The 57,671-nt window shown below is 39.6% G+C and carries 47 protein-coding genes (1 of these 47 cut by a window edge); 25 read left to right on the top strand and 22 right to left on the bottom strand.

What is annotated here, in order from left to right; translation table 11 throughout:
• The 8 genes from Q4534_RS19875 to Q4534_RS19910 form a co-directional block, all read left to right on the top strand.
• A protein-coding gene (locus Q4534_RS19875; RefSeq protein ID WP_303614901.1) for an aminotransferase class V-fold PLP-dependent enzyme crosses the window boundary here: on the top strand, positions 1-62 show its final stretch. It extends 1,171 nt beyond the left edge of the window; only the last 62 of its 1,233 coding nucleotides appear in the window; the start codon falls outside the window, past its left edge; it ends in the stop codon at positions 60-62.
• A gap of 381 nt (positions 63-443) precedes the next feature.
• On the top strand, positions 444-2,513 hold the full coding sequence (locus Q4534_RS19880) for a GAF domain-containing SpoIIE family protein phosphatase (RefSeq protein WP_303614902.1): 2,070 nt from the start codon (positions 444-446) through the stop codon (positions 2,511-2,513).
• Positions 2,514-2,544: 31 nt separating this feature from the next.
• Positions 2,545-2,889, top strand: coding sequence for an STAS domain-containing protein (locus tag Q4534_RS19885; protein ID WP_303614903.1), 345 nt, complete (start codon positions 2,545-2,547; stop codon positions 2,887-2,889).
• On the top strand, positions 2,879-3,295 hold the full coding sequence (locus tag Q4534_RS19890) for an ATP-binding protein (protein ID WP_303614904.1): 417 nt from the start codon (positions 2,879-2,881) through the stop codon (positions 3,293-3,295). Before Q4534_RS19885 ends, Q4534_RS19890 begins: the two co-directional genes overlap by 11 nt.
• Before the next feature lie 89 nt (positions 3,296-3,384).
• Positions 3,385-5,394 (top strand): peptidylprolyl isomerase, encoded by a 2,010-nt coding sequence (locus Q4534_RS19895; protein ID WP_303614905.1) that lies wholly within the window; start codon positions 3,385-3,387, stop codon positions 5,392-5,394.
• A complete protein-coding gene (locus Q4534_RS19900; RefSeq protein WP_368509165.1) occupies positions 5,357-6,253 on the top strand; it encodes a peptidyl-prolyl cis-trans isomerase in 897 nt (298 codons plus the stop codon). The genes Q4534_RS19895 and Q4534_RS19900 overlap by 38 nt, the downstream gene beginning before the upstream one ends.
• Positions 6,231-7,664: a peptidylprolyl isomerase gene (locus Q4534_RS19905; RefSeq protein WP_303614907.1), complete on the top strand. Its 1,434-nt coding sequence runs from the start codon at positions 6,231-6,233 to the stop codon at positions 7,662-7,664. The genes Q4534_RS19900 and Q4534_RS19905 overlap by 23 nt, the downstream gene beginning before the upstream one ends.
• 300 nt (positions 7,665-7,964) lie before the next feature.
• Complete coding sequence (locus Q4534_RS19910; protein ID WP_303614908.1) at positions 7,965-8,486, top strand: transposase; 522 nt, start codon at positions 7,965-7,967, stop codon at positions 8,484-8,486.
• A 413-nt stretch (positions 8,487-8,899) separates the two neighbouring features.
• Here Q4534_RS19910 and Q4534_RS19915 read toward each other — a convergent pair whose 3' ends face one another.
• From Q4534_RS19915 to Q4534_RS19945, 7 genes are all read right to left on the bottom strand, one after another.
• A complete protein-coding gene (locus tag Q4534_RS19915; protein WP_303614909.1) occupies positions 8,900-9,664 on the bottom strand; it encodes a hypothetical protein in 765 nt (254 codons plus the stop codon).
• Between the two features lie 166 nt (positions 9,665-9,830).
• Positions 9,831-12,707 (bottom strand): TonB-dependent receptor, encoded by a 2,877-nt coding sequence (locus Q4534_RS19920; protein ID WP_303614910.1) that lies wholly within the window; start codon positions 12,705-12,707, stop codon positions 9,831-9,833.
• 98 nt (positions 12,708-12,805) lie between these two features.
• On the bottom strand, positions 12,806-14,308 hold the full coding sequence (locus tag Q4534_RS19925; RefSeq protein WP_303614911.1) for a hypothetical protein: 1,503 nt from the start codon (positions 14,306-14,308) through the stop codon (positions 12,806-12,808).
• Positions 14,309-14,695: 387 nt separating this feature from the next.
• Positions 14,696-17,542: an excinuclease ABC subunit UvrA gene (uvrA, locus tag Q4534_RS19930; RefSeq protein ID WP_303614912.1), complete on the bottom strand. Its 2,847-nt coding sequence runs from the start codon at positions 17,540-17,542 to the stop codon at positions 14,696-14,698.
• Positions 17,543-17,796: 254 nt separating this feature from the next.
• The gene (locus Q4534_RS19935) at positions 17,797-19,464 is read right to left on the bottom strand and encodes a hypothetical protein (RefSeq protein WP_303614913.1); all 1,668 of its coding nucleotides are present in this window, start codon (positions 19,462-19,464) and stop codon (positions 17,797-17,799) included.
• Between the two features lie 60 nt (positions 19,465-19,524).
• Positions 19,525-20,466 (bottom strand): lytic transglycosylase domain-containing protein, encoded by a 942-nt coding sequence (locus Q4534_RS19940; protein ID WP_303614914.1) that lies wholly within the window; start codon positions 20,464-20,466, stop codon positions 19,525-19,527.
• Between the two features lie 4 nt (positions 20,467-20,470).
• Positions 20,471-21,187 carry a TIGR00730 family Rossman fold protein gene (locus Q4534_RS19945; protein ID WP_303614915.1) on the bottom strand — a complete coding sequence of 239 codons (717 nt, stop codon included), beginning with the start codon at positions 21,185-21,187 and terminating at the stop codon, positions 20,471-20,473.
• A gap of 177 nt (positions 21,188-21,364) precedes the next feature.
• Between Q4534_RS19945 and Q4534_RS19950 the strand changes: the two genes are divergently transcribed.
• From Q4534_RS19950 to Q4534_RS19970, 5 genes are all read left to right on the top strand, one after another.
• A complete protein-coding gene (locus Q4534_RS19950; RefSeq protein ID WP_303614916.1) occupies positions 21,365-22,726 on the top strand; it encodes a GntP family permease in 1,362 nt (453 codons plus the stop codon).
• Between the two features lie 16 nt (positions 22,727-22,742).
• Complete coding sequence (gene denD / locus Q4534_RS19955; RefSeq protein WP_303614917.1) at positions 22,743-23,708, top strand: D-erythronate dehydrogenase; 966 nt, start codon at positions 22,743-22,745, stop codon at positions 23,706-23,708.
• Between the two features lie 8 nt (positions 23,709-23,716).
• Positions 23,717-24,469 (top strand): SDR family oxidoreductase, encoded by a 753-nt coding sequence (locus Q4534_RS19960; protein ID WP_303614918.1) that lies wholly within the window; start codon positions 23,717-23,719, stop codon positions 24,467-24,469.
• Positions 24,470-24,836: 367 nt separating this feature from the next.
• Positions 24,837-25,832 carry an ion channel gene (locus Q4534_RS19965; RefSeq protein ID WP_303614919.1) on the top strand — a complete coding sequence of 332 codons (996 nt, stop codon included), beginning with the start codon at positions 24,837-24,839 and terminating at the stop codon, positions 25,830-25,832.
• A gap of 125 nt (positions 25,833-25,957) precedes the next feature.
• The gene (locus Q4534_RS19970; protein WP_303614920.1) at positions 25,958-26,953 is read left to right on the top strand and encodes a YhdH/YhfP family quinone oxidoreductase; all 996 of its coding nucleotides are present in this window, start codon (positions 25,958-25,960) and stop codon (positions 26,951-26,953) included.
• A gap of 87 nt (positions 26,954-27,040) precedes the next feature.
• Here Q4534_RS19970 and Q4534_RS19975 read toward each other — a convergent pair whose 3' ends face one another.
• From Q4534_RS19975 to Q4534_RS19985, 3 genes are read right to left on the bottom strand one after another with little or no spacing between them, the layout of a single operon-like run.
• The gene (locus Q4534_RS19975) at positions 27,041-27,937 is read right to left on the bottom strand and encodes a DUF6999 family protein (protein WP_303614921.1); all 897 of its coding nucleotides are present in this window, start codon (positions 27,935-27,937) and stop codon (positions 27,041-27,043) included.
• Between the two features lie 8 nt (positions 27,938-27,945).
• Positions 27,946-29,793, bottom strand: coding sequence for a 3-oxoacyl-[acyl-carrier-protein] synthase III C-terminal domain-containing protein (locus Q4534_RS19980; RefSeq protein WP_303614922.1), 1,848 nt, complete (start codon positions 29,791-29,793; stop codon positions 27,946-27,948).
• A 5-nt stretch (positions 29,794-29,798) separates the two neighbouring features.
• Complete coding sequence (locus tag Q4534_RS19985; RefSeq protein ID WP_303614923.1) at positions 29,799-30,518, bottom strand: sterol desaturase family protein; 720 nt, start codon at positions 30,516-30,518, stop codon at positions 29,799-29,801.
• A gap of 181 nt (positions 30,519-30,699) precedes the next feature.
• On the opposite strand from Q4534_RS19985, the gene Q4534_RS19990 reads away from it, so the two are divergent.
• From Q4534_RS19990 to Q4534_RS20000, 3 genes are read left to right on the top strand one after another with little or no spacing between them, the layout of a single operon-like run.
• A complete protein-coding gene (locus Q4534_RS19990; protein WP_303614924.1) occupies positions 30,700-31,446 on the top strand; it encodes a YHYH protein in 747 nt (248 codons plus the stop codon).
• 3 nt (positions 31,447-31,449) lie between these two features.
• A complete protein-coding gene (locus Q4534_RS19995; protein WP_303614925.1) occupies positions 31,450-32,085 on the top strand; it encodes a toxin-antitoxin system YwqK family antitoxin in 636 nt (211 codons plus the stop codon).
• A gap of 26 nt (positions 32,086-32,111) precedes the next feature.
• The gene (locus tag Q4534_RS20000) at positions 32,112-32,279 is read left to right on the top strand and encodes a hypothetical protein (RefSeq protein WP_303614926.1); all 168 of its coding nucleotides are present in this window, start codon (positions 32,112-32,114) and stop codon (positions 32,277-32,279) included.
• Between the two features lie 181 nt (positions 32,280-32,460).
• Here the strand turns inward: Q4534_RS20000 and Q4534_RS20005 are convergent, their stop codons facing one another.
• The 6 genes from Q4534_RS20005 to Q4534_RS20030 are packed head-to-tail and all read right to left on the bottom strand — an operon-like array spanning position 32,461 to position 39,275.
• Positions 32,461-33,072, bottom strand: a complete 612-nt coding sequence (locus Q4534_RS20005) for an HmuY family protein (RefSeq protein ID WP_303614927.1) — start codon at positions 33,070-33,072, stop codon at positions 32,461-32,463.
• Positions 33,073-33,092: 20 nt separating this feature from the next.
• Complete coding sequence (locus tag Q4534_RS20010) at positions 33,093-35,390, bottom strand: TonB-dependent siderophore receptor (RefSeq protein WP_303614928.1); 2,298 nt, start codon at positions 35,388-35,390, stop codon at positions 33,093-33,095.
• Between the two features lie 45 nt (positions 35,391-35,435).
• Positions 35,436-36,485 (bottom strand): hemin-degrading factor, encoded by a 1,050-nt coding sequence (locus Q4534_RS20015; protein ID WP_303614929.1) that lies wholly within the window; start codon positions 36,483-36,485, stop codon positions 35,436-35,438.
• A gap of 51 nt (positions 36,486-36,536) precedes the next feature.
• Positions 36,537-37,340 carry a heme ABC transporter ATP-binding protein gene (locus Q4534_RS20020; RefSeq protein WP_303614930.1) on the bottom strand — a complete coding sequence of 268 codons (804 nt, stop codon included), beginning with the start codon at positions 37,338-37,340 and terminating at the stop codon, positions 36,537-36,539.
• Between the two features lie 7 nt (positions 37,341-37,347).
• A complete protein-coding gene (locus tag Q4534_RS20025; RefSeq protein ID WP_303614931.1) occupies positions 37,348-38,403 on the bottom strand; it encodes an iron ABC transporter permease in 1,056 nt (351 codons plus the stop codon).
• Positions 38,400-39,275, bottom strand: coding sequence for a hemin ABC transporter substrate-binding protein (locus tag Q4534_RS20030; protein ID WP_303614932.1), 876 nt, complete (start codon positions 39,273-39,275; stop codon positions 38,400-38,402). The genes Q4534_RS20025 and Q4534_RS20030 overlap by 4 nt, the downstream gene beginning before the upstream one ends.
• Positions 39,276-39,719: 444 nt before the next feature.
• Between Q4534_RS20030 and Q4534_RS20035 the strand changes: the two genes are divergently transcribed.
• Complete coding sequence (locus Q4534_RS20035; RefSeq protein WP_303614933.1) at positions 39,720-41,726, top strand: VCBS repeat-containing protein; 2,007 nt, start codon at positions 39,720-39,722, stop codon at positions 41,724-41,726.
• Positions 41,727-41,955: 229 nt separating this feature from the next.
• On the opposite strand, the gene Q4534_RS20040 is transcribed toward Q4534_RS20035, so the two are convergent.
• Positions 41,956-43,593, bottom strand: coding sequence for an FAD-dependent oxidoreductase (locus Q4534_RS20040; RefSeq protein ID WP_303614934.1), 1,638 nt, complete (start codon positions 43,591-43,593; stop codon positions 41,956-41,958).
• 509 nt (positions 43,594-44,102) lie between these two features.
• Here Q4534_RS20040 and Q4534_RS20045 point away from each other — a divergent pair.
• From Q4534_RS20045 to Q4534_RS20060, 4 genes are all read left to right on the top strand, one after another.
• Positions 44,103-46,946, top strand: a complete 2,844-nt coding sequence (locus Q4534_RS20045; protein WP_303614935.1) for a hypothetical protein — start codon at positions 44,103-44,105, stop codon at positions 46,944-46,946.
• Between the two features lie 376 nt (positions 46,947-47,322).
• Complete coding sequence (locus Q4534_RS20050) at positions 47,323-47,910, top strand: hypothetical protein (RefSeq protein ID WP_303614936.1); 588 nt, start codon at positions 47,323-47,325, stop codon at positions 47,908-47,910.
• Positions 47,911-48,234: 324 nt separating this feature from the next.
• Positions 48,235-48,939, top strand: a complete 705-nt coding sequence (locus Q4534_RS20055; protein ID WP_303614937.1) for a LytTR family DNA-binding domain-containing protein — start codon at positions 48,235-48,237, stop codon at positions 48,937-48,939.
• Between the two features lie 94 nt (positions 48,940-49,033).
• The gene (locus Q4534_RS20060; RefSeq protein ID WP_303614938.1) at positions 49,034-49,891 is read left to right on the top strand and encodes a formate/nitrite transporter family protein; all 858 of its coding nucleotides are present in this window, start codon (positions 49,034-49,036) and stop codon (positions 49,889-49,891) included.
• Between the two features lie 117 nt (positions 49,892-50,008).
• On the opposite strand, the gene Q4534_RS20065 is transcribed toward Q4534_RS20060, so the two are convergent.
• The gene (locus tag Q4534_RS20065) at positions 50,009-50,923 is read right to left on the bottom strand and encodes an endonuclease/exonuclease/phosphatase family protein (protein WP_303614939.1); all 915 of its coding nucleotides are present in this window, start codon (positions 50,921-50,923) and stop codon (positions 50,009-50,011) included.
• A gap of 326 nt (positions 50,924-51,249) precedes the next feature.
• Between Q4534_RS20065 and Q4534_RS20070 the strand changes: the two genes are divergently transcribed.
• Genes Q4534_RS20070 through Q4534_RS20085 form a run of 4 tightly spaced genes read left to right on the top strand, consistent with a single transcriptional unit; the run spans position 51,250 to position 53,767 of the window.
• Positions 51,250-52,032 carry an ABC transporter permease gene (locus Q4534_RS20070; RefSeq protein WP_303614940.1) on the top strand — a complete coding sequence of 261 codons (783 nt, stop codon included), beginning with the start codon at positions 51,250-51,252 and terminating at the stop codon, positions 52,030-52,032.
• Entirely contained in the window at positions 52,033-52,785 is a 753-nt protein-coding gene (locus Q4534_RS20075) for an ABC transporter ATP-binding protein (protein WP_303614941.1), read from the top strand.
• A 4-nt stretch (positions 52,786-52,789) separates the two neighbouring features.
• The gene (locus Q4534_RS20080) at positions 52,790-53,275 is read left to right on the top strand and encodes an MlaD family protein (RefSeq protein WP_303614942.1); all 486 of its coding nucleotides are present in this window, start codon (positions 52,790-52,792) and stop codon (positions 53,273-53,275) included.
• A gap of 60 nt (positions 53,276-53,335) precedes the next feature.
• On the top strand, positions 53,336-53,767 hold the full coding sequence (locus Q4534_RS20085) for a hypothetical protein (RefSeq protein WP_303614943.1): 432 nt from the start codon (positions 53,336-53,338) through the stop codon (positions 53,765-53,767).
• Positions 53,768-53,773: 6 nt separating this feature from the next.
• Here Q4534_RS20085 and Q4534_RS20090 read toward each other — a convergent pair whose 3' ends face one another.
• From Q4534_RS20090 to Q4534_RS20105, 4 genes are all read right to left on the bottom strand, one after another.
• A complete protein-coding gene (locus Q4534_RS20090) occupies positions 53,774-54,574 on the bottom strand; it encodes a TlpA disulfide reductase family protein (protein WP_303614944.1) in 801 nt (266 codons plus the stop codon).
• Between the two features lie 132 nt (positions 54,575-54,706).
• Positions 54,707-55,429, bottom strand: coding sequence for an SUMF1/EgtB/PvdO family nonheme iron enzyme (locus Q4534_RS20095; protein WP_303614945.1), 723 nt, complete (start codon positions 55,427-55,429; stop codon positions 54,707-54,709).
• A 25-nt stretch (positions 55,430-55,454) separates the two neighbouring features.
• Entirely contained in the window at positions 55,455-56,021 is a 567-nt protein-coding gene (locus Q4534_RS20100; RefSeq protein WP_303614946.1) for a hypothetical protein, read from the bottom strand.
• 103 nt (positions 56,022-56,124) lie between these two features.
• Positions 56,125-56,808 carry a DNA alkylation repair protein gene (locus Q4534_RS20105; RefSeq protein ID WP_303614947.1) on the bottom strand — a complete coding sequence of 228 codons (684 nt, stop codon included), beginning with the start codon at positions 56,806-56,808 and terminating at the stop codon, positions 56,125-56,127.
• Positions 56,809-57,671: the final 863 nt, after the last annotated feature.

The following is a 57,671-nucleotide window of genomic DNA, read 5'->3' on the forward strand; positions in this document are numbered from 1 at the left end:
AAGGACAAGATAAAATTGTAGCCAAAAAGTTAAAAGATGCTTTAACCAAAAGAACTGCCTAATAAAAGCTATTTCTAGCAAGGCTATTTACAAGTACAGAATGGATCCGGCCGCATTAGTTATAGTGACTAATCGCGCCGGATTTATTCTTTCCGGGTAACCTTCTCCATGGTTAGGTTTTACCTTGGAAGACCTAGAGGTATTTTTGAAAAGATCTGAGAAAAATAGACTTTCTATTCATTGAAAATCAAGACCTAGAATAGCTTCCATTTAGACCTAATTACTAATTTAGTCAATTAATATCAAGCATAAAAAAAATTCAAAACTGAGCCTTTCTGCTTCTACTGAGTAAACCTCATCAAATAAAAAAGGTCAAACATTCATAGTTTTTTACTGTTGCCGATGGTTTCTGATATTCTATATTTATTATTGTAAGATTTTCTATGGTGAAGTTACCCCAAATACAAAGAGGAAAAATATACATCCTCCTGGCTGTCCTATCTTGGATGGGTTTGCTGCTGGTCAATTTGATCAGGGTATTTGGGGAAATCAACCAAATGGAAGGGGTCATTAGCAAGGAAATCACATGGGTCCTTGAAATTCTATTTTTTATATGGCTATACATCTATTTCAATGATTCAATTAAGAAAAATGAAAATCGAAATTTTATTGATTTTATTTGGAGGCCCGCATCCACAGGTTTAATAGCTACAGGTACGTCTTTTCTCATTATTTTCTTTTATTATCTCCTGGGGGATTCGAGACTGTCGAAAGATCTCCTTTTGATGAATTTCTTCTATCATGTGAATTTCGCCGTGGTTTCCATTTTTCTAATTTCCACAACCTTAAGTTGGAAGCACCTTATTCTCTATCAAAAAAGCAAGGCCATTGTGCAGCAATGGCAAGCTTATGAGGTGATTTTACTAATCAGTATGTTCTTTGTGCTGATCAGCCAGGCCAGTTTCAATTATGGTTTTATGTTTGGATTGATCTTTTTGATCATCTATGGCGCCATACTTTCCATCAATTTAAAGTGGATTCCATACTTGACCTTCAGGGAAAAATGGAAATCCATTCTATTTATGGTGATTATTATTGCCTGCACGGTATACCTTTTCTTCCGTTTGGTTTCCTACACTCAACAAAACATCCATTTTGTTAACCTTTCTGAAAACCTCTTTCTCCTGGGACTTTTTGTGTTCGTGCTATTGTATGCAGTATTTAGCTTATTGGTGACATTATTTAACCTACCAACATCTTCGGTATTTGAACAAAAACTTACTGAGGCGATAAGCTTCCAAAAGCTTAGCCAATCTATTAAGCCGGGAGAAAATGAAGAGCAGGTATTGGATATTTTGATGGACAGCTGCATGAGTGCAGCCTATGTAGATGCAGGTTGGCTGGAATTGCACCCTTCCGAGCCGGAAGAATCATCAAAAATTCAGTTACAAAAATTTATTAGCAATGGCGAAAGGCAGGAGGTGCTGGAATTGTTAAGAAAAGTAGAGCCATTCGCCTCTTATTTAACCAAACGATCTGGGATAAAAAAGGAATACCTTTATGGGCAAATACCGCATGAAACCTACAAATCGGTGTTGCTACTTTCTGTTTCGGTAAATAAAAAATCCCTTGGAGACATTTTCCTATTGAAGGAAGTCAAGGATGGCTTCAACAAAGAAATGATTAATATTATCACAACCTTTGTTGGCCAAACCTCCATATCCATAGAAAATCACCGATTGCTAAATGAAGCCATCAAAAATGAGCGATACCGAGAAGAACTGGAAATTGCTCAAAGGGTACAAAGAAGTCTACTCCCTTCGGAATTACATCACAATAATAGTTTTGAGATTGATGGTTTCTCTGCCGCTGCAGATGAGGTAGGAGGCGATTATTATGAGACCTTTCGCTTTGATAATGAAAACTTTGCATTAATCATTGGGGATGTTTCCGGAAAAGGAACTTCTGCGGCATTCAATATGTCACAAATGAAAGGAGTGTTTCACAGTTTGGTACAATTAAATCTCTCCCCAAAAATCTTTTTATCCAAAGCCAACAGTGCCCTAAGCCGTTGTTTGGAAAAAAACAACTTTATAACTACTACGTATTACACCATCAACACTTCAATGAAAGAAATTCATTTTGCGCGAGCAGGACATTGTCCTACCCTATTTTATTCGCAGGGAAAAGGTTGCTCTCGCTTTCTGAATATCAAAGGCATGGGGCTTGGAATAGTTAGAAATGAGGGATATGAAAATTACTTGGAAGAGGGCTATTTGAAGTACCAACCGGGAGATGTTATGGTAATGTATACCGATGGAATAGTGGAAGCCAAAAATCAGGAAAATCAAGAATTTGGTTACGATAAATTAAGGCTTTTACTGGATCAATATAAGGCCTTATCGGCAAGAGAGATAAAAAGTAAGATTGTAGATGAAGTTTATGATTTCGTTGGTAGAGAGACCCTGCCGGATGACGATTATTCCATTTTGGTCATCAAATTTAATGCATAAACTTATAATAGCTTAAAACGTATAATTGAATATGTTAACTATAAATAAGACGGCTGAAAAAAGCCATATAACAATTGCCCTGCAAGGAGAAGTGGATGCCAGCAATTCAGTAGAGCTGGATGAGGTGATACAGGAGGCTTTAGATGACAACATCAAGAATATATTGGTGGATGGCACTGATCTCCAATATATATCCTCTGCAGGTTTGGGCGTGTTCATGTCCTATTTGGAGGATTTTAATGAACACAACATCTTATTTATAATTTATGGTTTAAATGAGAAGGTCATGAACGTCTTTCATATCCTTGGTCTTGACCAATTGATTACGATAATAGACAGCCGGGAAGAAGCCGAAAAATTAGTCCATGAAGCATGAATTAAAGTTATATTGTGAAAAAAGTCGGCTGTCGGAATTAAGAACATTTATTACAGAAGTTCTCTCCACAACTAGCTTAAATGATATCAGCCAGAATCAATTGATATTGGCTGTGGAGGAAGTATGTGCCAATCTTATCATCCATTCTCATGATTGTAACCCAAATAGTTATATCTCACTCAAGGTTAGACTAAGCGATGACAATATCGTCTTTGAGATCAGGGACTCAGGAAAAGCTTTTGACTTAAAAAAATACAAGTCTCCGGAGGTCAATTCGGTAGTTAAAGAAAAACGAAAAGGAGGGCTGGGTTTACTGTTGGTAAGGAAAATAATGGATAAAATAGAATTTGAGACCAACCATTCTATCAATACCTGCCGCCTGATAAAAAAACTCAATTCCAAATAAATGTTAAATCCCTTCACTTATCCGGGGCAACAACCCAAATTGTGGGGTAAAATTTGTAACATTGCAGATTAAATTGTTCCAATTGTCCTATGAATTTGAAGCATATATATTTCCTTTTGGTAGGAATTTTATTTGCAAGTGCCTCTCCGGTTCCTGATCTAATCAAGGAAACAAATCTACCGTCGGACTATCTTTTAAAAATTAATGATGAGGCCTCTTATTCTGAAGAATTTTTATACGTACTAAATAAAAACCGACAACAAGAGGACAGGCCGATCAGCAAGGAGGATTTTGATCAAAATTTTGAACTGTTTGTTGATTACAAATTAAAAGTGAAACATGCCATGGATTTGGGCATGCACCAAACAGAAGCTTTTAAAGATGAATTCGCTGCTTTTAAGGAGGAGTTGAAAAAACCCTATCTTCTGGAAAATTCCCTGACTGAAGGTGAATTAAGGAAAGCCTACAGCAGAATGCAAGAAATTGTAAAGGCCAGTCATATACTTTTCAAGTTTCCTCAAAACGCATCTAAAGACGATTCTATAGCCGTCTATAAAATGGCAATGAAAGTTAAGGCCGAAGCGGAAGCAGGTGCTGATTTCCACCAACTGGCGGCAGCTTATTCTGAAGATCCTTCTGCGAGCAGTAATAAAGGAGACCTTGGATATTTTACTGCCTTGCAAATGGTCTTGCCCTTTGAAGAAGCAGCCTACAATTTAAACCCCGGAGAAATATCTGATCCTGTCATAACTGATTATGGTTATCATATTATCAAACTGGAAGACCGCAGACCCAACCCCGGACAACTCCATGTTTCACACCTTTTGATTCGTTCAGGAGAAAATAAAGAAGATCAGGAAGACCAAATTGCGCGAAATAAAATCAACCAAATACATCAATCCCTTCTTGCAGAGCCATCTATATGGCCCGAGTTAGTGAATACCTATTCTGAAGATGATGCCAGCAAAGCGAATAAAGGAATGATTCCATGGTTTGGAGTGGGTTCCTTAGTCCCTGAATTTGAACAGGCGGCCTTCTCATTAAAAAAGAAGGGTGATTTCTCAGCCCCTGTGAAGACAAATTATGGTTACCATATCATTCGTCTGGAAGGTTTCAAACCGGTACCGCCCTTTGAGGAGGTTCTTCCTAAAATCAAGTCTAGTATTCTGAGAGACAGCAGGTCAAAAATGATTCAAGAGCAAGTTTTGGCGATGCAAAAAGCTAAGTTTAAAGCAGTTGAAAATCGGCCACTAATCGCTAATCTTAAAGCTACCTTTACCAAATTAAAGGGAAGCCCTAATGCTGAACTTTATAAAGCCTTGGAGGCACTGAGCAAAACTAGTATACATCCAATTATTCAATCCGATTGGAAAGAGGCAACCTTGGGAGATTTTATCGAATTTATTAAAAATTCAGACCCAAAGGGGGGCAATTTTCTTAAGGCTAATTTTGATAAGGTTTATGCCGATTTTACTACCCACCTTTTCTCCAAATGGGAAGAAGAGTACATTTATGAAAACAACTTAGAATACCGGCAATTAGTCAATGAATACAAGCATGGCATGTTGTTATTTGAGTTGATGAACAATGAAGTTTGGCAAAAAGCTTTGGAAGACAGTGCGGGACAGATGGCCTATTTTGAAAATAACAGGGATCAATACCTTTGGAAAAAACGAGTAAAAGCACTAGTACTCCATTCAAAGAATGGACAGGATCTATCAGAAGTTGCCAATTGGCTAAAGGAAAAATCGCTTACAGAGGGCTTATCCAATGAACTAAACGTGAAATTCCTAGAAAAGAATCCATTGCTTTTTACTGTAAATCAAAAAATTTACGAAATAGATAAAAATGAATTGTTTACCGGGCTAGATTTAGAGCAAAGGTTTCATGAGCTGAAACGAAATAATGAAAGCATTCTACTCGTTTTAGGAGAAACCTTGCCTGCCAGGCAAAAGCAATTTGGAGAAACTCGAGGAAAGTTAATTCAGGATTACCAACAGTTTTTAGAAAAACAATTACTTACTGAACTTAAACAAAATTATAACATCCAGATCAATGAGGATGAGAAGGAAAAAATATATCGATCACTTGTTCAATAAATCATTGCTGGCCGCAAGCCTTATGCTTTTCATGTCTTCTTGTGATTTATTCAAGATGAAAAATGAGGAAGAAGACCCGGACAATATGATTGTGGCTACGGTAGGTAATGCAAATCTGTACCATTCAGATATTGACCATATTAGCAGAGAGATGTCTCCCGATCTAGATTCTGCGGAACTGGTCAACCGATACATTCAAAGCTGGGTAAAGAAGCAGTTGGTAATCAAAGAGGCGGGTCAAAACTTAACCATAAATGAGGCTGAGATAAACAGAAAACTGCTGGACTATAGGTATGCCCTAATCGCTTATGAGTATGAAAAAAACTACGTGGAAGAAGAATTGAATAAAGAGGTTACCCAAGCAGAAATAGAAGAGTATTACCAAAACAACAATAAAAACTTCGCTTTAAAGGAAATCATTGTCCGAACAAACTTTGTGAAGCTTGAAAAAGATTTGCCACAAAGACGACAGTTGGAGCGTTTGCTCAATAGTGATGAGGAAAGCAAAAAACAAGAACTTAAAGATTTTGCCATCCGGTATGCAAACAATTATTTTATGGAAGACTCCACTTGGATCAACTTTGACGATATAATTTTAAATACACCATTAACCAAAAATAACAATCATGTACAATTGATCAGAAATGAAAAATTGATCCATGTGGATGACGAAACTTATGCCTATTATTTTAAAATTTTGGAATACAGGTTACAAGACCAGGTCCCACCCTTGGAGTTTGTGAAGGATGAGATTTCCAAGATTATTGTTAATAAAAGGAGAGCAGAAATAGCCGAAAAATTAAAAAGAGATATTTACAACAATGCACTTAAAAACAATGAGTTTACCATATATGAATAAATGGACCAAAAACCTTAGCTTATTCTTACTGCTCAGTCTTTCCATGTTTCAGCTTGTATTGGCCCAAGACACAAGCGATGCGGCCGAAACGGATGAAAAAAAGCAGGAAAAAAAGCCTAGTGGACAAGTACTAGACAAAATTATCGCCAAAGTTGATAACTATATCATATTGGAGTCTGACCTGCAGAAGGCATATTTGGAGGCCTCTTCCCAAGCCCAACAGGGTTTTGAAGCGCCTACCAAATGTCAGGTGTTTGAATCCCTTCTAATCAATAAGATGATGATGGCGAAAGCAGAAATTGATTCGGTAATCGTCTCAGATGCCGAGGTCATTATTCAGACAGATCAGCGGTTCAATATGGTTCTCCAGCAGTTTGGAGGAGATGAAGAAATGTTGATTGAGAATTATGGTAAAACCGGAGACCAATTAAAAAGTGAAATCCAGGATGCTGTTAAAGAACAATTGGTCGTAGGAAAAATGCAGGGGGTAATCACTGAAGGCCTTCAGGTATCTCCCAACGATGTAAGAAAGTTTTACAATTCTATACCAAAAGACTCACTGCCATTTTTCTCTTCAGAAGTGGTCGTAGGGCAGATCGTAAAAAAACCGGAAGTTAGCCAAGTCGAAAAGGACAAAGTTTATAATAAATTGGCTGAGATAAAGGCGAAAATTTTAAGTGGAGAAGCTGATTTTGCTACCATGGCAAGACAATATTCTGAAGGTCCCTCCGGCCCACAGGGGGGTGACCTTGGATTTTTTAAGAGAGGTGAACTTGCTCCTCAGTATGAGGCTACAGCCTTTGAATTGAAGCAAGGAGAAATCTCTGATCCTGTTGAGACGGTTTTTGGTATCCATTTAATTCAACTACTTGAACGAAGAGGAAACACTTTCAATTCCCGACATATATTGATCAGGCCAACTCCTTCTGAAGAAGATCTTCTTAAAGCAGAACGAGAATTGGATAGCCTCAGGCAGGAGATTGTAGATGGGAATATTGAATTTGCGAAAGCGGCCAAAGAAAATTCAGACGATAGAGAAACTTCAGATGCAGGTGGTTTTTTTACTGACCCTGCTACAGGTTCCAACCGACTGACTTCTAGGACGCTTGAAGACCCTATCCTCTTTTTCACCTTAGACAGTATGGAAATAGGTGACATCACCCCCACAATCAGATTTGATGATGTGGATCAAAGAGGCCAATCGGAGCCCGGAGTAAGGATTTTGTATTACAAAAACCGTTACCCTGCCCACAGGGCCAATATTTCTGATGATTACGAAAAGCTAAAAGAAGCAGCAAGAAGGAAAAAAGAAGAAGAAATTCTTGCCAATTGGTTTGTTTTAGCCAAAGAAGAGGTCTTTATAGATATCGACCCAGCCTACGATAATTGTAATGTGTTGCAAGAAAAGTAAAAGTAAAAGCTCACTTGAAAATGCTTCCTAATAAACTTAGGAAGCATTTTTTTTGTACTTTTTATAAGTGTCGTCAGTGAGGACACTGACGACGGCTTCGTTCGCCCCCGTGCGTGTCTCCACTCACGGGTTATCATTATAATTAAAATCGCCATTGACCACACTGACGAATACTGGTTCTGGTTCTTTAGCCCTTTGACAATAGAAACGCTGATAAAAGCGAGCTCTTAACCTAAGAAATATCCCACATTGTTATTAATTTACAGTTGCACATTTTAATTTAGATGGAAACTAAGTGTCATGGAACTAGGTAGGATATATTTTTTCACAGTAACCATTCGTGATTGGATCCCTTTGCTCGCAGCAAAAAAACCCAAAGAAGTGATTCTATCTAGCTTAAAATACCTCAGCGAAAAAGGACTCATCAAGGTTTATGGTTTCATAATCATGCCCAACCACATATATTTTATTTGGGAGTTGATTGAAATGAATGGAAAGGAAATGCCTCATGCAAGTTTTTTAAAATTCACAAGCCATAGGTTTTTAAAAGACCTCAAGAAAGATAATCCTCAATTTTTATCAAGATTCGAAGTGGGGGATCAACATAGATCCCATAATTTCTGGCAAAGAGATTCTCTTCCAATTGAGATAATTAACCCATTAGTAGTTTTCCAAAAATTGGAATATATCCATCACAATCCATGCAAAGGAAAGTGGATGTTGGTCGATGACCCGGTTGATTACAGGTTTTCGTCTTATGAGTTTTATGAAAAAGGAATAGACAGGTATGGTTTTTTGATTCATATTGGAGAAAGGATCTAAGGACTATCACCTTTTGAAAAGGCGTATAGCAACGTTGGGGACCGCTGTGAACCACTCTTATTTATTAGTGGGGACACTGACGACGGCGAGAGGACACTGACGACGGCTTCTTTCGCCCCCGTGTGTATCTCCATTCCGGGATATCATCATGATAAAAATCGTCAGTAGGGATCCTGACGACCACCGATTCTTTTCGCCCCCGTGAATGTCCCCTCTCACGGGCTATACATCATAATAAGAATCGCCAATGAGGACTTGACAACGGCGGGTTCCGGTTCTTTCTTCGCCCCCGTGAGTGTCCCCACTCACGGGTTATCATTATAATTAAAATCGTCAGTGGGGACACTGACGACGGCGGGAGAACACTGACGACGGCGGGAAAGACAGACTATTTAAAAAGCCTACAGGAAATACTAGCGTAATGCGGACAATGACAAGCGTTGCTTTAGAAAATCTGAAAAACCTTCAATTCTTTCAGCCTTATACATTTTTAACGCTGAGACACTAAACTGGTAGGCAAGGAGTTCATTTCGGCCATTGTAATATTTAATCGCCTGATTAAAATATTGTAAACCAATAAGTTCTTGTATACCTACATTTCTATAAATATTAACAGGTTCTCCTTCTGATGAAATAACTTGAAAATTCGTTTGATTAAAACTACCTCTTTCTGATTTGAAAGATTCAAAATGATTTTTTTTAGATTCATTATCAATTATAAAACCATCAAGAGGGTCTGTTACTTCAAACAATACCACTTCGTCGCTTATCTCAACCTCTAGAAAAACATGATGAGTAGTCTCCACAATTTTAAAATCAAAACCGAAATAATCCAGTAATCCAGCAAGGATCAGCGAACCGCTCACACAATCAAATACGCCTGATTCAAATGTATCTTGAGTCATACTGTACAACTCATACCTTAAAAAAATAACCTGGTGAGAGCGGTAAAAGATATTCTTAAGCATCTTTTTACTCTTACCATATCTAGAAAAGTCCTCGTTCAATTGGTCATGTAACTTATTGAAAGCACTACTATGAGCACGCCAAGACAAAATCATGGTATTGTTATCCGAAGGATTATTTATTTCAGGTAAGGCCACAACCTTTCCCGTGGTTGCGGTAAGAAAAATGACAACCATTATTATGAAAAAGAATATCGGAAATGCCTTTTGCATAGACCTATGTTATGTAACAATTAACTAAAGTTAACAATTTCTTAACATAAAGACAAAAAAATATCCTCCCCGAAGGAAGGATACTCTCAATTAAAAGTTTAATCTGTTATCGCAGTACCAAAAAATAGGCTTTCTTGAACCTTTTCAGGCTGTTCATGGAAATGAATTAAAAGGCATATGAAAAGTTAACATTCACAAGCGTACCTGGGTTTAAGCTTGAGAAAATTTGATCTTCAGCGCCATAAGACCTAAATACTTCCTCTCTGGATTGGTTGAGCAAGTTTTGAACATTAATTCCGGCCTTCACTTTCTCACTTGCTCCAAAAGTTTTATTCAAGCTTAAATTAACGGCATGGAAAGGAACAGTATAGGTATCAGTCCTATTTCCAAATCCGATATAATTCAGTGTAGAACCTTGCACGTTATAAAATATGCCAGCTTCAATGCCTGAAACATAATTGTTATAGCTTAACCCTGTATTGATAATATAAGGAGCTTGACCGGACATATCTCTGGTATCATCAATGGTTTCTCCCTCTCTGGCGGTAAGTGCCCTGGATCTTAATTCTGCCTCTGACATTTTAATTCTAGATTCCGTAAGGGTACCATTAAAATTAAAGAAGAAAGTTTCTAATGAAGGGCTCAGAAAAGCCAATGACTTACGCAGCTCTAATTCAATACCGGCCACGGTTCCATTTCCAACATTTCTTGGTTGAAAGGCACCGGGGTCAGAAAGGAACTGAACCATCTCAATTGGTTTGTCAAAGGTCTTATAAAATGCACTTACAGAGAACATCTGACCACCTGAAAGGAATTGCTCCCATCTCAAATCAAAATTGTTTATCCTTGTGGCTTCTAGATTACCATCCCATAATACTTCAGTTCCTCCATCGGTTGTCTCTTGAAATAAGCCACCGATAAAAGTCCTTCCGGTGATTGGATCAAGAATTTCTGCAAAAGACATTTCCTTAAAAGAAGGCCTAGCAATGGTGCTTGAGTAAGAAAATCGAAGGTTCTGGTTTTTTTTTATGCTCCTGATCAAGTTAATGGTAGGGAAAAGATCAAGATCTCCCATCACCTTTTCGTTGTCATATACAATGGTTTGTGTCTGATTACTACCGGTATAATATTGGTCAAATTTCTCGGCTCTCAAGCCTACAATTGCCTTAAGATTCTCAAAAGGACTGAATTCACTATGGACATACAATCCAACATTGGTCAAGTTTGAATTATAGCTATTCGGATTGTTTGGGATAAATAAAGGGCTGTACCTGATTCCATTTCTATTGTCTTCGGAAAACAAATTACTTTCTATAAGTACCTGATTGGGATCTCCGGTAAAGGTAGAGTTACCCGTGGCAAACTGAAAGTCTTGAATTAGGAAATCCCTCTGCTTATAGGCATATGAGGATCCAAATCTTAATTTGGCAGACTCACCAAAGAGTACATGGTTTTTAGAAAGATCAAGCTTTCCAACTAGGTTTTGTTCATCCAATGACCTCCAAATTCTTTGGGGCAATCCAACCTCAGATGAAATGGTCTTGTTAGGTTCCCTGAACCTTAGTACCCTTACATCCGGATCCTCTATGGAAGATAAGGTTGGTGCAATTTTCCAATCCAATTCCCAGGCGCCATCTTTGCTGAAATGTACTCCACTAAGCATCAAATTGGTTAATGCCCTTTGGCTGTATTCGATATTGTATTGATCCGCCTCGAATTCCGCACCTAGATTGGTGTTTACAAAGTCAAAGTTACCCACCTTAGAAGATCCGTTTTGCAGGTGGATAAAGTTGAGTTTATATTTAGAATAATCGGTTTTATAGGCTACTCCAAATAAGCCTCCAAGCAATACATTGCTCTCGCCATAATTACCCACTGAGCTTTCCAAAGGCTCCAATTCAGTCTCATCTGACTCTCTTGGTTTGGCGTAAAGGTTAAATTCGGCACCTTTATAAAATTCAGAGGTGTTTTTATAAGTTATTGCAAAATTATAACCAAAGGTATTGTCTCCATGCTTGAATTGATCTCCAAGGGAGAATCCCAAAGAGTAATTCATAAGGTTTTGCTTTTTCGTTCCACCAAAAGTAGGATTGAAATCACTCAAAATACTTTGGTACAATTGACCTTGCTCACCGCTTGGGTAGCCTACTACATCTGCATATTGCGGTATTTCGGCAATTCCCTTGGTAGGAATATCCCTGAATCCATTGTCAAAACCTAAAAAATCAGTACTACTCCCTTCAGTGGTTAAAAAATCGGAATTAAAGTGCATGGAAGGATTATAACCACCGCTGATAGAAAGACGCATGGTTTTTTCTTCAGGGAAATCCTTGGTTTCTATGTCTACCACCCCTCCGGTAAAATCTGCCGATAGGTTACTAGTAAATGATTTCGAAACGATGATATTGTCAATGATATTGGTAGGAAAAATATCCATCTGTATGGTATTCCTATCCGGATCCAAGCCAGGAATATCCATTCCATTCAATACGGTTTTTGTATAGCGGTCTCCAAGTCCACGGATGTAAACATACTTTCCACCTTCTATGGAAACACCTGTTACCCGCTTGATGGCCGATGCTGCATCTCCATCTCCAATCTGTCGGAAGGCGGCAGCAGAAATACCATCCATTAATTGAGGAGCATTTCTTTTTACGGTCATGAGGGCTGCTTCAGTGGTTCTAATTGCCTCTGCCGTAATGGTAACTGTTTCAAGGTCAGAAGTGAATTCCGACATTTTGAGGTTATCGAGCAAGGTAACCTCACCCTTATTTACTTTGATTTCTTCCAATTGAAGGGTATTGAAAGATATAAAAGAGGCCTGAATTGAATAAACTCCTTCCGGAAGTTCAATTTCAAAATCCCCATCAAAGTCGGTCACAGCTCCTAACTGTGCACCAACAATAGATACTGCCACCCCAAATAAGGGCTCACCGGTTCCTTCATCATAGATAGTCCCACGAATTGTCCCATTTTGGGCGAATACATTGGAGGACAAAAGCAGAAAACCTATAAGGATCCAGCTATAGTTTAATTTTTTCATTTTTTGTTTTTTTTTAATAGTACAGCGATACGATCAAAAAGTTGGAAAGGGATACGAGATGTATCGTATCCCTTTCAAAAAATAGTGGTTGGTATTGATTATAGGTTATCTAAGTTTCCAGCTTCAGCAGACCAAGTCCAGTCACTGAATTCAGATTTATCAGCTCCTACAGTATTGGCTCCGGCAGTTACTGCTGTCGCATGCGCCGCAGTACCGTTTTTGAATACATCGGTAAGTGCTACACCATCTGCTAAAACCACTTCAAGATTTTCAAAGACAAGGATTCCATTATCAAAGTTTTCAAGAGATTTGTCTCCACTAATGGATAGGTCTCCTCTACCTTCTGTTTCGGCTGGGTCAGCAAAACCTTGGAAAAGGATATTTTTGAAAGTACCTCTAGCACCATCTCTGAAATCGCCAAGCTCGGCAACGTCATTTCCTACAATAATCCCGTTTTGAAGGGTATGACTATCATTGAAAGAACCTTCAGGTCCATCAATTTCTAGTGAATGGTCTGTAGAACTTCCATTAATTACAATGAAATTATCTAAGGTTCCTGACCATGCCATATCCGTATCTAAAGCATCATCACCAGCGTTCCAGATTATAGCATTTTTTACATCTACAGTTCCACCGAACCATTCGATTCCATCATCTTGGTTAGCGATAACTTCGATGTTCTCAATGATAGTTTCAGAACCAACTGATCCTAAAGTCAAACCATTGATTTCATTTCCTTCACCAATATTGGCTCCACCATGTCTAATGGATAGGAACTTAAGTTTTCCTGAATAATCTTCCGGATCATCTCCACCATGTAGTCCATTGGTATCGGAAGGTGGTATACCTTCTATTTGTACTTCTGAAACATCACCTGCAAAAGATCCAGGGGCTCTTCCTAGAACCAATAATCCTCCCCACAATCCATCAATATCAGGGTCAAGGTTAGGGCTTGCTATCATACCCGGTGTAATCTCATCGGCTATTGAGGTGAAAATAATAGGTTGATCAGCAGTACCTTCAGCTTCAATGGTAGCTCCTCTTGCGATAACCAAGGCAGTAGCATTAGCGCCTGATCCGGCTTCTCCTTTTACAATCACACCCGGTTGGATGGTTAATTCAGCACCTTCTGTAACTGTAATTCTACTTCCAAGCACATAAACTTTTCCTGTTTCCCACACTACATCAGTTGTAATGTTTTCATCAACTCTGATAACGGAAGCAATCTCACCTACAGAAACAACAAATGTAGACGTTTGTGTATCTCCATTACTATCTGTGGCAATAATCTCAAATACTATATTACTATCAGCATCTTCTTCGGTGGCTTCATACGTGAAATTATATGCTGCAGATACATCGCCACTATAATTTATCGTTTCTATTGTAGTTCCATCTTTTTTTACAACTAGAGTGGTTAATCCATCTGCTGCTGTAATATTTACAGAAACAGGATCAATACTTTCTTCAACTTCTACACTTGCGGTTGCTGGGACTCCTGAAATAACAACTTGGTTGTTTGGGTCGTCCTCCTCGTTACAGGCTGTTAAAACAGTAACAGCTAATGTAGCGATCGTCATCCAATTAAATAATTTCTTCATGGTTAGGTATTAGATTTTAATTCTGAATTAGATTCAGGCACAAAATTGAATCAAAAATCTACCACCGTATAAAAAAGTGAATTATGAAATTTTAAAATTAAATTCAGCGAATTAATCTTCTCTTAACATTGGGTACAAAAAACCCTCTAATTCATCCTAAACGGGTTAACAAGGCTTAATACTCAGTCATTTATAAATAATAAAAAATGTTGATTTTTGGCTAAACCTTCAGTATTCCCCTCAATTTCATCAACCAAACAGTACAATTATCGGCACCTTCATCTTAAAAATGTACAATCAACCAAGGTATTAAAAGTTTAGCCCTAACTAGCAAAAAGTGCTAGATAGGGCTAAAAAATAGAGACACGGTATCAGGTCTCCTTAGGGCTACAGAACTAGGTCTCTCTTATTCAATTCTTCTTTTAAAAACTTGGCGGTATGACTACTGGGATGGTTGGCCATTTTTTCGGGAGTTCCGCTAAAAAGGATTTCTCCACCTTTCTCTCCTCCCTCCGGGCCAAGGTCTATAATATGATCCACGACCTTAATCACATCCATATTGTGCTCAATAATAAGCACTGTATTTCCTTTGTCTACCAATTGTTGGAGCACTCCCAAAAGCAATCCGATGTCTTTGAAATGCAATCCCGTAGTGGGCTCATCCAAAATATAAAAGGTTTTTCCGGTATCTTTCTTGGAAAGCTCTGTGGCCAACTTCACACGTTGTGCTTCTCCTCCAGATAATGTGGTAGCATGTTGGCCTAAGGTTATATAATCCAAGCCTACATCATGCAAGGTTTGGATTTTTCTCAAGATCTTGGGGATGTGCTCAAAAAACTCCACGGCTTGTTCCACAGTCATGTCCAGCACATCAGCAATAGATTTGCCCTTGAACCTTACTTCCAAAGTCTCCCGGTTATAGCGTTTGCCTTTACAGGTTTCACAGGGAATATGGACATCCGGAAGAAAATCCATTTCAATCAGCTTCATTCCTCCACCTTCACAATCTTCGCAACGACCGCCCTTTACATTAAAAGAAAACCTTCCTGGCTTGTACCCCCTAATCTTAGATTCAGGCAAGTCTGTAAACAAGGCCCTGATGTCAGTAAATACCCCTGTATAAGTCGCCGGATTGGATCTTGGCGTCCTCCCAATAGGAGATTGATCCACTTCAATCACCTTATCCAAATGCTCCAAACCGGTTATCTCTTTATAAGGCAAAGGTTCCTTTTTGGAGTTGTAAAACTGCCTGTTAAGCAAAGGGTAGAGCGTCTCATGAATCAGAGAACTTTTGCCCGAGCCTGAAACTCCGGTAACACAAACCATGGTTCCAAGTGGTATTTCCAAGTTTACATTTTTCAGGTTATTCCCATTCGCCCCTTTCAATTTAAGTTTCTTTCCGGTACCTTTTCTCCTTTTTTCAGGAATAGGTATGCTTAACTCCCCATTAAGGTATTGGGCAGTGAGGCTATCCGAGACCAAAATTTCCTGTGGCGTTCCACTGGCAACAATTTGTCCACCATGACGACCTGCTCCCGGGCCAATGTCCAAAACATAATCTGCGTCCATCATCATGTCCCTATCATGTTCCACCACAATGACCGAGTTGCCAAGGTCTCTTAAATCTTTTAGGGCATGGGTTAATTTCACATTATCTCTCTGGTGCAAGCCTATGCTTGGCTCATCCAAAATATACAAAACCCCTACAAGCTGGGTCCCTATTTGTGTGGCCAGTCGAATCCTCTGGGCTTCCCCACCGGACAAGGTTCTCAAAGGTCGATTGAGTGAGAGGTAATTCAGGCCTATATCCAATAAGAACCCTATTCTTTTCCTGATTTCTTTCAGTACCTCAACACCAATAATTTTTTGGCGCTCCGTCATTCGCTCCTCAATATTCTCAAACCATTCTCCCAAAGTGGTTATATCCATGAGGGCTAGTTCTCCAATATGTTTTTCCGCAATTTTAAAATGAAGGGCCTCTTTCTTTAACCTGTAACCTTCACAGTCAGGACAGGTACGGGTGGTGGTGAAATCGGAAATCCATTTTTGAATTTTATCGGATCCTCCTTCCTTCTGCTTTTGAAGAAAATTTAAAATCCCTTCAAAGGTAGTGTTCCACTTCGTTCCGGGATATTTCACAGAATCAACTGCAACCTCCATTTTATCTCCATACAAAAGGGTTTGAATGACTTTTTCATCCAATTTTTCTATGGGAGTAGCCAAACTGCCTTTGTATCGCTTCAGTATGGCATCTATTTTCTTGAATATCCAAATGTCTCTATACTCACCCAAAGGTGCAATTCCTCCCCTACTGATGCTTAATGAAGGGTCAGGTATGACGCTTTGCTGGGTGATTTCTTCAATAACTCCCAAACCGTTACAGGTAGGGCAAGCTCCATAAGGGCTGTTGAAGGAAAAAGAATTGGGCGCCGGCTCATCATAACTTAAACCAGTATGGGGATCCATCAGGTACTTAGAAAAATGATGAATATTGCCCTCCTCATCAAGCAACATCATCACTCCTTTGCCATGTTGCAAGGCGGTTTTTAGGGATTGTGATATCCTGTATCGGTCACTTTCCTCTGCAAGCACCCTGTCTACCACAATTTCAATGTCATGAATCTTGTACCGATCTACTTGCATTTTAGGCGCAAGATCAACCATCTCACCGTCAATCCGCACTTTTGAATAACCCATTTTTCGGATTTGTTCAAACAATTCCCGGTAATGACCCTTCCTGCCCTTTACAACCGGTGCAAGAATGGAAAGCTTTTTATTCAAAAAGTTATTGAAGATTTGATCAATGATTTGATCTTCGGTTTGACGAACCATTTTTTCGCCGGAAAGGTAAGAATAGGCTTCCCCAGATCTGGCATACAAAAGCCGCATAAAATCATAAATCTCGGTTACCGTCCCAACCGTAGATCGTGGATTTTTTGAAGTCGTTTTTTGCTCGATGGATATCACCGGAGATAGTCCGTTGATTTTATCCACATCAGGCCTTTCCATACCGCCTAAAAAAGACCTGGCATAGGCAGAAAAGCTTTCCATATAACGCCTTTGACCTTCGGCGTATATGGTATCAAAAGCCAGTGAGCTTTTGCCACTACCACTTAAGCCTGTAATGACCACTAATTTATTTCTGGGTAAAGTAAGATCGAGGTTCTTGAGATTATGTTCTCTGGCCCCATATATTTCAATATGTTCTTGAGAAGGTTGATTTTCTACTGACATTGTATAGGTTTTCTCTTTAACTGGTTTAGCCTAAATTTAAGCAATAACTATTCTAATTGTTGCTAAATACAAATTTAGCCCGAGGCGATTTTCAATTGCCCCTCAACACTGCCACTCGTTTTCAAATGAGGCAGCACAATTTACAACCTTTTTAAGCCAACTCTTAATTTTAAACATGAATTAGGATCGGCAAAAAAGAGCATAACTAAGATAAACCTAAAATTAGGCAAATGGTTCATTTTTTTGAAAAGGAACTAATTGGCAGCCTTGTCTCTAAGCTCCTGTTCACTGTCACCTGTGATGGTAGATTTCAGCCCACTCAATATTAGGTTCCACCAATAATGAAAAATAAACTTGTGCTTTTCTCTACGAAAATAGACTTCTCCTTTTTGTAAGTCACCGGATTTTTGTGGATTATCGGTTCTGACCACAATTTTGTTGGCCAGAAAAGCCCCAATATCCCTAAAAATATTTCTATTCCGTTTATAATTTTTGTCCAAAATTTCTATTTCAAGATTGTGATATTTGGCAATAACATCCCCTGTCCCGTCAAATTCATCCGCCACAATATTAAAATATAAATTGTCTAACCTTCCCCCTTTTAGAGCCACCCTGGTGGCCGGCATTATCATGTTGTTTAGACTTGTCAGGTTCATTTCCCCAATATTCCCTTTGATAAAGAATTTCCCTTCTTCATTATTGATCAGGTAATCTGCCTGCATATCGATTTGCCCTTCCCCCATTAACCTACCCTTGGCTAAAATTTTTAAGGTGTCATTCTGAGCAAGCTTATCTTCAAAATTGGTAAATCCCAAAATCTCTCCATTGACTTGGTCAAAGAATATTTTTCCCGAAGAAGGTGCTTTTGTATCAGGTCTTTCCTGATACGTAATCTTCATGTTTTCAAAATTTATCTCTTTCAACCAAATACTTTTTGGCAATTCATGAATAATCTCATGAATCATTTTTGGCCTTTTGGAGGTGTCTTCAACCTTTCGTTTATCCCTAAAAACTTCTAGGTTTAAATGATCCAATTGCAGCTCATCGGCCACTATTACTCCTTGCCTAAAATAGGATTGAAAATCCATTCCCAAGATCTCCAACCTCGCATCATTAAATTCCATCCAATTGGTTTCTTTCACAAAGCGGTTGATATAAGAATACTTTCTAAGCTTGTTGTTAAAACCTATCTGTTCAATACTCAATTTTTGTTCGCTGGTATTAAAGGATAGTTCCTTGGCCTCTACCACATTGATATAATCATTGACATGCAACTGAACATCCTCAAGATACCCTTCAATATTGTCTACTGAAAATAAGGCTTGCTGACTCTCGAGATCCTGATCAGTGAGGCTAAAACCATCTGCAAAAATAAAAAGGTCATTGATCAACAATCGGGTGGAATCTGTTTTACTGTCTTTGTTTTGAAAGTAAGCTTGATTGACCCTAAAATGATTGAGGCTAATCTTCTTGTAATTCTCCCCTTGTTTACCCTTCCCCTGTTCCATTTTATCGGTAATTTCTTCCAAATCAGGCGTCAAGGTTTCCAAAATAACTTCCGCTATATAGGCTGAGTCCAGGTGAATGCTATTATAGAATAAAAAATCTACCCATTGAAAACCGGTGAGACTGGCCTCTTTGAAAGAAAGATTGAATTTTATTTTATTTTCCTCCTTTAATTTCTCTCCGGGATAAATATGGACCGAGTCCATTTTCAAATAGGTCCCTTGATAATTATAATCCAAGCTGATTTTACCAAAATTAACTTCATGTCCGGCAAAATCATTGGTGCGGACAATCATATTGCTTACAATTGTTTCCGCGTTTTTATTGAGGTAATTATTGACCAGTATAGGCAGTAAATAGAAAAAACCAAGCAAAACTAGCCCAATAGCAAAGGTAATAATGACAGGTTTTTTCATACAGTAGGTTTTTATTCCATTCAAGTTAAGAATAAAAACCAATTCCTTAAGAAAAGGTTTTTACATAGGTAATTTTATGACATATTTACTCCCTTTTCTTACGTTGAGTTTTGTATTGATCAACCAAGGGTTGTAGATTTTAACTTCCTTATAGTTGCTCTTGTGCTCAACAGCCCATGAAGCAAGGTTATCGATACTTTCGTTAACCTCTATTTCCCTCAAAGGTGGCAAGGAATACAGGTCTTCCTTTTGAAGTTCAAAACCATATTTGGCTTGATTTTCGAAGATTTCCTTCATGGCTAAAATTCTGAAAATATACCTGCTGGTTTCTTCATTCAGGTAAAGGTTATAATAATCAGGACTTAACTGTTGGTTTTTCCTACGCGCGATTCCTGCCATACCTAGATTATAGCTGGCCGCTACACTTGTCCAATTGCCGAACTTCCCATAGGCTGCTCTGATGTATTTACAAGCGGCAATGGTTGCCTTTTCGAAGTGGTACCTTTCATCTACATAGCGATTAACCTCCAAGCCGAAATCTCCTGCGGTTCCCCTCATAAACTGCCAAAATCCTTTAGCACCGGCAGGAGAAGTAACATTTAGCAGTCCGGACTCAATGATGGCCACATATTTAAAGTCGTCAGGAATCCCATTTTCCTCTAAAGTCTTTTCTATAAATGGAAAATATTTCCCTGATCGCTTTAGCATCAATAAGGCATTGGATTCCCAATAAGCATTGACATAAACTTCACGCTCAAACCTTTCAAAAACATCAGGTTGCTCAACAGGTACTTTCTCTCCGGCAAATTCCGGCTTTTCAGGAAGATCAAATATTTTCACCCGTGGCTTACTCCTCGCTTCTCCCGCGCGCAAAGTTGCAGCTTCCCCTTCAATTGCAGGCAATTGTGTTTTTTCCTCCTTGCTTTGGTATAACAAAAAACCAATAATCACAAATTGCAAAGCAACCAGGAAGTATAAATTGTAAATATGCTTCTTTTTCAATGGATTAATAATTTGGAGAAAGTAAGTACTTGTTATAAAATTCGTCAATTGCACTGACAGCTTCATCGGCAGTATCGACCAAGACAAAAAGGTCTAGGTCTTCCTTGCTAATGTTCTCAAAGGAATCAAGCATGGTGGTTTTTATCCACTCAATCAACCCTTCCCAATAAACTCTTCCTACCAACACTATAGGAAAACGACCTATTTTCTTGGTCTGAATAAGCGTCAGGGCTTCAAACAATTCATCCATAGTTCCAAAGCCACCGGGTAATACCACGAAGCCTTGGGAATATTTGGTAAACATTACCTTGCGAACAAAAAAGTAATCAAAAGTAATGAGCTTGTCCGGGTCTATATAAACGTTATTGAACTGCTCGAAAGGCAAAACTATGTTTAATCCTACAGACTTTCCATTTTCAGAATGCGCTCCTTTATTTCCTGCTTCCATAATTCCAGGCCCACCCCCGGTAATTACCCCATAGCCATGCCTGACAAGCTTGGCTGCAATGGCTTCTGCAGACTTATAATTTGGGTGGTCTGATTTTGTCCTTGCAGAACCAAAGATAGTAACACAAGGTCCTATCTTGGCTAGCTTTTCAAACCCCTCCACAAATTCACTGATGACTTTAAAAATTACCCAAGAATCTGCACTCTTTATCTCGGCCCAGTCTTTCTCCTTAAAAGCCCTTCTTATTTTATCCTCCTCTTTACCTTCTTCCATTCTTATCCGATCAAAAACTAAACATCTAAAATTAAAGCAATATTTTTTTTCTAATGTAAACCATCAGCATCGAGTAAACAAACGACTTTTATAAAAAATATGAAAATCTTTGTTGCAAAAACTCGAATTAAAAATGCCTAGGCATTAAAATCCAGAATATTTTGCCTTATTTAAAGTATGGAATCAATTTATAATGCTGAATATTGGCCATTTGCCATTCTATTGACAAGTATTGCTTTGGTAGTAGTATTGGTGTCTCGCTGGAGATTTCATCCTTTCGTCGCCCTAGTAGTGGCAGCAGTATATGTGGGCCTAGTGACGCCAAACCTTATGGAAAGTAAGGGAATTGTCGCTGCCCTGGATGAACCCATGATCGCCTTTGGTATAATGGCAGGAAAAATTGCTTGGGTTATTGCCTTGGCAGCCATCATAGGCACTGCCATGCTTGAAAGCGGGGCAGCAGAAAAAATAGTCACCCAACTGTTAAAAAAACTTGGGGAAAAACAAGCTGCATTGGCCTTGCTTATCGCCGCCTTTTTGCTTTCAATTCCAGTGTTCTTGGATACTGTTTTTTTCCTACTTATCCCCTTGGGCATTAGTCTGGCCCTTAAAACCGGCAAAAATTATATCCTGTATGTAATGGCCATCGGAGGAGGTGCTGCCATTACTCACAGCATTGTCCCTCCCACTCCCGGCCCTTTAATCATGGCCGAAAGTTTGGGAATACCCTTGGGGACGGTGATTCTCTCCGGAATTATTTTAGGAATCGCCCCAGCAATTCTGGTTATATTATTGGGCAAGAGGATCAATAAAAGAATGGTGGTACCTATCCGGATTAAATTGCCTGAAAAAACCGGAGATGCTTCAGAAATCTCTATGTTTTGGGCACTTGCACCTATTGTTTTACCCATCCTGATGATAGGTTCAGGAACAATGGTTCAAGTACTTACTGGCAATGTCCCTGAGTGGTTGGTCTTTCTGGGAAATAAAAATTTGGCCATGGCTGCCGGAGCAGGGGCAGCCCTCTACCTTTGGGCTAAATCTGAAAAAATGGCCTCCGGAGAATTGTGGGCAAAATTAGGTAAACCCTTGGAAATTGGAGGGGTAATCATTCTTATTACCAGTGCCGGCGGTGCCTATGGTGCCATGATCAATAATAGTGGCATAGGAGAGGCAATTGGAATGGCTACAGAAAATTTCCCTTTGCACTTTATTCCTCTTGCCTGGCTTATTTCGGCAGTGCTGAAAACAGCCCAAGGCTCCGGGACTGTAGCCATGATATCCAGTGTAGCCATTATGTCTGCCTTGATTGGAGATGGCCAAGCTTTAGGGTTTCATCCCGTTTATTTATTAATGGCCATGGGATTTGGTTCATTATTTATTTCTTGGATGAATGACAGTGCCTTTTGGGTGGTGGCAAGAATGAGTGGGATGACCGAAAAAGAAGCCCTCAAAACATGGACCTTCCTGCTCGCATCCATTTCTTTGCTTGGCATGGCACAGGTATGGTTACTTTCTTATATATTCCCTTTTGTCTAAATATAAACCCAAATACATGAATGTACTAATTATAGGAGGCGGCGGATTTATTGGCAGCAGACTAGCATTGGAATGGCTGCAAAAGCAGCCCCAATCCAAGGGGAAAATCACCCTGATAGACCGATTTTTTCCGGAAAAAATCACCCAAAACCCAGGATTCAAATGCATTGAGGGGGATTTTAGCGACCCCTCTGTTATAACCCCACTTTTGATAAAAAAACCTGACCTAATCTTCCATCTGGCAGCAGTGGTCAGTGGTGAAGCTGAAAAAAACTTTGACTTGGGCATGCGAGTAAACTTACATGGCAGCTTACATTTACTGGAAAAATGCAGGGAATTGGCCTATTGCCCAAAGATCGTATTTGCCAGCTCATGTGGAATATTTGGGGGAGATGTAAACCAAGTGCTCACCGAAGAAACAGCCCCCAAACCAAAGAGTTCCTATGGCACACAAAAAGCAATAGTTGATCTTTTAATGAATGATTTTAGCAGGCGCGGTTTTGTGGATGCCAGGTGCCTTAGATTGCCTACCATCACCGTAAGGCCCGGCAAACCAAATGCTGCAACTTCTTCTTTTCTAAGCAGTATCATACGAGAACCATTGAACGGCAAGCCTACCAGCTACCCCGTTGCACCTTCCTCCCCTTTTTGGATTCTTTCACCCAAGCAAGTGGTCCATAACTTTATTCATGCAGCCCAACTACCGGCAAAAAGCATTGGAGAGGATCGCACCATAAATCTCCCCGGCATAACTGTCACGGTGCAGGAAATGATCGATAGTCTGGAGCAAGTCACACATAAAGGTATTACGGAGCTAATATCTTATCAACCTGATGCCTTCTTGCAAAGCATTGTCCTTACCTGGCCACCAAATTTCGACACCAAAAAAGCGGATGCCTTGGGCTTCACTGCAGATAAAAACACTATAGAAATCATTACCAATTATATTCAAGAAGAAAATATTCAGGTACCTGAAAAATAAACTCAACGATGGAAAGCACAATAAAAACGGCATTAATTACCGGAGCGGGTTCAGGCATTGGAAGGGCCGTAGCGCAAGCTTTGGCTAAGGACAATTGGACCCTTATATTAACCGGCAGGAGAGAAGCAAGCCTTAAAGAAACAGCCGGTCTTTGTATCAAAAACGACCACTTGATCTTCCCTGCAGACATTACCTCTCCGGAAAGTGTCAAAGCTTTGTTTGAAAAAACACAAGAAAAGTATGGGCGATTAGACTTATTGTTCAACAATGCCGGAGTAAATGCTCCTGCCATCCCATTGGAAGAACTGAGTTTTGATGATTGGAAAAAGGTAGTGGACACCAACCTGACCGGAGCTTTTCTTTGTACACAGCAAGCCTTTAAACTGATGAAGAAACAAGAGCCAAAAGGTGGACGCATCATTAATAATGGTTCTATTTCTGCTCATACACCAAGGCCTATGTCTGTGGCTTACACGGCTAGCAAACATGCCGTAACCGGCCTAACGCAATCCACTATCCTCGACGGAAGAGATCAAAACATTACTTGTGGACAGATCGACATTGGCAATGCAAAAAGTGACATGACCAAGAAAATGGAAGAAGGTACGCTACAAGCAGATGGTTCCAAAAAGATCGAACCGACCATGGATGTCAATGAAATTGGAAAAGCAATCGTCTATATGGCCGGCCTTCCCCCGGCTGCCAACATTCCCTTTATGACCATCATGGCCAATGGTATGCCATATATTGGTAGAGGCTGATCAAATGCCTATTGACTCATAGAACAATTATAGTTCCCCATTTTCAAAGCTTAATTATTTTATTAATTCCACCTTATGCGACCCTTAACTATTGATGTCCATTGAATAAGGCCTCACAATAGGCTTAATAATTGTTTGTAATGTTTTTTAGGCCGGCCTGTCACTATTTCTGGAAGAATTTTTGCTGGAAGAGATTTTCTAAATAAAACTCCGGAAGTCCCAGTCTAAACAATCTATTACCAATAAAAGTTAATCCTAAACCTCTAAACCCAAGAAAGTTGAAGATTAACGATGCTAAAGGATTGGCGATGGTGGCAATCCGGCATGGGCCGGCAACAAAACATTGTGAATTAAACGGAAACTATCAATGAACATTATCATACTATTAATTGGAATACTAATCGTTATTGTAACAAATATGGATGCATTGTCCACCATTCTCCGAATAAATGGTGGAAGTAAAATTTCGAATTTTGTTGCAAGAAATGTTTGGCGAACGAGTGTTTTTATTTCAGGAAAATTTTCTCGGGTATCCATTTTGAGCAATGTAGGCCCATTAATTGTCGTGACTTTATTTTCTCTTTGGGCGGTGCTGCTTATGATTGGATATGGGCTCATTTACAATTCATATGTCCACTCAATTGTAGAAACATCTACGGAACTGCCTGCAAGCATCACCGCAAAATTTTATTATGTTGGCTATACACTAACTTCTCTCGGCAATGGCGACTTGAAAACCGGGAACGATTTCTGGCGTATTATTTCGAATTTTACGGGTTTAAATGGTATGTTTTTACTATCCATAGCCATTTCTTATTTTATTCCACTCATGAATGCGGTGGTGAAGCAGCGCATGTTGGCCACTTATATTGCAAATCTCGGAGATACCCCTACCGAAATAATCTCAAACGGATGGAATGGAACTGATTTTAATATATTGCATGAGCAATTCAAAGATTTGTACCCCATGATTCTTATGCAATGCGAACAACAATTGGCATATCCTGTATTGTTGTATTTCCATTCAGAAAATCCAAAATATTCTCCCCAACTCAACCTTGCCAAGTTGGATGAAGCCTTGAGTATTCAGGAAGTTTACAATATTGATCAGTCAGACAAGGCTTATATTTGGAATAACCTACGAAAGGCCATGAACAAATATTTAAAAGTGACAAAAAATTCTTATTCATTCAAAACTGAAACAGTCCCTGACTTTCCTTACCAAAGTAAATTGGAATCATTAACCAATCAAGTTTCTAAAGAAACAGCAAAACTCCGCTTAGCTACCCTTAAAGATAGAAGAGCCTTTATTGCCAGCCTAGTTAAAAATGATGGATGGAAATGGGAAAAAAGCATGAGTTAATTGGTCCAAAATAACACCTATTTTTTAGTTCTTATGGAGCCCCATGGCGAAATGTCAGGCAGAGTACATAAGGCATAAAATTTGTGGGGAACGCCTGAAATAGCATCAAATAAAAACAGCTACGTATGAATGATCAAGAATTTAAAGCCTTTGTTGTTGAAGAGAATGATGGAGAATTTAACGGATCCATTAAAACAAGAAATATTGAGTCCTTACCCGAAGGGGATTTACTAATCAAAGTTTCCTATTCCTCCCTTAATTATAAGGATGCCCTTTCGGCTTCAGGGAATAAGGGCGTTACAAGAAATTTCCCGCATACCCCGGGCATTGATGCGGTAGGGGTGGTTGCTAAATCCGAAAATGTTGCTTTTAATGAAGGTGATAAAGTGATCGTTACCAGCTATGACTTGGGGATGAACACTTCCGGAGGATTCAGTGAATACATTCGCGTTCCTGCAGCCTGGGCGGTAAAATTACCTCAACACCTGAGCATGAAAGAAGCCATGATTTATGGGACAGCAGGCCTTACCGCAGAGATGTCAGTATTGCGGCTTACAGAATTGGTAAAGCCTGAAGATGGCAAAATCCTTGTTTCAGGAGCTTCCGGAGGAGTAGGCGCCTTGAGTGTAGCCATACTTTCTAAACTGGGATATACTGTGGTCGCCATCACAGGCAAGGAGCATGAAAGAGACTATTTGATGAAGCTGGGAGCCCAAGAAATTATTCTCCGAACCGACTTCGAAAATTTAGACAAACGACCATTGTTGAAACCTGCTTACGCAGGAGGAATAGATACCGTTGGGGGTGTGATCCTCGAGAACATTATTAAATCTACAGTTCCTATGGGGGCAATCACTTGCTGCGGCAATGTGGCCTCACCAAAGCTCAACCTAACCGTTTTTCCTTTTATTTTAAGAGGGATCTCACTTATAGGGATTGATTCGCAGAATTATCCTATGAGCTATAGAGAACAGGTTTGGAATAAACTGGCTGAAGAGTGGAAACCTTCTCAGCTTTCTGAAGCCTACGATGAAATAACTTTGGCTTCACTTCCGGAAAAAATAGCCTTGATCCTACAGGGTAAATTAAAAGGTAGAACAATAATAAAAATAGCTGAGTAAAAAGGATTTTTATTCCAAAAACAACTCAGCAATCAGAAGACTAGTCGCTTGCAAAGGTATTTCCCGTTGCAAGTGGCTAACCTTTCGCTATTTTTTTGGCATTACTACTCCATCAGCACCCTTATTTAGCTTCATTTTCACCAGCACCTCATGTAGTGTTTCTGCGGCAAGGCCGTGAAGTACCAAACGGTAAGCAGCACTATAGGTGGTCACAGGAACCATGGGATGTTTGTTATTGATTAAGCCGAGATGCCCGGGTGTGCCAAGTATTTGAGAGGCATAAATGGCAATGGTTTCGTCCAATTGCAATGAATTGGAAGCCCTGATAAAATCATTGGAAGTAAGGAAGAGTTGATAAAAAGGAGTGAAAAGCTCAATGGCAGATCTCAAGTCCAAAATATTAGTCCACTTGTCCGGAAAGTCAATATGGTCAAATTGATCTTCAGTGATCATGCTGAGATTTAGCTGCTCCGGCGGACCGATAGTAATGTTTTTCTCCTTTAATTGTCGATTCAATCGGATGACAAAATTGTATAAGTTTAGGTCATGCTTTAAAAACAGATCGTCTTTTACATCCTCAAAATCTTTGGGCTTGAGAGGGCTTCCCACAATTTCTACATTGGGGATATTTCCGGCAATAAATTGCAGGATTTCGGTACCTATATGAAAATGCCTGAAAATTAACAAATTGGCATCCGGACTAACAAAATGCTTGAGTCCCCAGGCCAAAACCCTGTGAAGGATCTTTGATGAATTGATAAGTTTGGGAAAGAAAAACTTAAAAATATGAATGAAAAACATGCTGATCTTGGATCCCACCTCGATAAAAGGCAACAAATACCTTACGGATTTTGAAGAATTGTCTCTCATCAATACCAGCTTAGTCCTTTGGTTAATCGGGATGCTGTCATCCAGAAACAAGGCCAACCAGGGGTTGGGATCTCGCTCGTCATGTTGCGATAAATCTAATATATTGTCTTTCATATTGCTCCCTAATAATTCCCCAATTCCTCCAATTGCATGCGGTATAATTTCGCCGTTATCTTGGCTGTTTTCACAATCTTTTTGGCTACTTCCATATTCATTTTGGGATGATTCAAAGCCTCTTCCAGGTTGTGAAAATGATTTTCATCCGCAGTCCCATGGTAGGTAAAAAAAGAGACCTGGCTGTTTTTCAGTTGCAGCTGGTCTTGCATCAATTTTCCCCAATAGCCCGCCAGACGTTTGCCTATTCCTTCAATAATAAACATTGACCCTAACAAATCTATCGGGTTGGCCTTACTCGCCTGTTGAAACATAAAAGAAGTCAAGGCTACTGTTCCAATATTTTTTTCACCAGACCTTATGGTTTCCGGGTTTTCTCCCAAAGCCTCGAAGTTTCTTTCTAGCATCTGGTAATCCTTGTGCTCGGTAGCCGTATGTTTAATAAAGGCAGAACGCAAGTCAAATAAATCAATGTCAATATTGGAGGCAGCCCTGGATATCCACTGGGAGCCATCAATAACCTGTTGCCTAAGGTCTGTCAACAATAGCTTATAATCAGCCATACTCAAACTTCCATCGTGTATTTTGGCCACAATAGGCACTTTCAATAAAGCCGTTTCAAAGTCAATCCATACCCGAGCTAGGTTACGTATCAGCCATTCCGAAGTTTCATTTGCTTCAATGATCAGCTCAGGAGGTACTATTTCTCTGGGAGGATATATTTTTGGTTCTTCGCTTTTCCCAACCACCGTAAATTGCATAAAAGAAGTGATGAATCTCCCGCTTTCCGGCACCATACAAAGGACTTTGTCTCCCCTTTTCAACTTTCCCGAATACATCAATTCTTCTACCATAATAAAAATAGAAGCCGAGCCTGTATTCCCTTTTTCTCTAAGATTGCTAAACCATTTTTCATCGGCAATGGCTCCACCGCCTTTTTGCATTAATTCCTTAATGCTGTCCTTAAAAACCTCCGAAGAGTAATGGCAACAAAGCCAATCCACTTCCGAAACCTTTACTTTACCCTGATCGATTAACTCAAAATAGTGGGCCACACCTGTCTTTATGAGCTTGTCTAATAGCCGTGTATCTTGATGCAAATTGATTGCCCCGGCTTTGGAAGCTTCCTCATAACTTGGGTAATCAAGCCAGGTTTTCTCTGCCTCATCTTTGTTATCAGTTTTTCCGGTATACATGCAAAGTGGGAATTCATTGGCAAATGACTTCATGTCGATCCAATCAATTCTTAAAGAAAGTCCTTTTAGGTTTTCCTTGTTTTGCAAGACAAAAGCCCCTGCCCCATCAGAAAGCATCCAACGTAAAAATTCTGCATCAAAAGGCAAGGATTGTACCCCTTGAGCATCGAACCTTGAAGCCTTAAACATCCTGCTTGGCAGCTCACTGCCCACGCAAACTGCATTCTGTTTTTGCTCACTTCTGATCTGAGCAAATGCATTCTTTAATGCCATTACTCCACTGGCACAAACACTTTGAAAACCGGCCAATTCACAGCGATTAAAGGCTAATCCTGCATGTACCATACTGGCAAAACCCGGTATGGGCAAATCTCCTTGGCTGGTACCCGTACACAATAATTCCACATCCGAGGACTTTAAATTACTTCTTGTTAAGGCATTATTAATTGCATTTACAGCCAATTCAGCATTGGAATGGGTGGTTTCTTGCGCTTTATTTAAGGCATAATGCCTTGTTTTGATTCCATTTTGTCTCAGTATCCTATTCTTTACCCTACTCTCCTTTCCATCAATTCTTCCCAGAAAATCTTCTATTTCTTCATTTGAAACAGGCTGATTGGGCAGGTAGGTACCCATTGCGGTTATGTACACCTCATTCATTTTTCTTATCTCTTTTGTCCGGCAAATATCCTGTCCAGAAAGTTAAGTGCAAAACCATAGTTCTTCCTACCCTTGCCATGATGTTCATTGTGATAGGTGCCAAAGTGCCTCCACCCTTTTCCTATTCCATCGCCAAATCTATAATTGCAATGTCCGGCAAAATTCAGGAGTATACTCACCAAGGGAAAGGTAAACACTGCCAAAATGGAGAGGGGTATGAATGGCATAATTGTCAATGGCACTGTGCTCAGTAGAAAAGCTTCAAACCAGTGAAAGCTATATACAGAATATACCGTTGGGGTAAAAGATTTATGGTGAATATAATGCACATGCTTCATCATAAATCTCCGATGCATTAATCGGTGTACTAGATAAAAGTGCAGCTCATTCCACAAAACTAATACAATGATTCCTCCCATTACTGTATACCAGGTATTGGGCAGTAAACTTATTACCCCATTTCGTATCAAGAAGACAATGGGTAAAATCGAAAGGCCGAAGACGATAATTGACCTAAAAGAATGTTTGATTTCAAAGGCAACCTGCAGGTAGGAAATTTTTTCAGGACTTATTTTAGCCAGCAAATTGCGGGATTCCAAAAGCCGGCAAACCGCCAAAAACAGGGGAGCTAAACCAAAGTACAAGAGCAAAAAATAACCAAAGGAAAGTCCAAATAATGTAAAATAGGAATAATCATACAGTATATGTTTTATAAAAGGTTCCATTGGGTATTATACTTTTTCTCAGTCCGCAGCCATTTATTTTCCCACTGCTAGGGAATTTTTGACTCAATTTTTAACGATCACTTTCCTTCTAAATCTTAATAAAAAGATAAAAAGTTAAATGATCTAGAAAAACATCAAAAATTTCCCGAAGGATTTAAGACCAAATTACGTCAATAGTAACATGAGAAAAGTGTTGTACCTATTTGTATTGATTGGCATCGTTTCCTGCAAAAAAGAAAGGGTGCCGGTGACCCCCGGAAATATTTCCATTGCAGAAGTAGTTCAGGCCAATTATAAAAACAATTATACTCAGGAGGTTAGTGTACAGGTTGGCGAAGAAAATATTACCATTAGTAGCACAGGCTTACCTGATCACAAAACACCTTACTGGGGTAGAGGTCATGAAATGTATGAGGAATTTCCCGGAACCAACCATGCAAACAGGAATGAAACCATGACTTCATTTAATTATAAAATGACCATCCCTATTTATCCCAATGAAAGTAAATTCAAGGAAGAAACATCCTTAGGGCCGGTTGGAATGGCTATAAATGGTGTGCCCATTTACAATGATTATGAAGGGGGTGGCGTTTTGCAGGAAAACGCTTGGAGTACCTTTGATGCCTCCGGAGGGCATCCCGGGCCAAGAGAGGATTATCACTACCATAGCGAAGTAGCTCACCTTACTGTTAATGATGACAATCTAATCGGCTTTTTAAGAGATGGGTTCCCCGTATATGGCCGAAAAGACATGGACGGAACTTATCCTAACGATCTGGACGAGAATGGAGGGCATATCGGTACCACTTCAGATTTTTCTGAAAGCATTTATCATTACCATATCAGCAATGAAGCTTATTCAACTTCCGGTCTGTATGTTATTAAATCCGGCGCCTATCACGGAACCAAAGGCACCTTTACTCAATAAATTATGGGCAATTATTCTTCTGATATTATCAAAACTATATTGGTGATGCTATGCTGCATCGGGGTAATTGCATGTAAGAATACAGGAGAAGAGCTATCCTTTGATGGGGAGCTTAATTATGAGATTGACACTTCCGGAATCCCAAGGGACACCATTGATTTTAATGCCCCAGGCCTTACCTACAAAAACGGATACTATTATTTATCAGGTGAAAAGTATTCAGGAATTGTTCACAAAAAACAAATCGGTTTCAATATTGTCACCTATAGTTCGGTTTATCAAGGAATGTTGCATGGTAGTTATAGCAGCTATTATCCCAGTGGGGAGCTTTTTGAAACCCGCAGGTATAGAAATAACCTTTCCATAGGCAAGCAATTGGGTTACTGGGAAGAAACTGGGAGTTTAAAATTTGAGTACAATTATTACAATGATAAAAAGGAAGGGGAACAAAAAAGTTGGTATGCCGATGGATCCTTGGCCTACACTTATCATTACAAGGATGACAAACAAGAAGGCTTACAACAAGCCTGGCGGCAAAATGGCAGTTTGTATAGAAATTTTGAAGTGCAGAATGGTACTCGATATGGGTTACAAAAAACAACCACTTGCTATGAGTTAGAAGATGAAAAATTAAAATAACTACCTAAAAAGAACATACCTATTCTATGAAAAATTTAAATCGCATCCTTCAAAATAAAAAACTAAAGGTTAACTATTACGAAAACTTTCTTGATCGCTTAAAAAAAATCAACGATGAGTTGGAAGAAGTAAAAAAGTCCTTGCCAAATATCAGAGATATCAACAAGGACTCAAAAACTGAAGCAAACAAATAATATTTATTCCGGATTGTGCAACAGGATTTCCTGAGCTTTCTTAGAGAGGGTTCATTCGTAGGAAAATCAGACTTTTTGGAGATCTTAGCATCGCATCGTTATGGTGAAATCTACAAACAGTAACGACGTCGCTGATTCTTAAACGATTTCAGTAATAGAAAGTCTATTGCATATTTCGGGTTTATTCGAATATGGTTGTCCCATTCGGCTGAAGCACATATTGAAAGGTATAAGTTGCACCTTCAGCTGTGAGCGGATCTAGTTCTTCATCAGAAGGATTTCCTTTATAATAGCTTAAAATTTCCACCTTCGCATAATTACCGGAGCTGGTCTTTAATAAAATCACCTTACCGGGAATAGGCTTTATGGCATGGGTGGTTGGGTTATAGCTGTACCAGCCGTTACCACTACCCGTGGGAATTGCCAGGGCCGTTTCGGTATCCATGGCAAATGTTGCGGTTTCAGGTATTTCATTAATTTCCTGAAAAATTCCATCAACCAATGCTGCACTAACATTTTTGGCCGCATTGGTTCGGATAGTAGTGCCTTTAAAGGCCACATCCCAACTCTCGTCCTCAGTCATCACTCTGTTTTCTGATAAACTGAAGTACTGAAAAGGCTTCTCCTCTAAAACTTGCCCCGTACTTCTGTCGATTACATCATTGGGAGCTGAAAGGTCTTCTACCATTTCTGCCACCAAAGGCAATTGAGGCTCCTCTTTTGATTCAGAATCGCAAGCCATTAATCCGAATATAGCTAAGCTAAAAAACATAAACATTGATAAATTTTTCATTTGATGTATGGTGTTATAGTTTATAAATTTAATAGTGGTAATTTGATCCCTACAAAGAGAAGTCTTCCCGGCATATTGGGCTGAGTAATACTGGTTTTGTCCAGCAGATTATTCACACCTGCTTCTAGGGAAATTCCATTGCTGAAGCTTTTTGTTGAGGTCAGGTTTATGGTATACCAGCCGGGAGCATACTCTGCCTCATCATCCAAAATCAGGTTGCCATTCAAATCTGAAAACCCGAATTGTCCCCTGTATATCAGTCGTAAAGCCCAATTAATACCTGTGCGGTTTTCCAAGTAGTTAACCTTCAGGTTTCCACTGTGCTTGCTCCTGTTAAATAGTCCCCCATAGTCTGCCTTGATTAGGCGAATGGTTTGGTTATTGGCATCTTTCTTATACATATTACCCTGCGCAATCTGATCCATTACATCCAAATCCCGGGTGTCCAAAAAAGCATAACCGGCACTGACGCTAAAGTTATCGTTGTACTTAAAGCCGACATCTAAATCCAAACCTTGGGTGACCACTCTGCTGATATTAAAGTAAGAAAAGGCATTTTGTCCCGAGACCAGCTGGGCAATGGGTGCCGTTTCAATCATGTTCTGCAAATCGTTTCTAAATAAATTCCCTTTGATTAGCAAGGAGGTTACTGGTTTCCACCGAACACCGGTGTTAATTGCCCAAGAATGTTCGGCTTGTAATTCTCCCAAATTCTCCGGTTGAATTAATCGCTGTGCAACCAATCCTTTGGCTTCAAGGTCTTCCAATCCACCTTCTGCCAATTTTGCCCCAAACACATAATATCCGGCAGAAGCATTGTTGAAGTTTAGAAGCAGCTGCCTGAAATCCGGTGCTTTAAAGCCTGAACCAATGGATACTTGCCAGCTAAATTTATCCGAAAACCGATATTGACCGGAGAGTTTTGGGCTCAGCCGATTTCCATAGACGCTGTGAAAGTCTCCCCTTGCACCGGTTACAATGTTTACCTTATCAGTAGGATCCCATTGATGTTGAAAATAAAAGTAAGTTGCGTCAAAATGGTTTTTGTCATTGTATCGGGTGGCTTCCACAGACTCGCCCGAAAAACCCAAACCAAGACTTATCAATTGCTTCTTGTCAAATTGGTAATCGGTCTGCAGCTCTGTTCGCTGATAGAATTGTCGAAAATCCTGAATATCAAATACAGATCCTTCTTCATGGTACTTGGATACTGAATTGGTAGTAAATACAGAACTCATATTCCTAAGGGTAAATAACCATGCGTTATTGGGCTTGTACCTTAGTGTAGGATTGATATTGATTTCATCGCGTTGGTCAGTTACATCTAATATTTCTGTCCCTGAATTTTCTAATACTTCCAAGACACCTGAAGCTTCTTCGGTATATCCACGCAAGAATAAATTAAAGCTCAAGCCTTTACCCAATTTGGCACCTACCTTTACTTGCCCACTGTGTGAGCTGTAGGGATTTTGAGTATACCCCGTCATCTCAGGACTTAGGTCATAACCGTCTGTCTTATAATAATCATAGAGCACATCTATGTTCCAGTTTTTTTTCCTTAAGCCAAAGTCCAGGTAAGGATTCCATGTATTCAAGCTTCGCTGTCTCAAGCCAAGATCTATTTTCTTCCCCTGACCTCCGGATTTGGTAATAATGTTCACCACACCGGCCATGGCTTCGCTGCCGTAGATGGCACTGGCCGGACCCTTTAAAATCTCAATCTTTTCAATATTGGATACAGAAATACGATTCAAATCAAATGTACCCGCCGTCCTGCCAATTAAAGGCTCCCCATCCAGTAAAATAAGGATATAATCTGTGTCGAGCCCCTGCATTTGCAAGCCCGTCCCATGATTGGAAACAATTTGTAAGCCTGTTTGCTCACTCAATACTTCTGAAAGCCGAACAGCTCCGGTCTCTTGAATTGCCTTGTTACCAATCACAGTTAACGGCATGGGTAAATCCTCTATGGTGCGGTCCGTACGAGTGGCTGAAACCACGACCTCATTCAGTTCCCCTTCCTTCTCTTTCAATACAATCACTTCAGCATTCTCCCACTCGTCCCAACTTAAATGCTTGGACTCGTGCCCGAGGGCAAAAACCAATACAGAATCGCCGGAATTTAGCTGTGCCATATGAACTTCCCCCGAAGGACCGGCAACTATGGGTGGGTATTTGTCCACTTGCACCAGCGCCTGGGGCAAGGGCATTCCCTTATTGTCTACAATGATTTTTTCTCCATCCAACCCATGTCCTAATAAAGGGTAGAGAAGAAATAAAACCATCATATTAAGTTTAATTAGATTAATTCTAATCATGTGTTTAAAATTTTTTAGCAGGGAAATGTATTCCCTGCTGAATTCTTAACTCAAGCCATCTATTAGGCTTTTCCAAGCCGGATCTTGCGGCATTCCGGGTTTCCTCAAACCAAAAATTTGGCCAACCATCTCCCCTTTTTGATCAAATATTTCTAAGGCAGAAACAAGTCCATCTGTTGTATTTTTATGGACAACAAAAGCTTTGTCGATCACCTGCTCATTGAGGTGCATATTGAAATCAGGATCCATTACATTGAGCCAATCACCCAACTGCTTTATTTGCTTCACCTTGCCCTGATGAATTTGGATATTCCCCCTATTTCCGGCAAAAATCATGATCGGAAGCTCCGATTCAGCAGCAAAATTCACAACTTTTCTGGCAGATAATTTATCTACAGGATAAGCCCACTTCTCTCCTATCCATTCCACCGCATTCATGCGATTCAACTTGTACTTTCGAAGCATGCCAAAGAAATCATGGGTGTCTTTCATGTTTTCCCAGTCTGAAGTAAAGCCTTCAAAATCCAAATCTTCTCTACGTGTATATTCCGGTACCTCATAAGAAACCGGTCTCGGGGCTGCAGACTGATCAGGGTGCATATGTTCTTCAATCAACTGATTGGCAAAAGCTTCATCGGATTCTTCTTGAATGTAGACTTTCATTATTGCATCCCCTTGTCCATCAAAATACTGTAAACTAAATAAAGGTCCCCTAGGGCTTTCATTCCGCACAGCAAAACCATATTTCCATGCGCTAAAAAACACCCTTTGCTCAATGGGACCGATTACTGTTGCAATTTGGTGGGGGCCTGCTCCATGAATTTCTATTTTTTGAAACCTTCCTTTGTGTTCCAACACGCAGCCTTCACTCCTGGTAAGGGCCATAACCTTTCCCAGCTTAGGGAATTTTTTAACTTGATCGATAAAATCTTCAGATAATCGGACCACATTTTGTCCAATTCCGGTGGCGATTAACTCCGCTTCTGAAGCATTTAACTGCTTGGCTGCATCCCTAATCCTAAGTTTTGGATTTTGAGTTTTCAATGATTCCCAAGATGCCTTTAGCGTATTCAAAGTGCTGGATATGGTTTCCATTTTATTATTTTATTTAAGCGTTTAATTAATTTCCAAAAATCCAACTTCTAATTATTGAACCAGTCGGGTTGATGGATACATTTTAGATTTATTGGAACAGTGTACAATCAACTGATCAGTACCAACGCAATGCATTAGCTGAATGGGATGATCGAATACCGTTTCAAGCAAACATTCATTCAAACCAGCCTTTATTGGTCCACAGTAACACATTTTCCCGGCTTTCAATAGTAGGATTTTGTCTGCATACTGTGCGGCCAGATTTAGGTCATGCAAAATGACAAGCACACCAATATTCCTTCTTTTTAATTGAGTCAAAACCTCAAGCATGGCATGTTGCTGTGCAATGTCCAGGCTGGAGGTAGGCTCGTCCAGCAATGCATACCTTGGGAAAGGCTTCATTTCCCATATCTGCACCAATACTCTTGAGAGTTGAACCCTTTGCTTTTCACCACCCGACAGCTGATCATAATGCTGCCCTTGCAAATGATCGATCTGTGCCAAGGCCATAACTTCATCCAATACTTTTTCGGGATCTTTAACTTTGTTGGAGATAAGTCCCAACTCCACTACTTCCCGAACGGTAAAGGGAAAATTTACTGTAGAATGTTGTGGCATAACTGCCCGCACCGCTGCCAATTGACTGGCCGTTAATCCGGCAATATTTCTACCATTGTATTTTACTACCCCCAAAGAAGCGTTAGAATCTCCTGAAAGGAGTTTAAAGAGCGTTGTTTTACCTGCGCCATTCGGTCCTAATATAGCCATGATTTCACCCGGATGAACCGTAAGATCGGTCGCATCAAGAATTGTCCGCTTTTTGGTCCGAAATTGAATGTTTGAAGCAGATAGCATACTGAAGTTATTTTTTTAAATTATAAATCAAACCCATAAAGAAAGGTGCTCCCAATAAAGAGGTAATCACACCAATCGGCATTTCGGCAGGAATGGCAATAGTTCTGGCCAATAGATCGGAGAAATTCAATAAAATTGCTCCCAATAAAAAGGATCCCAGCAAAACCAATTTATGATCCGCACCGAAACTTATCCGCATAAGATGGGGTACAATCAATCCTACAAACCCTATCATTCCGGACAAGGATACCGCAACACCAACAATCAAAGCCGTGGCCACTAGCAATATCACTTTTGTTCGTTTTACATTTACCCCCATATAAAAGGCCTCTTTCTCACCCAAAGCCATGGCATTCAAATTTTTAGCCCCACGAATTAATAAAAGGGAGGGGATACAAATGAAAATAGCCGCTATGGGAAGCTTGCCCCATGATGCTCCACTTAAATCGCCCAAACTCCAAAAAGTGAAACTCCTCAAAGCAGCATCATCTGCATAGAATAAGGTAAGACCAATCAAAGCTCCCGCCATGGCGTTGATCGCCACACCTGCCAAAATTATGGTGGCTGTATTTCCACCACCATTCCCGGTTCCCAAGTAATAAACCGCCAAAACATGCAATAAACCACCTAGGAAAGCAAACATGGGCAACCCAAAATCAGCTAGTAAAGGAAAGTTATCGGCAATGCCGGGTAGCAGCACTAGAAATATGACTGCAAACAAAGCACTACCACTACTCACTCCAATTAACCCGGGTTCTACAAGCGGATTCCTAAACAAACCCTGCAAAGCCGCTCCGGCGATTCCTAACCCGCCTCCAACCAGCACAGCCAGTAATATTCGCGGCAACCTAATTTGTAACAATACACCGGCAGACCTACTTTCAAAGCCAGCTAAATCCAAGCCCAAAGACCTTGTTAAAATGGCAAGGACCTCCATTAATTCAAGCGAATAGGCTCCTTTGGTTAGGGAAATAAGCAATACCAGGCAAAGGATCCCGGTTAAGGACAGCAGCACCCAGTAATTCAAGCGCTTTTTGCTATTCACCATCCCTGAAGCCATCATTTTTTCCTTACTTCTTTAGCCAGTTCAAGTGCCACCTGCCCTACTCTAGGCCCCATACCTGACAAATAATGGCCATCAAAACTCAACACCTGCTTTTCTTCATAAGCTTTCGTTTCCTTTACTCCATTCACAGCGGCAAGTCCATCCAAGCCTCCCATACTTTCTAGCCCTGAATCAAATAACACAAGATAATCGGGAGACATGCTTACCAGTGACTCTGGTGTCAAAGGAATAAAATCTTCAAAGCCCCGAGCTGCCATCTTTATTCCGGCCAAATTGAATATTTCTTCGGCAAAGGTGTTTTCTCCTGCCACAAATAAGGTCTCAGGCCCCCTTGCCATAACAAAAGCTGCAGTAAGGCTATCCTCCTTATCCTCTTCCAGCAAGTAATCCTTTAATGAATTTAAATCTTTCCTTATGTCTTCATTTATCTGTTCCCCCTTATCCGGCACCTCAAAAAGCTTGGCCAATTTCATCACCAATACTTTGGTTTCTTCAGGGTTGGTCGGCTTATTGAAAAAATGAACCTTTAAGTCCATCAACTTCAGTTGGCTGACTACATCCTCCGAGAGGTACCCTTCCTCAACCAAAACCATATCAGGAGACAGTGACAATATTCCTTCCGACTTGATTTGATTTCTATAACCAATGCTAGGGAGTGCCTGCATTTTCTTGGGATAGGTAGAGGTTCGGTCGGTGGCGATAATTTTATCACCAAATCCAAGTGTGTATACTATTTCAGTAATGGTTCCTCCCGCAGTAATAATCCTTTGAGGGATATTTTCTTCGGTAAGCTCAATAGATTTCTTTTCGCCCGAAGCGCAGGACAATAAACTGAACAATAAAAAAGCCGAAAGCAGGATCTTTTGCATTTATTTAGATTAATTATTATTAAAATTAATAATGCGAATGTACATCTATTTGGATTAATTCCAAATAAAAATAACAGGATTTTTTATTCAGAATTTGACTGCTTAATGGATCTCACAGATCATAACTACAGCTAATTTACTGGAATGGGCAGGGTGATAAATTAAGTCTACTGCCTATTGAAATTCTTAACCGGTCCTATAATAGCATTGTGGGAATTCAATATTATTTAAGATATTTAATGAGAGATCGCTTAAGGGATTTACGAAAGATTATAATACCGAATGGCCACTTTCCCAATAATTGGGTAAAACAGTATAAAACTGTTTTACCCTTCCCTGCAGTTTTAAGCAGATTGGATTTTACTAGATGGAAAAAGCTATTCCTGCCATTGGTATTTTTTAGTCAATCTATGGCTCGTGAAAGTGAAATCAATAATAAAAAGCATGAAACATAAACCCCAACTTATTCAAATGAAGAAATTAAAGCATACCCTTAATAAAAGCCCTTTGCTTTTGGCCATGTTTGCCTTAGTTCTGGCTTGTGCAGGTCCCAAAACTGTCGAAAACGAAGTAAAAGAAGCAGCTGACTTCGAGATTGTAAAATACAATAATCCCGGAGCTAGTTCATTTTTAGGTGTAGGCCTATGGGCTTGGCCATTACCTATGGATTATGATGGTGATGGAGACATGGACATGCTTGTGTCCTGCCCGGACAAACCATTCAATGGTTTGTACTTTTTTGAAAACACCAGCGGTGAAGACTTCCCGGACTTCGCCCCTCCCGTCAGAATAGGGGATGCTATTTCCAAAGTACAAATTTCCCATACAGACCAAGGTGTTAAGGTATTGACACCCGGTGCTGAGTTAATGAACTTCAAAACGGACTTGGCCTCCACCCCTAAAGACCTATTCCCAATTGAGGAATTGACCAAAGAACTGGGTAAAAAACCTAGGTTCAATCAGTGGAAAATGATTGATTATGAAGGAGATGGAGACTTAGACATCATTGTCGGAATGGATGATTGGTCATCTTACGGCTGGGATGATGCCTACAATGAAGAAGGTGTATGGATCAATGGCCCACTTTTTGGCTATGTATACCTGTTAGAGAACAAAGATGGTGACTATGAAAACCGTGGAAGAATTCATGCCGGAGGGATAGAAATAAATGTATATGGCGCTCCTTCACCTAATTTTGCTGATTTTGATGGAGATGGTGACCTTGACCTTATCTGTGGGGAGTTTTTGGATAAGATGACTTATTTTGAAAATATTGGCACCAGAGAAAAACCTGTTTATAAAGAAGGTCAATTTTTAGAAAATAATGAAGGTATAATTACCATGAACCTAGAAATGATCATTCCGGTAGCCTTGGACTGGGACAAAGATGGTCATGTTGATTTGGTCGTAGGTGATGAAGATGGGCGTGTCGCTTTGGTAAAAAATACCGGAGAAATAAAAAATGGACTTCCTATTTTTGATTCCCCAAAATATTTCAGGCAACAAGCCGACAATCTTAAATTTGGTGCCTTGGTAACCCCTGTAAGCGTAGACTGGGACAATGATGGAGATGAAGACATCATTGCAGGAAACTCTGCAGGCCATTTTGCCTTTATTGAAAATTTGGATGGGGCAGCGAAACCCAAATGGGCTGAACCAAAACTATTGGAAATCGATGGTGAGCCAATAAGAATTCAGGCAGGAGACAATGGATCCATTCAAGGGCCAGCCGAAGCCAAGTGGGGCTATACCACCTTGACCGTTGCCGACTGGGACGGGGACAACCATAAGGACATAATCTTTAACTCCATTTGGGGAAAAGTAGAATGGATCAAAAACACAGGGAACGGATTATTAGCACCTCAACCGGTGAAAATAGATTGGGCAGGCCAAACCCCTCCACACCCGGCATGGAATTGGTGGAAACCTGAGGCAAATGAGTTGGTTACCCAATGGAGGACAACTCCTTATGCCATCGACTGGAACAAAGATGGGGTAATGGATCTGGTAATGTTGGATCATGAAGGTTACCTTGCTTTCTTTGAAGGGCAAGGTAATAATGGAGAGCCCACTCTTAAAGCCGGCAAACGTATCTTTTACGGAGAAAATGCTTCTACCTTTACAAATAAAGACAAAGTGGAAGACCCAAATCCGGGAGTCTTAAGACTTAATACAGCGGATGCCGGTAGCAGTGGCCGAAGGAAAATCAGCTTTATGGACTGGGACAACGATGGAGACCTGGATCTATTGATCAACAGTGTTAATATTTCCCTATTTGAGAACGTAAGCGAAAGCCCGGAAAAGGTAGTGTTCAATCACAAAGGTCCACTTTCTGACAAGATTTTGGCCGGACATACCACCAGCCCTACCTTTGTTGATTGGGATAAAAATGGTACTTGGGATGTTCTGGCAGGAGCCGAAGATGGTCATTTCTATTACATGCGTAGGTAGTAAATCAATCAAAAATAGCAGAAAAAGCCTCTGGAATTATTTCAGAGGCTTTTTTGGTTTAACCCGGATTATGTAATAGGATTCGTGATGAGTGTTGCAATCGCAAGAAAATCAGGCTGTTTTGATATTTTAGCATAGCACCGCTATGGTGAAATTGAAAACAGCAACGAAGTGGCTGATTTTGAAGCGATTTCAGCACGTAATAGATTGTCTATTGCATATTTCGGGTTTAATTGTTTTTTGTAATTATTTCCAACCAATCATCCGGAAGAGCAAGCAATTGATTCTGACTCAGCATGACCTTTTCCAATTCCGAATAAGGTATATCCTGAACATCTACACTTTCACTAGCAGCAATAGCTGCTGCTGCCCCAATACTTTGGCCAAGCACCATAAAGGTAGGCACAATCCGGATGCTACCATAGCCTACATAGCTTGATGAAAGACAGGTAGGGGTCAATACATTAGTACATTCATCTTTCTTTGGCACTGTGGCTTGAAACGAGATTTTAAAAGGTTTCCAAGTTCCATCATTTTCGACATGGGTGAATCCTTCATTATAAGCTTTGCCATCTTTTACAATTCTCCTGGCGTGGTGCACATCTGGCGGCCACCATGCAATGGCAATCGGGTCTGAAACCGTATCTTTAACCTTAATATCGGTATTGTGTTCAGTAATGACATAATCAGACACCATTCGTCTTCCACTTCGTATATACAGGCGACGTGGCCAATTGCCATTGTCAGTGAATTCATCTTTTGGCAAGCCCCAGCCTTTCCAATTTGCCCTCGTAAGACTATCCACACTTTCATCGTTCTGCAAAAACCACAACAAGCCTAAAGTAAAAGACCGATGATATTTGATAATACTGTCCTGTTTTTGGTAATTCCCTTCAGGGTATTCCCAATTTTCTCCATAAAGATTTGCCGATAGATCGTGCCAACTACCGATGTCTGTTTTACCATTATGTCTATTGGCTTCCGGTTTGAACAGCCTACCTCCTTCTTTTAAGTACCTCCGGTAGATTTCATACCGTTCCGGATCGTAATCCTCAGGTTTATCAATTGGAATACGGTTATCTTCTTCCTTTGTAAGGCACATTCTGAAGCAAAAACCCTGAATATAATGACTGGGATCTCCATGATTCCCCAATTCCCCGGGTTGAATGGTAGGAATAAGTCCGCTTTTTGCATCTCCTTCGATTACATAAGGGTCAACCTCCACTTGAAACTGCTTGAAAGTATTTACTTCCTGAATTCCATTTAGATTCTCCCCGTATTTTTCATTCCCCTCACGAATTGTTTCAGTGTTAATGTCGGCAAAATGCAGCAAGTGCCCTTCAATCGATGCATCTACAAATACTTTGGCCATTATTTCTGAACCATTTTCAAGCATTACCTTTTCTATTCTGTTTCCTTTTTTTCCTACACCGTTTTTTTCCTTTATCCGGGTATTTCTTATGATGGTTATGTTTTTTTCCTCCTTCAACATCTGCTCTATTATTGCTTCAGCAACTGAAGGTTCATATTTTGAATACCATTTTGGGTTATTGAAATCGGCTTTTCGGCCGTAATGATCACCAACGGCTTCATAAAATTCCCGGGCAATCCCCCCAATTACAATTGTATTACCAAAACGCATGTCTTTTCCGAGTCCTTCAACTACCATTCCTCCGGGATGCCCTGTAGGTTCAATAAGCACCACTTTTTTCCCCAGCCTAGCAGCCTGAATAGCTGCAGTAAAGCCCGCTTCACTGCCTCCTAAAATACAAATATCAGTAGTAAAATTAGATTGCTGCACTTTGTCATTGCAAGCATAAAGCATTAGGCACAAAATTGATAGATAAAGTAATCTGAAAAATTTCATAAGTTTCTATTTTTGGTTTAATGTTTCACTTTTATAAAAAGAAATAATGATACTTATACCCCATAAAAAGTAAAGACTTGGTTTCCTGCTCAACCTGCATTTGATCCTTTTCCTTTATCCCCAAATCTTTCCTAAAAGGTATACAAACTTGCAACCAAGCCAAATCCCCCTATTCCACCTTTAAAACTGTGAAATCAATAGGAAAGAAATTATTTTTTATCTTTTTAAGATAGTCTTTATATTGTAATTGGATTTAATCTTTTACTCTTTATAAGGGTAAAATGAAAATCATGTAAAGCTAATCAACCCAATTGCAATATATAATTGTGAATATTTGTTTCGATAAATTTATAATCTTTTTTGTCCTAAACTTTCCCCAATCAAAATTTGCCGTGCAAAAAATTAAAACACTGAGAGGATTGTACCGGAGAACTATGTGAAACTTAGGTTAAACAAAGCTGCACTCTTTTCGAAATAAAACATTAATGCCCTGAAATTCAACCTACAAAATGAAATATATACTTAAGCTGCTTTTCACAATCCTTGTTAGTACAGTCACTTTAAATCTTGCTGCGCAGCAAAAAACACAACACGCTTTCTACGACAAGGAGAAAATAAAAATCAGCCAAGATTGGCTCGTTAACTCTATACCAGATAAAACGGGTTTTTTCTCCAATTCCAATGGTCAACTTGTGTTAAGCAATGGACTGATCAGCAGGGTATTCGATATCAACAAGGGGGGAGCTACTGTGGGACTGGAAAACTTAATGACGGGTGAAAACATGCTTCGGGCAATAAGACCTGAAGCAGAAGTAAGCATTGATGGCTTAAATTTTCCTGTCGGAGGTCTGGTTGGGCAACCGGTACAAAATTACCTACTGGACAAATGGGTGCACCAAATGGAAGCAGACCCCTCGGCCTTAAGCTTGCTGGACTATAAGTTTGGCAATACAGTGCCCAGATTTGATTGGAAAAAAAGGCCGGAATGGATGCCCAAAGACCTGGATTGGCCCGCTCCAGGTAAACAACTTGTATTTACCTATGGGTTTAGCCAAAAACTGATCACACACCTTGTCAACCAAGGCAATTCCGACCAAGGCAGAGAAGTTTTATTTATGGATGATTTCAAGGATTTAAAGGAAACTTGGGAAGTCTTTGCATCTAAAGCGGATGAGAGAAATTCTTTTATAAATGAAGGCAAGGCCGGGGAAATCATGGCCTTGGCCAATCAATATGTTTACGCAAGCACTCCGGTACCTGCTAAGAGTAAGGTCTGGATTGTTGAAATCGATCCCGGTACTGATAAGTCCGGCAGCTGGGGGCCGGGCATGGCCTTGCAATCAAAAAATGGGACCTTGTACAAGTTTAACCTGAGAACGGGCGATCTTAGCTTTGGTATATTTGATGGGAAGAATGAAAGAAGGATTGGGAAATTACTAGCCGGAAAGAAAGTTTACCTCAGGGCAGAACAGATACCGGATGGTCTAACTTTCTCCTTTTCTTACACGGGCGAGGATTTCGAGCAATTGGCAAAGGTTCCTACAGACAACAGTCCTATCGCTGCACTTCAAGTGGGGAAAATGGATCAAAAAGCCGGAGCTGGGGATTTCATTACATCAGGAAAAAGAGGCAGAAGTCATATTAATCAGGTGCGGATTTTAGGAGAACTTCAAGAAAATGCCAAACAAGAAAAATTGGATCGGTTAAAATACTTGAAAGACCTCCAGGTGAAGGTTTTCTACGAAATGTATGATGGCATCCCTCTTCTTTCCAAATGGATTGAAGTCGTCAATAATTCCGAGCAAAAAATAGTTGTTGACCGCTTTAAAAGTGAGATTTTGGCTTTGGTGGAAGCAGAAAGCGCAGTGGATGATAAGGATATTTGGAGAAAACCCAACCTGTCTGTAGAGACAGATTTCCGCTTCGGAGGTATGTCACCGGATAACCTTTACTCGAGTAGCATTGCCTGGAATGCAGACCCTGCTTACAAAACACAGGTGAATTACAATATGAAGACACCTGCTTTACTGGAAGCCTACCCTAAATTAGGCCCGATGAAAACTTTGGCCCCGGGAGAAAGCATGAAAAGCTTTAGAACTTGGGAGCTATTCCATGACAGCTGGGACCGAGAGCGAATCGGGCTTGCCGAAAAGAGAATGTACCGTTCACAAGCACCTTGGGCTACCGAAAACCCCATCATGATGCATGTTCGGAATGCTGACAATGCTTCTGTGAAAAAAGCCATAGATCAGTGTGCTGAGGTAGGCTTTGAAATGGTAATCATGACATTTGGTAGTGGATTTCAGATTGAAAATGACAGCCCGGAAAACCTGAACCGAATGAAAGCCCTTGCTAATTATGCTCATGAGAAAGGTATAGCGCTGGGTGGTTATTCCCTATTAGCCAGCAGGAGCATCGACAAAGAAAATGATGTTATCATGCCTGAAGGAAAAAAACCGAGGTTTGGCAATTCTCCTTGCTTGGAAAGTGAGTGGGGACAAGAATATTTCAAAAAGCTTTATTCTTTTTACGAAAATACCGGACAAGATATTTTAGAGCACGATGGAAGCTACCCCGGAGATGTATGCGCCAGCCACAATCATCCCGGACATACCGGTTTAGAAGACTCCCAATGGAATCAATACGAAACCATCAGGGAATTTTATGAATGGTGCCGAAGCAAAGGAATTTTCCTCAATGTGCCGGATCATTACTTTATGGCAGGAAGCAATAAAACCGGAATGGGTTACCGCGAGACCAACTGGTCTCTTCCTCGGGCACAACAGGAAATCATAGAAAGGCAAAACATCTATGATGGTACCTGGCAAAAAACCCCTTCTATGGGTTGGATGTTTGTGCCTTTGGTGGAATACCATGGCGGAGGCAAAGAAGCCACTATTGAGCCATTGAAAGACCATCTGCCTCATTACGAGCAAAGGTTGGCCAACCTTTTTGGTGCAGGGGTACAGGCCTGCTACAGAGGCCCACAATTGTATGACAGTCCCCAAACCAAAGAAATTGTTAAAAAGTGGGTGGGCTTTTATAAGGCACACAGAGAAGTGCTAGACAGTGATATTGTCCATATTAGACGGCCTGACGGAAGGGATTATGACGGATTGATACATGTCAATCCTGAAGGAAAAGAAAAAGGGCTGATCATGCTTTACAATCCCCTGGAAGTGCCGGTGGCCAAGACCATAAAGGTCAACCTGTATTATACAGGCCTGTCCGAAAATGCCGTATTGACAAATCAGGATGGGGATAAATTGCAAATGAGCCTAAATAGGGATTATAGCATTAACCTTCCCATCCATATTCCAGCAAAAAGCCAGCAGTGGTTTGTAATCAATTAATTACTTCAACTTCTTCTTGAGAAAAATTTCCGTTCATTAAAAAAACTGCTTACTCAGAGGAGGGGACATGGCAAAATTTACAGCCCTCTTTCAAAGCAACTTCTTTACCTAAATAGTCAAGGGCTATCCAATGGGTCTATTCACTGAATCAAGTATATGCTTCTCTAGTTTATAGCGTTAACTTCTCGCTATTTTAAAAAAGAAGTTGCAAATTCTTATGCACCCTTCTTTTTTCATCGCAACATTTCAGGGCTTTGTCGCGGACTTTCTTGTTTTCATCGCAGCTTATAAAAAGGATGCCTAAGGCTACTTATGTTTGAGCCATAATTCAATCACAAACAGACAATTATTAATCAAACATTCAAAAAATATTATCATGAAAAACATACTTAAAAGTTCCGCAGTAGCCGCATTAATGTTAGTTTCTTTAACTTCAATGGCCGAAGAACCAAGCACAAGTTTGACCAAGGGAAGTGAAGCTACAAGCCTGGTTTTTAAAATGAACGCGCCTTCCCAAGCATCTTCAGTCTCTATCAGTGATGAAAATGGACACACCTTATTTTACGAATATGTGATGGATGCTGATTATTCAAAATTATTTAACCTTAAAAACCTTCACTCCGGTACATACCATCTAAATGTGAATGACGAAGCCAGCACAATAGTATACGCTGTAGCTATTAAAGACAATATGGTTACAAGCATCAATAAAATAGAATCCATCACTCCTTCTGTATTTGAAAAAGAAGGCCAAAAGGTTCACCTCAACTTGGAAAACAAGGACCTATCCAAAGTGAACATTAAAATTCTAAATGAGGCCGATGCTCAGTTCTTTGGAGAAACACTAATTAGTCAGAATAATATTGTTAAAACATTTAATTTTGAAAAAGCCAACAAAGGAAACTATACTATCACCGTAAAAGATGGCAAGAAAGTCTACCAAAAAAATATAAACGTTAATTAATCAAAAAATAGCAGCTCCGGAGCTCATTGTAAATACAGTATTTCCGTTGAGAGATGCACAAGTTTTATTCCTCGATTGTTAAATCACCCGGCCCCATCTTTTAGGTCTAGGTGATTTTTTTTTAATTGCAAAACTTTAGTGAAAACAAGAGGCTTGAGATAGATGGATGCTAAAGAAAGTTTCATTATAAAGCAAAAACGAATATATTGAAGTGGGAAGCGTTGCTGATATAATTAACAGCATAGCAATAACCAAATGGAGAAATTTCAAACTATCCTTCATAAGCTATAGAATAAGAAAAGCATTTTCATAAACCTTCAATTCATGATAAATTGTATTGCCATAGATGACGAACCCCTTGCGCTGGAATTGCTAAAAAAATACATCAACAAAATAGCATTCTTGCACTTGGTAGCTACCTGCGACAATGCCTTTGATGCCATGGAGGAAATGCAAAAGCAGCAGATAGACCTTATCTTTATTGACATTCAAATGCCGGAATTAACAGGCCTACAGTTTATTTCAAGCCTTGAAAAAAAACCTTTGGCCATCGTTATCACCGCCTACAAAGAATTCGCCCTGGAAAGTTTTGACTTGGATGTGGTGGATTACCTGCTAAAACCTGTTCCTATGGACCGTTTTTTGAAAGCCTGTAACCGAGCCAAGGACCGATTCGGATTGTTGACCGCCCAAAGTCATGATCCGGCTACAAAAGATCCCGACCATTTTTTTGTAAATGTAGATTATAGCCAAGTAAAATTAAAATTCATTGACATTTTATGGCTTAAAGGATATGGCGATTACCTTAAATTTTATTTGAAAAACAATACGCAGCCATTGGTGGTTAGGATGAGTTTCAAGGAAATCGTGGCCATTTTACCGCCAAAGCAATTTATCAGGATACATAAATCTTATATGGTGGCTATAGATGAAATTACTTCCATCCGTAAAAGCAGCCTCTTTCTTGGAGAATTGGAATTTTCAGTGGGCGAGTCCTACAAAGAAAGCGTAGAAAAGCTTATTGGTTGAGCCTGATATTAGATCAGGGTTTATATGAAACTTATTCTTCTTAATTTGGTTAATGCTAAGTACAAATTTTCTATTGGACCCCAATCTTTAAACTATGAAGGCTGAAAACAAAGACCAAAAGGAACACCAACAAGACTTGGAGAAAAAATCAAATGAGGTGGAAGGATCAGGGAAATATACCGAGATCCTCAGCCGTGTCATACACGAGGGGGAGGAAATATTTAAAATAAATAATAGGGCAGTATTTTTGAGTGCTTGCATCGCCGGCTTAGAAATAGGTTTTAGTTACCTTTTGGTTGCTACTTTATATTTTACCTTTGAAGGGAAGCTGGAGGAGAATACAATCTTTAAATTATTCGGCCTTGTATACCCATTGGGATTTATCATGGTGATTCTGGGTAAATCCGTATTGTATACCGAACAAACCTCCGTTTTGGCCTTACCGGTATTAAATGGACAAAGGTCAATTCTGGAACTATTGACCATCTGGTTTATTGTGATTATTGGGAATCTCTTGGGGGGAATTTTATTTGTATTCTGCGTAGGAGATTTGGCTTCCCAGCTCAACCTCTTTGATAGGGAAACAATGGTTAAAATTGCTGATCATATCTTGGATCACAGTTATTGGGTATTACTGTTGAGTTCCATTTTTGCAGGTTGGCTGATGGGGCTTTTAACTTGGCTTTTGAACAGCACCACTGAAGCCTTGACCCGAATTCTTTTAATTGTTCTAATCACGGGAACCATAGGTTTTGTAGGTTTTCACCATAGCATCGTAGGAAATATAGAAGCTTTTGCCGGATTTTTATATTCGGAAAATATCTCCATTGGCGATTATTTGCTCTTCCTTGTTCTTACCTTATTAGGCAATGGAATTGGGGGTGCCATTGTGGTAGCACTATTTAAGTATCGGATTTTCGAATCCCATTATGCTTCAAAAAGCAAACATTAAACGACCTAACCTAGTATTAAATTTTTCCCAACCGGCCGGAGAAGAAACTTTGGTTAAACTATGGCTTCAGACATTAAACCCGAAAGGTGCAATAAACAATCTATTACCTAATCCGGGTTAAAAGGAGAAAGTAGTCACAACAAAACCATGGTCTGAAGGGTAAGGAAACGTTTTGCCATTGATGGAAAAGGGTTCACCTAAGTGTGCATGGTAGGCATCTGAAGCAATGGGTTCTAAAGCAGCCCCCTTATAGAAAATATAGTCTATTCGGTGTTCATCCTTCACCCCTTTACTGTCCCAGGTAACACCAGGATGGGTTAGCGGATCGGGATTTAAAGTTCTGTAAGTATCAATCAAACCTATATCTTCTAAAACCTTGGTACTGTACCAGGGGACCTGCAAACCATTGTGAATTTCCTTGGTCTCTTCTCCCCAATCCAAATGTGAAGGGCTATTCATGTCTCCGCCAAAAATCATGGGAATGGAATCAGTGGCTGCACTGTATCTTTTTAAATAGGGAAGTACCTTTTGAATCCTATTGTACCGGGTTTCTGTCTTTTCCCAATCAAGCAATTCAGCGGTATTCATCCCCATTTCCTCGGGTTCATTCTCCCAAGGCAGATAATGAAACCAGTTGGAAAAGAAACGGATCTTTTGCCCTTTTATTAGGACTTCTCTTCCTCCCAAGTAAAAAGGATATTCCGTGTCTATGCGCTCACCAAAGGGAAACTTAGAGAAAATGGATAGATTGACGTTTTTGTCATCCAAGGCAGTCCCTTCCTTAGCAATTAAATGAAAATTATAGCCAAGAGAATCTGCAATTCTTTTGCCTGAACCATAGGTTTCTACCATCAAGATCACATCGGGATCAATTTCTTTTATAATTTGAATGACTTGCTGAGGCCCATTTTCAATGTCATTGCCACCATGCAAAATATTCCAGGCCATCACTTTGAAGGTGATCGGTTTTTCTTTGGGGGTGCAATTTCCAAGTACGGAAAAAACGATTAAACCAAGTAAAATTCTCATCATTAACTATTAATTTTTGCCATAGGAATCCTTTCAAACGCCCAATAAAGAGCCAAATAAAAAACAGCAAAAACAAAGGGTTTGAAAATTATAGGATATAAGGAACAAAACTAATTACTCAGCCCTGTAAAACAAGCCCAATCAAGGTTATTTGTTATCTATAAGCCCTAATTTATTTAATAGCCTGAGTAGATGTTGCACTTGGTCATTAAAATGCTGAAATTAAACAGGCTAATTAATAATCCGGTAATTGTATCATATTTAAAAATGATCTGCATCATGTAAATCACTCATAATCATCACTAAATTCGGTTTTTATATTTATTAAAATGCCAAAACCAACCTCTATAAAATCCCGCTCACAGTCGTTTTTTATTGAAATCGGCGACTTAACACTTTTCGCCGGACAATTTTTCAAAGAAGCATTCAGTCTTCCTTTTGAGTTTAAGGAGCTGGTGCGCCAATGCTATAATGTTGGTAACCGTTCCTTACTATTGGTGGGCGTAACCGGATTTATTTTAGGTCTTGTTTTTACCCTCCAGTCCCGCCCTACATTAATGGAGTTTGGTGCAGAATCCTGGATGCCTTCTATGGTAGGAATATCAATTGTCAGAGAAATAGGTCCGGTGATCATTGCCCTGATATGCGCCGGAAGGGTAGGCTCAGGGATAGGCGCAGAACTAGGGTCTATGCGCGTTACAGAACAAATAGACGCCATGGAGGTTTCCGGAAACAATCCTTTTAAATACCTGGTGGTTACCCGTATTCTGGCCACTACATTGATGTTGCCCTTATTGATTATAACAGGAGATGTCATTGCACTTTTGGGCTCTGCCATTATTGAAAACCTAAAAGGAAATGTCTCTTTTGTTCTTTATTTTAATCAGGTTTTTGATGCGCTCAAATATAGTGACATCATCCCCGCCACCATAAAATCCATTTTCTTCGGTTTTGCCATTGGACTGGTGGGATGTTATAAGGGTTACAATTGCTCCAAAGGAACCGTAGGTGTGGGAGAAGCCTCCAATTCAGCAGTTGTTTATACTTCTATGTTGTTATTTGTCATTGATTTTATTGCCGTCTTTGTTTCTGATATATTTTTCGAAATTTAAATGGATGCTACAAAAAAAATAAACCCTGTTTTAGAATTAAAAAGCCTTCACAAAAGTTTTGGTGACAACCATGTACTCAAAGATTTTAACCTGAAACTTTTTGAAGGAGAAAACCTGGTAGTGATGGGGAAATCGGGTTCCGGGAAATCGGTAATGATCAAATGTCTGGTAGGACTAATTCAGCCTGACAGTGGAAGCATTACCATTAAAAACCATGACATCACCAGCATAGGACATAGCGAATTGGATCTTCTCCGTACAGAAATAGGATTCCTATTCCAAGGCAGTGCCTTGTACGACTCCATGACTGTCCGTGAAAACTTAGAATTTCCACTCAGGCGTCAAACACATAAAATACAGGATTTTGAAAGTAAAGAAATTCTGGTCAAAGAAGCATTGGAAAATGTGGGGCTGGCACACACCTTGGATTTGATGCCTGCAGAGCTTTCCGGAGGTATGCAACGAAGGGTGGCTTTGGCAAGGGCATTAATCCTAAAACCAAAAATCATCATTTATGACGAGCCAACAACGGGCCTAGATCCCATTACAGCCAAAGAGATTATAGCCTTAATGCGTAATATTCAAAAAAAATACCATACCTCTTCACTTATCATTACACACGATGTGGATTGTGCTAGGGTTATCTCCAACCGGATGATTTTGCTGGTTGATGGTACCAATTATGCTGAAGGAACCTTTGAGGAACTTTCAAATGCAAAAGATCCAAAAATTCAGGCATTCTTTAAAAACTAATAGTATGGGAAAATCTAATGCATACAAAGCAAAAGTAGGCCTATTTGTGGTAATAGGAACTGTGCTCCTTATTGCAATCCTCTATTCAATAGGAAAACGCCAACATATCTTCAGCAGAAACATTCAACTCTACGCTGTTTTTGACAATGTAAATGGTCTGCAAACCGGAAACAATGTGCGCTATTCAGGAATTGATGTAGGTACGGTTAGTAAAATAGTAATGCTTGATGAAAGAAACATTGTTCTTCAGTTGATGGTAGAGGATAAAATTTCCAGATTCATCAAAGAGGATGCCATTGCTTTTATCGGATCAGACGGATTGGTAGGGAGTATGGTAGTCAACATTGTCCCCGGGAAAATGCAAAATGCAAAAACCATTATCTCGGGAGACACCATTCAGACCTATAGTAAAGTTGGGACGGATGACATGCTTTCTACCTTAAATACTACCAACGAAAACGCTGCATTGCTGACAAGCGATCTATTGTAGATAACCAATAAAATTCTGGAAGGAAAAGGAACCTTAGGCACACTACTGAGCGATACCCTATTGGCCCAGGACATCCGAAAATCAATTATCGAACTTAAAAAAACGACCCAAAGCACTTCTGCATTGGTCACCAAAATCAATTCAATAGTCGGAAAGGTGAATTATGATGAAAGTGCTGCTGCTGTTTTGTTAAGCGACACGGTTTCTACCAACCAATTGAAAACAGTATTTGAAAACTTGGAAAAATCCAGTCAAGACATTAAAAGTGTCAGCCAAAACCTGGAAAAATACCTCAAAGAGATAAGCGCGGGAGAAGGTACTATCAATCATTTAATACAAGATAAGGCTATGGCCGGGCAACTTGACAGCACCATGATTAATGTCAAAGAAGCTGCAGAAAAATTGAATGAAAACATGGAAGCCCTTCGACAAAACTTCCTTTTCCGCAGGTATTTCAAAAAACAAGAGCGGGAGAAAAAGAAGAAACCTTAACCCCAATTATAACAGAGACTTGTTTCCTTCGATATAAGCCATTAATTCAGACGCTTTATTGAAAACTTTCTTAATGTTCCCATTTTTATCGATCACCAAGTGGGTGGGGTATAACCTTAACTTCAACCGGTCTTCTATCAATTCTTTTTGTTCGGGAAAGACCACATAATCAAAGCTTCTCTTATTCAAAAAGTCGTCCAGTGAAGTTCGAGTATCTGTGGCCAAACTTAAAAATTGTATACCACTTTCATTGCGGTATTTATAAACAAACTTATTCAATTCAGGCATCTCAGCTATACAAGGTTTGCAGGAAATAAACCAGGTTTTAATTACCGTGATTTTTCCTATTAGGCTTTCATTGTCGTACTGCTGCCCATCGATAGCTGTTAAGTCAATTATTGGGAATTTTTCACCTTCCATTTCAAAATATCCTAAAGCCAATTCCGCAGAATTCTTGATGGTTCCTGAAATGGTTTTATCTGCACCTTCAGGCAATTTAACTAGTTTGTAGGTAATGGAATCTGACTTGGCTTTCATCTTGCCCTCAATGCCAATAAAATCTCCACTTATTAACTTTTTCAAAAACGTGCTTTTTGAGATTGCTTTTGCATTTTCATCAAGCGCAATAAAATCCGAGGATAAAGAGATATTGGAATAATGGTAATTCCACCAGGTACTAAAGTCAGCTGTCAACGCTTCTATGTTCTCAAGCCCTTGCATTTCCTTGTCAAGGTTTTTACCTGATTTCTTATTACAAGAAGCACAAGTAATAATGATCAATAATAACATGAGCGATATGTTCTTCACAACTTATTGGTTGATAATAAGTTTAATATAAAAAAAATAAAAATACAATAAAACTAAACACGTCTTTTTTAACCTGATTAAATAGTTGTGTTAAGGTTTTGCCTGTAGTGCGGTTCCCTCCGGTTTCAAAATTTATATACCTTTCTTACTATTGTTTTCAATTGAATTCACAGCTATTCTAAACCCTAAATCATCTATTTTAAAGGAGTAGGGATGGCTTCTTCTTCTTGTGGTTGCCATTACACTTCTTTCTACATCGCACCAGCCACCACCACGAAAAACCCGATAGGAACCATAAACGGTTTCATCATAAATATCCGAACACCATTCCCAAACATTTCCAAGCATGTCATAAAGTCCCCAAGAATTGGGTTGCTTTTGTCCAACTTCCTGAGTACGATTGTCGGCATTTTTTTTATACCAGGCAATCTTCTCTAATTCTCCGTACCTGGTATTTTTTTCGCCAGCCTGGCAGGCATATTGCCACTCAGCTTCAGTAGGAAGCCGAAATCCGCTTGCCTTGGCATCAAAGCTTACCATTTTTGAGGTATTATCAATGACATAGCATTGGCTTTTCGCCAATTTCTCAGACAGTTTATTACAAAATTTAACAGCTTCAATCCAAGAAAGAGTCTCAACAGGTAACTTTTCACCTTTGAAAGTAGCCGGATTTTCATTCATTATTGCAGCATACAAGTACTGAGTAACTGGAAATTTGGAGAGTCTAAAAGATTCAATTTCACGAGTCCAAACTTTTTTTACCCGGTCGTCTCTCATTTCCACAGTACCTTTTGGAATCGTGACAAATAAATTTTCAATTTTTTTCTTGTCTACGTTTTTCTTATCTATTTCCACGCTACTTTTTGGATTAAGGACCTTCTTAAATATTGACTTGGTTTTTAAATCGATCGAAAAGGTTGATGGATAATTCAGCATAAAGATTGATGGCAATAAAAATGGGTACATCCATATTATTATATTGCTCATCAGGAAGTTCGGAGGCAATTGCTCCAGCAATGAGTCCCATGCTCACTTCTCTAAACTGATCCATCGCTGAAAAAACCTCACAAAGCGTTTCAGATTCACAAACTGATTTTAAACATTCAAAATATTTACTATCATGGTTAAATTCATAAACTCCGTCATTATTTTTCCAAATATCCTGAAAAAAGGGTTTATTTCTATTGATGTTCAGAAATTCTGCTAACCCTGATGTGACAAAAAAGTCAGGAGGCAAAGACATACTACTCCTATCCATCAAAAACTTTTTATAATTAATTTCGCCGTAATGTTTTAGAAGTTGATCATTAAACTTCTCTACTACAACCGCTACAAATTCAGACTGCTGTTTATCCAAACATTCAAGAGATTTAATCTGTTGTGAATTTCCGGATGAATTAAACAAAACTAAGAAAGCCAAGGTAGCAAAGACTTGTAGTGTTTTCATAATATTCAGTTACTGAATTAGATAGACCAAGGCAGAATTAATTAATCCTTTCTAAAAATAGTAATATAAAAGCAAAGCATCAACCTCCTAATCCTTAGGCACATCAAGAAATCAACCTTAAGGCCTCCCTATGGCTCAAGGGACTTAAGGGCGTCTTCTTAACAAATTCCTGTACCCAGATAGGATTGATACGACTGTATTCCCTCAATACCCAGCCTATGGCTTTATTGATAAAAAATTCATTCGACCCTGATAAATGGTGAATGCATTGTTCCAAAAGATCAAGATCCATTTTCTCTTTGTACTTCAACTGAAACAGTAGTGTACTTCTTTGCAGCCAAATATTATTGGACTTCAACCACTTGTCTATGTGTTGTTGCCTTTCTTCCGGAAAAAGCAGGAAATAATAGCCCATCAATTTATTGGCAATCAAATCCACCGTATCCCACCAGGATTGATGAGATACCATGTGCACATAAAGATGGATAACCTCTTTCTCTGTGACTTTCAGGTATTTCAAGGCTAGTTCCTGGGCAAAATAATGAAACTCGCGCTCCTCCCGACGCCATAAAACCTTTACCAATTCATGCAATTCTGACTTTGGCGGAAGCATGGCTTTTTGTAAAAAGGGCTTTTGCAGGACTCTTCTATGCTGGGTAGAAATCCCAAAAAACCGGAATTGATGCCGCAGGTAAGCGGCTTGTTGCATCGCCAGTTCACTATTCGCATTCCTGCTAAATTCTTGTTCTAAGACAGCAATGTATTCAAGGGTTTCGTTGGATAGCATTTGATGGAATATTTGTGTTGTGTTGCGGGAGGATAATTAGTAAACGTGGTCCTTTTAATCCTACCTGGTCTAAGTTTAGCGAAGCGTAACTTAGACCCAAAATAAGGAAAGTTTTCAACTTTCGTAAAATAATCACCAGGTTGCCGTCAAAGCTAAAATAGGTAGGGACCCCAAGTAAACTTCGACTCCGCTGACTTCAACAGGCTCAGCCACCGTTGCCGAATTACCCAATTTTCATCAGCTAAAACAGGAGGCAATTAAAAATTGTTCTCACTTTACCTTTTCAGAGTTTAGACCAAAATAATCGATCAAAGAAACTAATCAATAGGAATGGGCTTTAGCCCATTTATAGGGTCAAATCGCATCACCCGGCTTTAGCCAAAATTTAGAGGACATAAGGGTTTTATTAAATCTTAATTCAAGAGGTCAATATGCTCTGGAATATCCAATGCTCATAATCATTATTTAATAAGGTTATTTTTAAATTCCGCCTTGTAGATTTTCGGCGTAAAGAAATTTAAGCAGGGTATGGCAAGGGCACAGGCATGTTTGACCTTGATGTGAGCAATAACTACCGGAAATGCAAGCTGAATAGCTCAAACCTAAAATACCAGAGTTTGCCTGTGTGCGGGTGGCCTTAAATTTTAGCTGAAAAGATACTCAGCGGCGGGGTTTTTTGGTTACTTTTTTGACCTGTAGCAAAAAAGTAACAATGGTCTTAATCAATGACTTGGTATAGAAATATCGGAATTGTAAAGCCACAAATCCCCTTTAGCTTGCATGGCCCAGCCACTCCCCGTAGTTGAAAAATTGCATTAGTAAATTGATACAAAACCTTCGGATTGATCAGTTATAACCAAGCA

It is taken from the genome of Cyclobacterium sp. 1_MG-2023, from assembly GCF_030546805.1.
In the GTDB taxonomy this organism is placed as follows: domain Bacteria; phylum Bacteroidota; class Bacteroidia; order Cytophagales; family Cyclobacteriaceae; genus Cyclobacterium.

Bases quoted from the DNA above. Each gene is read 5' to 3' on its own strand.
- Q4534_RS19880 (WP_303614902.1), top strand. From the start codon at position 444: ATGGTGAAGTTACCCCAAATACAAAGAGGAAAAATATACATCCTCCTG.
- Q4534_RS19885 (WP_303614903.1), top strand. From the start codon at position 2,545: ATGTTAACTATAAATAAGACGGCTGAAAAAAGCCATATAACAATTGCC.
- Q4534_RS19890 (WP_303614904.1), top strand. From the start codon at position 2,879: ATGAAGCATGAATTAAAGTTATATTGTGAAAAAAGTCGGCTGTCGGAA.
- Q4534_RS19895 (WP_303614905.1), top strand. From the start codon at position 3,385: ATGAATTTGAAGCATATATATTTCCTTTTGGTAGGAATTTTATTTGCA.
- Q4534_RS19900 (WP_368509165.1), top strand. From the start codon at position 5,357: ATGAGAAGGAAAAAATATATCGATCACTTGTTCAATAAATCATTGCTG.
- Q4534_RS19905 (WP_303614907.1), top strand. From the start codon at position 6,231: ATGAGTTTACCATATATGAATAAATGGACCAAAAACCTTAGCTTATTC.
- Q4534_RS19910 (WP_303614908.1), top strand. From the start codon at position 7,965: ATGGAACTAGGTAGGATATATTTTTTCACAGTAACCATTCGTGATTGG.
- Q4534_RS19915 (WP_303614909.1), bottom strand. From the start codon at position 9,664: ATGCAAAAGGCATTTCCGATATTCTTTTTCATAATAATGGTTGTCATT.
- Q4534_RS19920 (WP_303614910.1), bottom strand. From the start codon at position 12,707: ATGAAAAAATTAAACTATAGCTGGATCCTTATAGGTTTTCTGCTTTTG.
- Q4534_RS19925 (WP_303614911.1), bottom strand. From the start codon at position 14,308: ATGAAGAAATTATTTAATTGGATGACGATCGCTACATTAGCTGTTACT.
- uvrA (WP_303614912.1), bottom strand. From the start codon at position 17,542: ATGTCAGTAGAAAATCAACCTTCTCAAGAACATATTGAAATATATGGG.
- Q4534_RS19935 (WP_303614913.1), bottom strand. From the start codon at position 19,464: ATGAAAAAACCTGTCATTATTACCTTTGCTATTGGGCTAGTTTTGCTT.
- Q4534_RS19945 (WP_303614915.1), bottom strand. From the start codon at position 21,187: ATGGAAGAAGGTAAAGAGGAGGATAAAATAAGAAGGGCTTTTAAGGAG.
- Q4534_RS19950 (WP_303614916.1), top strand. From the start codon at position 21,365: ATGGAATCAATTTATAATGCTGAATATTGGCCATTTGCCATTCTATTG.
- denD (WP_303614917.1), top strand. From the start codon at position 22,743: ATGAATGTACTAATTATAGGAGGCGGCGGATTTATTGGCAGCAGACTA.
- Q4534_RS19960 (WP_303614918.1), top strand. From the start codon at position 23,717: ATGGAAAGCACAATAAAAACGGCATTAATTACCGGAGCGGGTTCAGGC.
- Q4534_RS19965 (WP_303614919.1), top strand. From the start codon at position 24,837: ATGAACATTATCATACTATTAATTGGAATACTAATCGTTATTGTAACA.
- Q4534_RS19970 (WP_303614920.1), top strand. From the start codon at position 25,958: ATGAATGATCAAGAATTTAAAGCCTTTGTTGTTGAAGAGAATGATGGA.
- Q4534_RS19975 (WP_303614921.1), bottom strand. From the start codon at position 27,937: ATGAAAGACAATATATTAGATTTATCGCAACATGACGAGCGAGATCCC.
- Q4534_RS19980 (WP_303614922.1), bottom strand. From the start codon at position 29,793: ATGAATGAGGTGTACATAACCGCAATGGGTACCTACCTGCCCAATCAG.
- Q4534_RS19985 (WP_303614923.1), bottom strand. From the start codon at position 30,518: ATGGAACCTTTTATAAAACATATACTGTATGATTATTCCTATTTTACA.
- Q4534_RS19990 (WP_303614924.1), top strand. From the start codon at position 30,700: ATGAGAAAAGTGTTGTACCTATTTGTATTGATTGGCATCGTTTCCTGC.
- Q4534_RS19995 (WP_303614925.1), top strand. From the start codon at position 31,450: ATGGGCAATTATTCTTCTGATATTATCAAAACTATATTGGTGATGCTA.
- Q4534_RS20000 (WP_303614926.1), top strand. From the start codon at position 32,112: ATGAAAAATTTAAATCGCATCCTTCAAAATAAAAAACTAAAGGTTAAC.
- Q4534_RS20005 (WP_303614927.1), bottom strand. From the start codon at position 33,072: ATGAAAAATTTATCAATGTTTATGTTTTTTAGCTTAGCTATATTCGGA.
- Q4534_RS20010 (WP_303614928.1), bottom strand. From the start codon at position 35,390: ATGATTAGAATTAATCTAATTAAACTTAATATGATGGTTTTATTTCTT.
- Q4534_RS20015 (WP_303614929.1), bottom strand. From the start codon at position 36,485: ATGGAAACCATATCCAGCACTTTGAATACGCTAAAGGCATCTTGGGAA.
- Q4534_RS20020 (WP_303614930.1), bottom strand. From the start codon at position 37,340: ATGCTATCTGCTTCAAACATTCAATTTCGGACCAAAAAGCGGACAATT.
- Q4534_RS20025 (WP_303614931.1), bottom strand. From the start codon at position 38,403: ATGATGGCTTCAGGGATGGTGAATAGCAAAAAGCGCTTGAATTACTGG.
- Q4534_RS20030 (WP_303614932.1), bottom strand. From the start codon at position 39,275: ATGCAAAAGATCCTGCTTTCGGCTTTTTTATTGTTCAGTTTATTGTCC.
- Q4534_RS20035 (WP_303614933.1), top strand. From the start codon at position 39,720: ATGAAACATAAACCCCAACTTATTCAAATGAAGAAATTAAAGCATACC.
- Q4534_RS20040 (WP_303614934.1), bottom strand. From the start codon at position 43,593: ATGAAATTTTTCAGATTACTTTATCTATCAATTTTGTGCCTAATGCTT.
- Q4534_RS20045 (WP_303614935.1), top strand. From the start codon at position 44,103: ATGAAATATATACTTAAGCTGCTTTTCACAATCCTTGTTAGTACAGTC.
- Q4534_RS20050 (WP_303614936.1), top strand. From the start codon at position 47,323: ATGAAAAACATACTTAAAAGTTCCGCAGTAGCCGCATTAATGTTAGTT.
- Q4534_RS20055 (WP_303614937.1), top strand. From the start codon at position 48,235: ATGATAAATTGTATTGCCATAGATGACGAACCCCTTGCGCTGGAATTG.
- Q4534_RS20060 (WP_303614938.1), top strand. From the start codon at position 49,034: ATGAAGGCTGAAAACAAAGACCAAAAGGAACACCAACAAGACTTGGAG.
- Q4534_RS20065 (WP_303614939.1), bottom strand. From the start codon at position 50,923: ATGATGAGAATTTTACTTGGTTTAATCGTTTTTTCCGTACTTGGAAAT.
- Q4534_RS20070 (WP_303614940.1), top strand. From the start codon at position 51,250: ATGCCAAAACCAACCTCTATAAAATCCCGCTCACAGTCGTTTTTTATT.
- Q4534_RS20075 (WP_303614941.1), top strand. From the start codon at position 52,033: ATGGATGCTACAAAAAAAATAAACCCTGTTTTAGAATTAAAAAGCCTT.
- Q4534_RS20080 (WP_303614942.1), top strand. From the start codon at position 52,790: ATGGGAAAATCTAATGCATACAAAGCAAAAGTAGGCCTATTTGTGGTA.
- Q4534_RS20100 (WP_303614946.1), bottom strand. From the start codon at position 56,021: ATGAAAACACTACAAGTCTTTGCTACCTTGGCTTTCTTAGTTTTGTTT.
- Q4534_RS20105 (WP_303614947.1), bottom strand. From the start codon at position 56,808: ATGCTATCCAACGAAACCCTTGAATACATTGCTGTCTTAGAACAAGAA.